The organism is Rhodococcus sp. NPDC006774 (assembly GCF_040636045.1).
Lineage (GTDB): Bacteria > Actinomycetota > Actinomycetes > Mycobacteriales > Mycobacteriaceae > Rhodococcoides.
Genome location: NZ_JBEYIW010000026.1, coordinates 1 through 56315 on the forward strand (window position 1 = coordinate 1; position 56315 = coordinate 56315).

Annotated in this window: 53 protein-coding genes and 1 pseudogene; 21 read left to right on the forward strand and 33 right to left on the reverse strand. The window is 65.1% G+C overall.

Annotated features, from left to right (window positions below; translation table 11 throughout):
• From ABZ677_RS24795 to ABZ677_RS24810, 4 genes are all read right to left on the reverse strand, one after another.
• Positions 1–209 (reverse strand): acyl-ACP desaturase (locus ABZ677_RS24795; protein ID WP_358374254.1); only part of this gene is annotated, 209 nt, incomplete at its 3' end.
• Positions 210–337: 128 nt separating this feature from the next.
• Positions 338–841, reverse strand: coding sequence for a GtrA family protein (locus tag ABZ677_RS24800; RefSeq protein WP_358374257.1), 504 nt, complete (start codon positions 839–841; stop codon positions 338–340).
• A gap of 95 nt (positions 842–936) precedes the next feature.
• The gene (locus tag ABZ677_RS24805) at positions 937–1104 is read right to left on the reverse strand and encodes a hypothetical protein (RefSeq protein ID WP_358374260.1); all 168 of its coding nucleotides are present in this window, start codon (positions 1102–1104) and stop codon (positions 937–939) included.
• A gap of 107 nt (positions 1105–1211) precedes the next feature.
• Positions 1212–2597, reverse strand: coding sequence for a hypothetical protein (locus ABZ677_RS24810; RefSeq protein WP_358374263.1), 1386 nt, complete (start codon positions 2595–2597; stop codon positions 1212–1214).
• A gap of 157 nt (positions 2598–2754) precedes the next feature.
• Here ABZ677_RS24810 and ABZ677_RS24815 point away from each other — a divergent pair, with 157 nt between their 5' ends.
• Together ABZ677_RS24815 and ABZ677_RS24820 are read left to right on the forward strand one after the other, a co-directional pair.
• On the forward strand, positions 2755–3519 hold the full coding sequence (locus ABZ677_RS24815) for a pirin family protein (protein ID WP_358374265.1): 765 nt from the start codon (positions 2755–2757) through the stop codon (positions 3517–3519).
• Between the two features lie 111 nt (positions 3520–3630).
• Entirely contained in the window at positions 3631–4107 is a 477-nt protein-coding gene (locus ABZ677_RS24820) for a DUF4190 domain-containing protein (protein ID WP_230596528.1), read from the forward strand.
• 16 nt (positions 4108–4123) lie between these two features.
• Here ABZ677_RS24820 and ABZ677_RS24825 read toward each other — a convergent pair whose 3' ends face one another.
• From ABZ677_RS24825 to ABZ677_RS24840, 4 genes are all read right to left on the reverse strand, one after another.
• Positions 4124–5242, reverse strand: a complete 1119-nt coding sequence (locus ABZ677_RS24825) for a diguanylate cyclase (protein WP_358374268.1) — start codon at positions 5240–5242, stop codon at positions 4124–4126.
• A gap of 105 nt (positions 5243–5347) precedes the next feature.
• Complete coding sequence (locus ABZ677_RS24830; RefSeq protein ID WP_358374271.1) at positions 5348–6931, reverse strand: ABC transporter permease; 1584 nt, start codon at positions 6929–6931, stop codon at positions 5348–5350.
• Positions 6928–7806 (reverse strand): ABC transporter ATP-binding protein, encoded by an 879-nt coding sequence (locus ABZ677_RS24835; RefSeq protein WP_358374274.1) that lies wholly within the window; start codon positions 7804–7806, stop codon positions 6928–6930. Before ABZ677_RS24835 ends, ABZ677_RS24830 begins: the two co-directional genes overlap by 4 nt.
• Positions 7803–8417, reverse strand: a complete 615-nt coding sequence (locus ABZ677_RS24840) for a TetR family transcriptional regulator (RefSeq protein ID WP_037196273.1) — start codon at positions 8415–8417, stop codon at positions 7803–7805. Before ABZ677_RS24840 ends, ABZ677_RS24835 begins: the two co-directional genes overlap by 4 nt.
• Before the next feature lie 54 nt (positions 8418–8471).
• Between ABZ677_RS24840 and ABZ677_RS24845 the strand changes: the two genes are divergently transcribed.
• Both ABZ677_RS24845 and ABZ677_RS24850 read left to right on the forward strand, forming a co-directional pair.
• Positions 8472–10430, forward strand: coding sequence for a M13 family metallopeptidase (locus ABZ677_RS24845; protein ID WP_358374277.1), 1959 nt, complete (start codon positions 8472–8474; stop codon positions 10428–10430).
• Positions 10431–10463: 33 nt separating this feature from the next.
• Entirely contained in the window at positions 10464–11774 is a 1311-nt protein-coding gene (locus tag ABZ677_RS24850) for a cytochrome P450 (RefSeq protein WP_037196141.1), read from the forward strand.
• On the opposite strand, the gene ugpC is transcribed toward ABZ677_RS24850, so the two are convergent.
• The 5 genes from ugpC to ABZ677_RS24875 all read right to left on the reverse strand — a co-directional run bounded on the left by ugpC (position 11752) and on the right by ABZ677_RS24875 (position 17001).
• Complete coding sequence (ugpC, locus tag ABZ677_RS24855; RefSeq protein WP_358374280.1) at positions 11752–12831, reverse strand: sn-glycerol-3-phosphate ABC transporter ATP-binding protein UgpC; 1080 nt, start codon at positions 12829–12831, stop codon at positions 11752–11754. The two genes, ABZ677_RS24850 and ugpC, sit on opposite strands and share 23 nt — an antisense overlap.
• Entirely contained in the window at positions 12831–14156 is a 1326-nt protein-coding gene (locus ABZ677_RS24860; RefSeq protein ID WP_037196143.1) for an ABC transporter substrate-binding protein, read from the reverse strand. Before ABZ677_RS24860 ends, ugpC begins: the two co-directional genes overlap by 1 nt.
• A gap of 28 nt (positions 14157–14184) precedes the next feature.
• Positions 14185–15075, reverse strand: coding sequence for a carbohydrate ABC transporter permease (locus tag ABZ677_RS24865; protein ID WP_358374283.1), 891 nt, complete (start codon positions 15073–15075; stop codon positions 14185–14187).
• Complete coding sequence (locus tag ABZ677_RS24870; protein ID WP_358374286.1) at positions 15072–16004, reverse strand: sugar ABC transporter permease; 933 nt, start codon at positions 16002–16004, stop codon at positions 15072–15074. Before ABZ677_RS24870 ends, ABZ677_RS24865 begins: the two co-directional genes overlap by 4 nt.
• Before the next feature lie 88 nt (positions 16005–16092).
• The gene (locus ABZ677_RS24875) at positions 16093–17001 is read right to left on the reverse strand and encodes a L,D-transpeptidase (protein WP_037196145.1); all 909 of its coding nucleotides are present in this window, start codon (positions 16999–17001) and stop codon (positions 16093–16095) included.
• A gap of 297 nt (positions 17002–17298) precedes the next feature.
• Between ABZ677_RS24875 and ABZ677_RS24880 the strand changes: the two genes are divergently transcribed.
• The 4 genes from ABZ677_RS24880 to ABZ677_RS24895 are packed head-to-tail and all read left to right on the forward strand — an operon-like array spanning position 17299 to position 20421.
• Positions 17299–18024: a glycosyltransferase gene (locus ABZ677_RS24880; protein ID WP_358374289.1), complete on the forward strand. Its 726-nt coding sequence runs from the start codon at positions 17299–17301 to the stop codon at positions 18022–18024.
• Complete coding sequence (locus tag ABZ677_RS24885; protein WP_358374292.1) at positions 18021–19016, forward strand: acyl-CoA dehydrogenase family protein; 996 nt, start codon at positions 18021–18023, stop codon at positions 19014–19016. Before ABZ677_RS24880 ends, ABZ677_RS24885 begins: the two co-directional genes overlap by 4 nt.
• The gene (locus tag ABZ677_RS24890) at positions 19010–19759 is read left to right on the forward strand and encodes a PIG-L family deacetylase (RefSeq protein ID WP_358374294.1); all 750 of its coding nucleotides are present in this window, start codon (positions 19010–19012) and stop codon (positions 19757–19759) included. Before ABZ677_RS24885 ends, ABZ677_RS24890 begins: the two co-directional genes overlap by 7 nt.
• A gap of 2 nt (positions 19760–19761) precedes the next feature.
• Entirely contained in the window at positions 19762–20421 is a 660-nt protein-coding gene (locus tag ABZ677_RS24895) for an SAM-dependent methyltransferase (RefSeq protein WP_358374356.1), read from the forward strand.
• Positions 20422–20446: 25 nt separating this feature from the next.
• Here the strand turns inward: ABZ677_RS24895 and ABZ677_RS24900 are convergent, their stop codons facing one another.
• Both ABZ677_RS24900 and ABZ677_RS24905 read right to left on the reverse strand, forming a co-directional pair.
• On the reverse strand, positions 20447–21187 hold the full coding sequence (locus ABZ677_RS24900; RefSeq protein ID WP_358374297.1) for a GAF and ANTAR domain-containing protein: 741 nt from the start codon (positions 21185–21187) through the stop codon (positions 20447–20449).
• 116 nt (positions 21188–21303) lie between these two features.
• A complete protein-coding gene (locus ABZ677_RS24905) occupies positions 21304–22329 on the reverse strand; it encodes a putative zinc-binding metallopeptidase (RefSeq protein ID WP_094635138.1) in 1026 nt (341 codons plus the stop codon).
• Between the two features lie 211 nt (positions 22330–22540).
• Here ABZ677_RS24905 and nhaA point away from each other — a divergent pair, with 211 nt between their 5' ends.
• Positions 22541–24397 (forward strand): Na+/H+ antiporter NhaA, encoded by a 1857-nt coding sequence (gene nhaA / locus ABZ677_RS24910; protein ID WP_358374300.1) that lies wholly within the window; start codon positions 22541–22543, stop codon positions 24395–24397.
• 148 nt (positions 24398–24545) lie between these two features.
• Positions 24546–24932, forward strand: coding sequence for an SdpI family protein (locus ABZ677_RS24915; RefSeq protein ID WP_358374303.1), 387 nt, complete (start codon positions 24546–24548; stop codon positions 24930–24932).
• Between the two features lie 45 nt (positions 24933–24977).
• On the opposite strand, the gene ABZ677_RS24920 is transcribed toward ABZ677_RS24915, so the two are convergent.
• Together ABZ677_RS24920 and ABZ677_RS24925 are read right to left on the reverse strand one after the other, a co-directional pair.
• Complete coding sequence (locus tag ABZ677_RS24920) at positions 24978–26063, reverse strand: DNA polymerase domain-containing protein (protein WP_358374306.1); 1086 nt, start codon at positions 26061–26063, stop codon at positions 24978–24980.
• 2 nt (positions 26064–26065) lie between these two features.
• Positions 26066–27115 carry an ATP-dependent DNA ligase gene (locus ABZ677_RS24925; protein WP_094635343.1) on the reverse strand — a complete coding sequence of 350 codons (1050 nt, stop codon included), beginning with the start codon at positions 27113–27115 and terminating at the stop codon, positions 26066–26068.
• Between the two features lie 104 nt (positions 27116–27219).
• On the opposite strand from ABZ677_RS24925, the gene ABZ677_RS24930 reads away from it, so the two are divergent.
• On the forward strand, positions 27220–27819 hold the full coding sequence (locus tag ABZ677_RS24930; RefSeq protein ID WP_358374309.1) for a hypothetical protein: 600 nt from the start codon (positions 27220–27222) through the stop codon (positions 27817–27819).
• The gene (locus tag ABZ677_RS24935) at positions 27816–29252 is read left to right on the forward strand and encodes an MFS transporter (protein WP_358374312.1); all 1437 of its coding nucleotides are present in this window, start codon (positions 27816–27818) and stop codon (positions 29250–29252) included. The genes ABZ677_RS24930 and ABZ677_RS24935 overlap by 4 nt, the downstream gene beginning before the upstream one ends.
• A 1-nt stretch (position 29253) precedes the next feature.
• On the opposite strand, the gene ABZ677_RS24940 is transcribed toward ABZ677_RS24935, so the two are convergent.
• Positions 29254–30132, reverse strand: coding sequence for a universal stress protein (locus ABZ677_RS24940; protein WP_358374315.1), 879 nt, complete (start codon positions 30130–30132; stop codon positions 29254–29256).
• Between the two features lie 115 nt (positions 30133–30247).
• On the reverse strand, positions 30248–30853 hold the full coding sequence (locus tag ABZ677_RS24945; RefSeq protein ID WP_358374318.1) for a hypothetical protein: 606 nt from the start codon (positions 30851–30853) through the stop codon (positions 30248–30250).
• A 286-nt stretch (positions 30854–31139) separates the two neighbouring features.
• Between ABZ677_RS24945 and ABZ677_RS24950 the strand changes: the two genes are divergently transcribed.
• Entirely contained in the window at positions 31140–32666 is a 1527-nt protein-coding gene (locus tag ABZ677_RS24950) for an AAA family ATPase (protein ID WP_358374321.1), read from the forward strand.
• A 15-nt stretch (positions 32667–32681) separates the two neighbouring features.
• Here ABZ677_RS24950 and ABZ677_RS24955 read toward each other — a convergent pair whose 3' ends face one another.
• From ABZ677_RS24955 to ABZ677_RS24965, 3 genes are all read right to left on the reverse strand, one after another.
• Positions 32682–33515: a hypothetical protein gene (locus ABZ677_RS24955; protein ID WP_358374324.1), complete on the reverse strand. Its 834-nt coding sequence runs from the start codon at positions 33513–33515 to the stop codon at positions 32682–32684.
• 11 nt (positions 33516–33526) lie between these two features.
• Positions 33527–34414: a universal stress protein gene (locus ABZ677_RS24960; protein WP_358374327.1), complete on the reverse strand. Its 888-nt coding sequence runs from the start codon at positions 34412–34414 to the stop codon at positions 33527–33529.
• A gap of 142 nt (positions 34415–34556) precedes the next feature.
• Positions 34557–35579 (reverse strand): nitroreductase family protein, encoded by a 1023-nt coding sequence (locus ABZ677_RS24965; RefSeq protein ID WP_353955466.1) that lies wholly within the window; start codon positions 35577–35579, stop codon positions 34557–34559.
• A gap of 257 nt (positions 35580–35836) precedes the next feature.
• Between ABZ677_RS24965 and ilvD the strand changes: the two genes are divergently transcribed.
• Positions 35837–37552: a dihydroxy-acid dehydratase gene (ilvD, locus tag ABZ677_RS24970; RefSeq protein WP_037196185.1), complete on the forward strand. Its 1716-nt coding sequence runs from the start codon at positions 35837–35839 to the stop codon at positions 37550–37552.
• 165 nt (positions 37553–37717) lie between these two features.
• Here the strand turns inward: ilvD and ABZ677_RS24975 are convergent, their stop codons facing one another.
• Complete coding sequence (locus ABZ677_RS24975; RefSeq protein WP_358374331.1) at positions 37718–39826, reverse strand: MFS transporter; 2109 nt, start codon at positions 39824–39826, stop codon at positions 37718–37720.
• A 207-nt stretch (positions 39827–40033) separates the two neighbouring features.
• Between ABZ677_RS24975 and ABZ677_RS24980 the strand changes: the two genes are divergently transcribed.
• Positions 40034–40651, forward strand: coding sequence for a TetR/AcrR family transcriptional regulator (locus tag ABZ677_RS24980; protein WP_358374334.1), 618 nt, complete (start codon positions 40034–40036; stop codon positions 40649–40651).
• 85 nt (positions 40652–40736) lie between these two features.
• Here ABZ677_RS24980 and ABZ677_RS24985 read toward each other — a convergent pair whose 3' ends face one another.
• Complete coding sequence (locus tag ABZ677_RS24985) at positions 40737–41393, reverse strand: hypothetical protein (RefSeq protein ID WP_037194795.1); 657 nt, start codon at positions 41391–41393, stop codon at positions 40737–40739.
• 66 nt (positions 41394–41459) lie between these two features.
• The gene (locus ABZ677_RS24990) at positions 41460–42212 is read right to left on the reverse strand and encodes a DUF6319 family protein (protein WP_358374337.1); all 753 of its coding nucleotides are present in this window, start codon (positions 42210–42212) and stop codon (positions 41460–41462) included.
• A gap of 398 nt (positions 42213–42610) precedes the next feature.
• Here ABZ677_RS24990 and ABZ677_RS24995 point away from each other — a divergent pair, with 398 nt between their 5' ends.
• Genes ABZ677_RS24995 through ABZ677_RS25005 form a run of 3 tightly spaced genes read left to right on the forward strand, consistent with a single transcriptional unit; the run spans position 42611 to position 47356 of the window.
• Positions 42611–44908 (forward strand): glycerol-3-phosphate 1-O-acyltransferase, encoded by a 2298-nt coding sequence (locus tag ABZ677_RS24995; RefSeq protein ID WP_094635075.1) that lies wholly within the window; start codon positions 42611–42613, stop codon positions 44906–44908.
• On the forward strand, positions 44905–46332 hold the full coding sequence (locus ABZ677_RS25000; RefSeq protein ID WP_358374339.1) for an HAD-IB family hydrolase: 1428 nt from the start codon (positions 44905–44907) through the stop codon (positions 46330–46332). Before ABZ677_RS24995 ends, ABZ677_RS25000 begins: the two co-directional genes overlap by 4 nt.
• The gene (locus tag ABZ677_RS25005; RefSeq protein WP_037194805.1) at positions 46325–47356 is read left to right on the forward strand and encodes an adenylate/guanylate cyclase domain-containing protein; all 1032 of its coding nucleotides are present in this window, start codon (positions 46325–46327) and stop codon (positions 47354–47356) included. Before ABZ677_RS25000 ends, ABZ677_RS25005 begins: the two co-directional genes overlap by 8 nt.
• Here the strand turns inward: ABZ677_RS25005 and ABZ677_RS25010 are convergent.
• The 8 genes from ABZ677_RS25010 to ABZ677_RS25045 are packed head-to-tail and all read right to left on the reverse strand — an operon-like array spanning position 47338 to position 54738.
• Positions 47338–48399: an MSMEG_0565 family glycosyltransferase gene (locus tag ABZ677_RS25010; protein WP_358374342.1), complete on the reverse strand. Its 1062-nt coding sequence runs from the start codon at positions 48397–48399 to the stop codon at positions 47338–47340. The genes ABZ677_RS25005 and ABZ677_RS25010 overlap by 19 nt on opposite strands.
• Entirely contained in the window at positions 48396–49247 is an 852-nt protein-coding gene (locus tag ABZ677_RS25015; protein ID WP_037194809.1) for a carbon-nitrogen hydrolase family protein, read from the reverse strand. The genes ABZ677_RS25010 and ABZ677_RS25015 overlap by 4 nt, the downstream gene beginning before the upstream one ends.
• 7 nt (positions 49248–49254) lie before the next feature.
• Positions 49255–50547: an MSMEG_0569 family flavin-dependent oxidoreductase gene (locus ABZ677_RS25020; protein WP_358374359.1), complete on the reverse strand. Its 1293-nt coding sequence runs from the start codon at positions 50545–50547 to the stop codon at positions 49255–49257.
• 11 nt (positions 50548–50558) lie between these two features.
• Positions 50559–50849: an MSMEG_0570 family nitrogen starvation response protein gene (locus tag ABZ677_RS25025; RefSeq protein ID WP_358374345.1), complete on the reverse strand. Its 291-nt coding sequence runs from the start codon at positions 50847–50849 to the stop codon at positions 50559–50561.
• The gene (locus ABZ677_RS25030; protein ID WP_128645387.1) at positions 50842–51735 is read right to left on the reverse strand and encodes a carbon-nitrogen hydrolase family protein; all 894 of its coding nucleotides are present in this window, start codon (positions 51733–51735) and stop codon (positions 50842–50844) included. Before ABZ677_RS25030 ends, ABZ677_RS25025 begins: the two co-directional genes overlap by 8 nt.
• Complete coding sequence (locus ABZ677_RS25035) at positions 51732–53147, reverse strand: MSMEG_0567/sll0787 family protein (protein ID WP_358374348.1); 1416 nt, start codon at positions 53145–53147, stop codon at positions 51732–51734. Before ABZ677_RS25035 ends, ABZ677_RS25030 begins: the two co-directional genes overlap by 4 nt.
• Position 53148: 1 nt before the next feature.
• Positions 53149–54204, reverse strand: a complete 1056-nt coding sequence (locus ABZ677_RS25040) for an MSMEG_0568 family radical SAM protein (protein WP_358374351.1) — start codon at positions 54202–54204, stop codon at positions 53149–53151.
• A gap of 9 nt (positions 54205–54213) precedes the next feature.
• The gene (locus tag ABZ677_RS25045; RefSeq protein ID WP_027495238.1) at positions 54214–54738 is read right to left on the reverse strand and encodes an MSMEG_0572/Sll0783 family nitrogen starvation response protein; all 525 of its coding nucleotides are present in this window, start codon (positions 54736–54738) and stop codon (positions 54214–54216) included.
• Between the two features lie 272 nt (positions 54739–55010).
• On the opposite strand from ABZ677_RS25045, the gene ABZ677_RS25050 reads away from it, so the two are divergent.
• The 3 genes and pseudogenes from ABZ677_RS25050 to ABZ677_RS25060 all read left to right on the forward strand — a co-directional run.
• On the forward strand, positions 55011–55391 hold the full coding sequence (locus ABZ677_RS25050) for a hypothetical protein (protein WP_094635067.1): 381 nt from the start codon (positions 55011–55013) through the stop codon (positions 55389–55391).
• On the forward strand, positions 55384–55788 hold the full coding sequence (locus ABZ677_RS25055) for a hypothetical protein (protein ID WP_037194821.1): 405 nt from the start codon (positions 55384–55386) through the stop codon (positions 55786–55788). Before ABZ677_RS25050 ends, ABZ677_RS25055 begins: the two co-directional genes overlap by 8 nt.
• 288 nt (positions 55789–56076) lie before the next feature.
• A pseudogene (locus ABZ677_RS25060) lies at positions 56077–56315 on the forward strand (HNH endonuclease); the annotation flags it as partial.

A 56315-nucleotide genomic window follows, 5' to 3' on the forward strand; every position in this document is an offset into this window, starting at 1 on the left:
ATCATCGCGGCCTGTGCGACGTCGGAGAGCTTGGACTGCTCCGGGTCGTAGTCCTGGCCGCCGAGTGCGGCGAAGTTGCGACCTTCGTCCCACGGAACGTAGTCGTGAGGGTGCCACTCCCGCGCCATCGAAATGTGACGGTTCACATTGTCCTCGGCAGTGGGCACCAACTCTTGCAGAAGCTCGAGCTGTGTCAGATCCCTGGCCATCGAGATGCCTCCTCGCGTTGACGTCAGCTCGCAAGCCTAGGGCGATACGTGCGTGTCGTGTGGAGCCTTGCCCGGATTCTGTTAGAGGTAGCAATCGACGTCCGCACGGAATGGTGCGACGTCACAGCTCAGCGAGCAGCGAGAGTGGCACCCGAGGACGCGAGCGTCGCCGGACGGAAGACCCAGCCACGGAGAGCGAGGAACCGGGCGGCTCCGAAGATACCGCCCACAGCGATGACGACCAGAACCTGGACGTACGTCGGCGCTGCCGGGAACAGGATGTGCACTGCGGCCAGTGAGGCGGTACTCAGACCAAGCCCGATCAGGGCGAGTCCCCCGGCTTCCCACTGCGTCTGGAACCAGCCCACACGACCGGCCGCATGAAAGGTGTGACGGCGGTGCAGCTCGTTGGCAAGGACGGTACTTGCGGCCACACCTGCAAGGTTTGCAGTGAACGATCCGAGAGAAGCGAGGGCGACGAACAACAGGGCGTACACACCGTTACTCGACACCCCGACGATCACGAAGCGCGTGAACTGAGCGAGCACCGACTCCCCGAGCATCCGCGACCTGATGCGAGGCGCACAGCCCGCCGACCCGGACGAAGCCGGGACTTTCAGGGAAGTGCTCACGAGGACTCCAGTTGTAGAACCGGAAGCGTCGGTCGGCGCTTCGACTCGATACAACTCCGCCCGCGAACGAATCGGTCTCGGACGTGACGGAAGTCTCAGGCCTTGGTGGAACTTTCTTCCCGAGCGCTCTTCTTGCGGTCCAGGTCGATGTTGAGACTGTCGGGCTTGATCGATGCGACGAACAACACCGCGACGAGCACGACCACTACGACGATGGTGATGACGACCACCGCGATGCCGAAAATTGCCAAAATACCGTTCATGTCCTGCCTCCCGTGTCAGGCAATACGGTACTTGTCGTAGACAGGCCCGTCGACCACGACCCCAGGGTCGTTACTGCAGGCTCCACTCCCGCCCCCCAGCTCACCGCTCAGCTCACCAGGCGCGCCACAGCGCGCATCGGCAACGACAGCCAGGTAGGCCTGTTGCGAGCCTCGTACAGAACCTCGTACACGGCCTTGTCCAACTCGTATGCGCGCAACAGGTCGGCCTCCTCGCGGGGATCGTGCCCGGCCACCGAGGCGTATCCGTCGAAGAATGCCGCAATGCTGCGGGCCGCCCACTTCTCGGCCCGCTCTCGCGCCGTCCGGTCCTCGGGCAGATCGACCAGCAGGTGGTTGGCCGCATAGTCGAACGAGCGCAACATTCCGGCCACGTCACGCAGAGCGCTGTCCATCTGCCTGCGCTCGACCAAGGTCTTTGCCGGCTCACCCTCGAAATCGATGAGCAACCACCGTTCCGGAGTGCCCAGCACCTGACCCAGATGCAGGTCACCGTGGATGCGCTGCACCGTGGTGCTGTTCGACGCCTCCGCTCGCGAGATCAGAGCGGTCGCCGCCGGGATGTACTGCGCGATCTCCGGCACCACCCGTGCCACTCCCGAGATGCGGGCAAGGATCTCCTCGACGGCGGTCGATTCCACCGACCGTTCGGCGGTACCCAGCACCGCCGCCAGGTCGTGGTGTACCTGCGCCACGGCCGCTCCGATTCGATGTGCGTCCGGGGCGAAATCGGCGGGCAGGTCTTCGATCGGCGTCTGCGGGGAATCGAACACCTCTTGCACGCTGGCCAGTGCCGCGGTCCAGCCCTCGGCGGAGTTCGCGGCGAAATCCTGAGCCATGCCGAGGGTCGTGGGTTCACCGCCGACTTCGGCTTCGAGCCAGCCACGAAGCGGCGCGACGTTGACGCTCCCCGCCTCCGCCAGCGCGCGATGCAGTTCCACATCGGGGCTGATCCCCGGCGGCACCTGACGAAACAGCTTGAGCAACAGTAGATCACCGAGAATCACCGAGGTGTTGGACTGCTCCGCCCCCAGAACCCGACCGCGTAGACCGCTCGGCACACTCGAACCTTCGACGATCTTGAATTCGATGCTGCCCGTAGCCTTTCCGGTGGCCAGAGCATCTCCGTACAAGCCGATGATCTCGGGGTCGCGCAAACCGTCGAACACGGCCACGTCGCCCGCCACGGGCAGTGCCCACGGCCGGAGGTCGTCGGTCAGTTCGGTCCGGAACCCGAGGGGCACCTGGTAGGTCTGTGTGACGGCCGCGCCGTCCTGCGTCAGCTGCACCTCCACCAGCAGATGCTCGGCCGCGAAATGTGGCTCGTCCCGGAGCACATCGCGCGCGACGATCCGCACCGCACTCACCGTCGAACCCTTTGCGCCGAACCACCGTTGACCTGGCAACCACGCCGCCAGAGCATCCTCGAGCTGGGGTTCGACCGTGCGTGCCACACTCGAGCTGGAACCGACCATGAGAATGTCTCGCCGCCTTCTTCGGAGTTTGCGGAGCTTGTGACCGTACGCAGCGAAACCTACCCACTCCCGGCGACGCCCACACACCGACCGCAAAGACACCCGAACGTTATGCAGGTCGTACGCCGGTGCACAGACATGCTCGTAGAGTGGTCACATGTCCGCTCCACTGACCGCCCACATCGACGTACACCGCGCCGGTGATCGATCGAAAACCCGTGTGTCCTGGCTGGACTCGAAACATTCGTTCTCCTTCGGCCAGCACTACGACCCCGACAACACCCATCACGGACTGTTGCTGGTCAACAACGACGACATCGTCACTGCCGGTCAAGGTTTCGAGACACATCCGCATCGCGACACGGAGATCGTCACCTGGGTGATGCAGGGTTCACTGGTGCATCAGGATTCCATCGGGCACTCCGGAATCATCCATCCCGGCCTCGCGCAACGGATGACAGCGGGCAAGGGCATCCTGCACTCCGAGAAGAACGATTCCTGGAGCATCGACGGCAACAAGCACACCGAGCCCGTTCGCTTCGTGCAGATGTGGGTGCTTCCGGACAGCCCCGGTGCCACTCCCGGATACGAACAGCTCGAGATCGGCGACGAATTGCTGCGTGGAGGGCTGGTCACCGTCGCGTCGGGGATGGACAAGCATCGCGGTCAGGCTGCGATCGGGATTTCCCAGAAGTCGGCTGCGCTGCACGCGGCAAGGTTGTTGCCCGGAACCTCGGTGACGGTGCCCGACGCCCCGTTCGTGCACCTGTTCGTCGCGCGCGGCACCGTCACGCTCGAAGGTGTGGGCGATCTCTGGGAGGGCGACGCAGTCCGCATGAGTTCGACTGGCGGACAACGCATCACCGCTACCGAGCCGGCCGAGGTGCTGATCTGGGAGATGCATTCACGTCTCGGTGGTTGACATAGACGTTCGATGACAAGTTGATCACGGGAGCACGTGGGTCCTGTGCGCACAGGAGACACCCGCATACACTCCCAGCGTTCACGATCGCCGATTTCGGAGGTATTCAACGTGTCGAATCAGAATCCGCCGCCCGGAAACTATCCCCCTCCCGGAAACTATCCTTCACCCGGTGAGTACCCCCAGCAGGGCGGGTATCAACAACAGCCGACAGCGCCGAAGAACACCGTCGGCACGGTGGCTCTGGTCCTGGCGATTCTGGGCGTGTTGTTCTCCTGGACCATCGTCGGCGGAATCCTTCTCGGCCTGATCGCCATCGTTCTCGGCTTCGTCGGACGGTCCAGGTACAAGAAACGCACCGCCACCAACGGCACCGTGTCACTCGTCGCGATCATTCTCGGTTTCGTGGCGGCAGCACTGTCGATCGTTCTCGTCGTCGTCGGCGTCGGCCTGTTCAACGCAGTCGGTGGACAAGACTTCACCGACTGCATCAGCAACGCAGGCAGCGATACTGCAGCGCAACAGCAATGTGCCGACGAGTTCCAGCAGAACGTCGAGAACCAGTACGACGACTCGACACCGAACTGAGTCGCGGCCGAGACACTCACGTCTCGGTGCCTGACGGAGTCCGGTCGCCTCGGGGCGTCGAACCCGCCACGATCACCTGATTGCCACCCTGCTGCTTGGCTTCGTACATCGCCGCGTCGGCTCGTCGCAGCAGCAGCGTGGTGAGTTCGACGATGTCGAATCCGATGTCCTCGGCAATCGGGTACGTGCAATGCGCGACGCCTATGCTCACCGTCAGCGGTGCGGGGTCCTCCGCGGAATGGGCGGCACACCGATACGTCTCGGCCAGTGCGAGGGCCTCGTTCTCGGCCGATTTGGTCACCACTGCGAACTCCTCACCGCCCACCCGCGCGACCAGCACACCGTCCGTCGTCAGCCGACGTGCGATCAGCTGCAGGGCCGCGTCCCCCTGGTGGTGACCGAATCTGTCGTTGATCGACTTGAATCGGTCCACGTCGACGACCATCACCGACACATCGGTCGCACCGAGGAAATACACCGGCAGTGCCTCGTCGAGCCCTCGTCGGTTGCGTACCTGAGTGAGCGGATCGAAGTTGGCCGCCTGCGCTTGGACCTGCAGTTTGAGGAGTAGGTACTGAAAGAACGTCGGGCCCATGAACGTGATGGGCACGAGCACGACGAGTTGGGCGATGGCCAGACCCTGATCGGCGTCGGGCGACGACAGGATCAGCACGAAGAACAGCGTCACGGCCGTTCCGGCCCACAGCAGATGCAGCGCCATGACTTTCGGGCTGTGGAAGAGCTGAACGTAGACGCTGTTGGCTGCGAGCATCGCGAGGGCCAGGAAGACGGTCTGAGGCGATCCGTAGGACAACAGAATCAGCGTTACCCCGATGTCCGAGTACGCGGCGAACAACATGGACACCCGCTTCGACGGCCACGGAGCCTTCAGCCAGGCGACACCGACCAGCAGCGTCGACACGATCGCAACGACGAAGACCGTCCTACCGATCGCAGAGGTCGGCGGGGCATCGGTGAGGAACAGCAACGCGGCTGCGCCGAGTCCGTACAAGAACGTGCTCAGAGAAGCAGCGAGGCGATACGGTGCGAGCGCACCGTGCAGCTCGAGGTAGCTCACCACCGACTCGTAGCTGTGCGGCTGGTTCCACCACGTGCGCAGGAATGTCGATTGCACGTAACCTCCATGCGCGTTCGGCTCAGAGATCACGGAACCGACAGGACGCCACCAAGTCGGACCGGGCCGGACAAATCGGCCACCGCCGATGCTATCCGACCGCCGTCACCCTCGGATGCCTCTTCGTCGGAACGCTGTGAAACCTCCCATACCGACGACGATGGCGACCACGACGAGCCAGCCGATGGGCGCGAGCGCGAATGCTGCTCCCGGCAATCGCGGAACGTGAGTGAAGGGCGAGAGGTCGAGCCACGGCTGCGGCAGGCCCACCACCGACCCGACCTGGCCGAGGGCGACGAAGCCGCCGAGAACGGCCCACAGGACGGTCGCGAATCGAGGGACAGCGCCGAACAGGGCCACGCCGATGGCCGTCACCACCCACACGGCAGGTAACTGACCCAATGCGCCGAGCAGGACCGATGGCAGTTCTCCTGAGATATCGCCGGCGGCCGACCCGTACGTCAGGCCGATGGTGACGCCCACGACCAGAAGCAGCCACGCCGGGCCGAGGACGGCGAACAGTAGATGACCTGCCAGCCACCGCAGGCGCGAGACACCGGTGGCCAGCACGATCTCGGCGAGGCCAGCCTCTTCCTCGCTGTGCAGCCGCAGTAGGGCCGACACCGAGTAGGCCGCAACCACCACACCGACGATGCTCAGTACAGCGGCGATGAACGATTGTTCGATGGTGCTGCCACCGAACTCCTCCAGCGCATCGGTGATGGCGTTGCTGCTGCCGAGTTGCCCACCGATGCCGTGCACAGACGAACCGATGGTGATGCCCAACAAGGCGATGCCGACGGTCCAGCCGAGAGTCGCCCCGCGAGTGAGCCGCCAGGCGAGCGCAACCGGCCCGGCCAGTGACGGTGCGGCCTCGTTGCGGCCGCGGCGTTCGGCCACCAGTCCACCACCGAGATCGCGACGCTCGGCGGCGGCGAACGCGGCGGTGAGGAGCACCCCCGCGGTGGCCAGTGACATCAGCATCGGCCACCACCTCTCCTCGGCGAACGGTCGGACCTGCGCCGACCAACCGATCGGCGAGAACCACGACAGGGTGCCCGAGCCTGCGTCGCCGATCGCCCTCGCGGCGAACGCCACGGCCAGCACACCGAGGGCGTAACCGCGGGCCGCCCGCGCCCCCGACGCCACCTGTGCCGCCACTGCCCCACAGCCGACGAAGACGAGTCCGACCACCGCGACCGACGCCCCGTACGCGAGGCTCCCGGCCACCGGGAGGCCGAACGCCGCCAGCGAGATCACCGACAATGCGCCCGTTCCCGCCACCCCGATGCCCGCCAGCGCGATCGCCGCGGCCAACCCGGCGTAGCGCCCCACCGCCGTCGAGCCGATCAGCTCGGTCCGACCCGCATCCTCCTCACCTCGGGTGTGCCGGACCACGGTGAGGATCGCCGCCAGCGGAACCAGCGCCAGCACCGCACCCGAGCGCCACGACACCAGAGCCCCCAGATCGCTGCCGAAGATGGGGCCGACGAGCGCGGCCTGCGCAGGCGTCGACAGGGTGCCGAGGTAGAAGGCCTGGCGATCCGCCGCCGTCGGATACAGACCCTCGAAGCTGACCGCATACAGCAGCGGCAGCGCCCCGAGCAGAACGATCCACACCGATGCCACCAGACGATCGCGGCGCAGATACAACCGCAGCAACGCGCCCGTCCCGGTCAGGGCATTCATGCGTAGTACCTCAGGAACAGTTCCTCGAGCGTCGGAGCGGAACTGACCAGGCTGCGGACCCCGGCGTCGGCCAGTACGTGCATCGTCGCCGCAAGGGCGTCGTTCTCCACCGTGCAGGTGACGGAGGATCCCGCGACTCGGACTTCGGACACCCCCTCGAGTGCGGCGAGACCGTCGGGCATGCGTTCGAGATCGGCGGTGACCGTCGTGCGAGACAGGTGGCGCATCGAGGCCAGCGTCCCGGTATCGACCGTCCGCCCCTCTCTGACGATGGTCACCGAACTGCACAGCGCATCCACCTCGGACAGGATGTGCGACGACAACAGCACCGTGACTCCGCGTCGGGCAGCATCTTTCACGCAGTCGCCGAAGTGCTGCTCCATCAGCGGATCGAGTCCCGAGGTGGGTTCGTCGAGGATCAGCAACTCGACGTCGGAGGCCAGAGCCGAGATCAGCGCAACCTTCTGCCGATTGCCCTTGGAGTAGGTCCGAGTGCGCTTGCCGGGGTCGAGGGAGAACCGTTCGAGCAATTCGGCGCGGCGGGCGGTGTCGATTCCGCCGCGCATCCGGCCGAGCAGATCGATCACTTCACCGCCGGTCAGCGACGGCCACAGAGTCACGTCACCCGGGACGTAGGCCAGGCGTCGATGCAGCGCCACAGGATCGGCCCACGGGTCGCCGCCGAGCAAGCGCACCTTTCCCGACGTCGCGCGGACGAGACCGAGCAGCACCCGAATCGTCGTGGATTTTCCGGCCCCGTTGGGGCCGAGGAACCCGTGCACCTCACCGGTCGGTACGTGCAGGTCCAGTCCGTCGAGCGCCCGGACCGACCCGAACGTCTTCACCAGCCCGTTCACGGAGATCGCCTCGGTCATGACGTGGCCTCCAGATAGGTGTGCAAAGCCTGCGAGTCGGTGAACAATCCGTCGGTGTAGAGCTCGAGCGCAGGAAGGGTGATCTCGTCACCGAGCGCGCTCAGGGCCTCGCGGAAATCGACGTCGGGGCCGGCCATCTGCACGTACAACAGCAGTCCGCCGACGTTCTGTCGCGTCAGGAACCGGGCCCGGGCCGCGGGGTCGCGACTGGGGGTGAAACGGCCGTCGCGGACACCGTCCTCGATGTAGCGGACGGCGTCGTCGACCATGTGCTCGAACAACTCTCGCGCCAACGTTCCGCCTGCGGCGAAGCTCCGCACGATGTAGGCGACGAGCGGCGCATACTCGTCGATCCGGGCGAGCTGTTCCATCATTCCGGCGGGGGCGGACGATGCTGCCTTCGACTCGCGGATCACCCGCAGGACGTGCTCGTCGCACGCCGTGCGCAGGCCGTCCTTGGACCCGAAGTGGTGATTGAGCAGACCAGGCGAGACACCTGCCGCCGTGGCGATGGACCGCACGCCTGCGGTGAAACCCTGGGAGCCGAAAACGCCGATCGCGGTGTCACGGATTCGAGCCCTGGTCGTGAGATCCTCCGATGCTGTACGCATGTACAGCACATTAAACACCCGTTCAATCAAGCGCAAGAGTGTAAAGATGGACGGATGACTTCAGTAGTGAACTCGGGCATCGATCTCAGCTACCAGGACGAGAACACACGCGCGCAGGACGACCTGTTCGTGCACGTCAACGGCAAATGGCTCGAGGAGTACGCCATCCCGGCCGACCGCGCCGTCGACGGCGCATTCCGCACCTTGTACGACCGCGCCGAGGTCGACGTCCAGACCATCATCGAAGAGTCGGCCGACGCGAACCCGCCTGCGGGCAGTGACGCACAGAAGATCGGCGACCTGTTCTCGAGCTTCATGGATGCCGATCGCGCGGAGCAACTCGGCGTCACCCCGATCGCCGACGAGCTCACCGCCATCTCCGACGCAACCGACCTCGTCACCCTCGCAGGCGTTCTCGGCTCCCTGCAACGCACCGGCGTCGGCGGTGCCATCGGCCACTACGTCGACACCGACGCCAAGCAGTCCGATCGCTACCTCGTGCACTTCAGCCAGTCCGGTATCGGTCTGCCCGACGAGTCGTACTACCGCCAGGACGAGTACGCCGAGATCCGCGCGAGCTACCTCGAGCACATCTCGAAGATGTTCGCGCTCAGCGGCATCGAGTACGACGCACAGACGGTGTTCGACCTCGAGCAGAAGATCGCCGCAGGCCACTGGGACGTCGTCGCCAGGCGTGACGCCGAGAAGAGCTACAACCTCGTCGACTACGACACGTTGGTCAAGAACGGTGCCGGATTCAACTGGGCTGCATGGATTTCCGGGCTCGGCGCAACCACCGAGCAGTTCGCCGAGATCGTGGTTCGGCAGCCTCCGTTCCTGAGCACGTTCGTCTCGCTGTGGACTTCCGAGGACATCGAAGCGTGGAAGGCGTGGCTGGCCTGGCGCGTCGTGCATTCACGAGCACCGTTTCTGACGGGCGCGATCGTCGACGAGAACTTCGCGTTCTACGGAACGACGCTGACCGGCACCGAAGAGAACCGCGAGCGCTGGAAGCGTGGCGTCTCCCTGGTGCAGGACGTGCTCGGCGAGGCCGTAGGCAAGCTCTACGTCGAACGCCACTTCCCGGCCGACTCCAAGGCGCGGATGCAGGTGCTGGTCGACAATCTCACCGAGGCCTACCGCCGTAACATCTCCGAGCTCGAATGGATGAGCCCGGAGACTCGGCAGAAGGCGTTGGACAAGCTGGGCAAGTTCACCCCCAAGATCGGCTACCCCGACCGGTGGCGCGACTACTCGGGTGTCGAGATCGTCGCCGACGACCTGCTCGGCAACTACCGCCGCGGCTACACCGCGGACTACCAGCGCGACCTCGACAAGCTCGGCGGCCCGGTAGACCGTGACGAGTGGTTCATGACGCCGCAGACCGTCAACGCCTACTACAACCCCGGCATGAACGAGATCGTCTTTCCCGCAGCCATTCTGCAGCCACCGTTCTTCGACCCCGAGGCCGACGACGCGGCCAACTACGGCGGTATCGGAGCCGTCATCGGCCACGAGATCGGTCACGGATTCGACGACCAGGGTGCCAAGTACGACGGTGACGGCAACATGGTCGACTGGTGGACCGACAGCGACCGCACCGAATTCGGCAAGCGCACCACGGCACTGATCGAGCAGTACAACGAGTTCGAGCCCAAGGCACTGCCCGGCCACAAGGTCAACGGCGAGTTCACCATCGGCGAGAACATCGGTGACCTCGGTGGACTCTCGATCGCGGTCGCCGCCTACGAGATCTCGCTCGAAGGCAAGGACGCCCCGGTGCTCGACGGCCTGAGCGGGCTGCAGCGCGTGTTCTTCGGGTGGTCACAGGTGTGGCGTACCAAGGCGCGCGATGCCGAGGCGATCCGTCGACTCGCCGTCGATCCGCACTCGCCGCCGGAGTTCCGCTGCAACGGCGTCGTACGAAATCTCGACAGTTTTCACGAAGCCTTCGACGTACAGCCCGGAGATGCGCTGTACTTGGACCCGGGGAAGCGCGTCAGGATCTGGTAGTTCCGCGTAGGGCAATGGGGAGGGAATTCAAGGATGAGGGAATACGTACGCTGGCTTGCTGCTCACGGGGTGATTCGGTTCGCGGCCAAACGAGCAGCGGCCGCGGGCGATCCGCAGGCGATGCTGGTGGCCGATCCGGCGACGCGGGCCAATCCGACGCCGGTCTACGAGAAGCTGCGCGCCACCGCACCGCTGGTGAAGACTCGGATCTCGAACATCACCGTGCATCACCGGGTGGCGTTCGACCTGCTGCGCTCGGACGACTTCCGCGTCACTCAGCTCGGTGCGACCCTTCCCGGTCCGATGCGGTGGGTCGAGGAGCACACCAGATCCGGCGCACTGCACCCGATCCTGCCGCCCTCACTGCTCTCGGTCGAACCGCCTGACCACACCAGGTATCGCAAGCTGGTGTCCTCGGTCTTCACTGCCCGCGCGGTGAAGAAGATGCGCGATCAGGTGCAGGAAACGGCGGATGCTCTGCTCGACGAGCTGTCCGACGGCTCTCCGGTCGTCGACATCGTCGATCGCTATTGCGCGCGCCTGCCGGTCGCGGTCATCGGGCGCATCCTCGGCGTTCCCGAGGAGGAGAATCAACGAGTCCTCGAGTTCGGCGAGATGGCCGCACCCAGCCTCGACATCGGATTGTCGTGGTCTCAGTTCAAGCAGGTCGAGCGTGGGCTGATCGGGTTCGACGCCTGGCTCTCGGAGCACATCGCGGAGCTGCGCCGCAATCCCGGTGACGATCTGATGAGCCAGCTGATCGCCGCGAAGGACGAGGGCATCGGCCTCAACGACGAGGAGCTCAGGGCCACCGCAGGTTTGGTGTTGGCCGCAGGGTTCGAGACGACGGTCAATCTGCTCGGCAGCGGCATCCGACTGTTGCTCGACCATCCCGACCAACTGGCTGTGCTGCAACAGGATCCGTCGCACTGGCCCACCGCAGTCGACGAGATGCTGCGGATGGAGTCTCCCGTGCAGCTCACGGCCCGCATGGCCAAGCACGACGTGGAGGTCGAGGGGGTGACGGTGCACGAGGGCAAGCTCGTCGTGCTGGTGCTGGCAGGCGCCAATCGGGATCCGCTGGTGTTCGAGGACCCCAATCGCTTCGACGTGACCCGCGCCAATGCCGGTAAGCACCTGTCGTTCTCGGGAGGGCGTCACTACTGCCTCGGTGCTGCACTCGCCAAGGCCGAATCGGAAGTGGGCCTCAAGACCTTGTTCGATCGGTTCCCTCACCTGCGGACGGCAGGCGAGGGAACCCGTCGCAACACCCGAGTCCTACACGGGTGGGCCACTCTCCCGGTGGATCTCGGCGAGCCGGCTACGACAACCGCAGGCCGGTAACGGAGTCGAAGAAGAACAGCTCGTCGAGCCGGGGCACCAGTCGAATCGTTTCGGCCAGTGCGATCGACAGCTTGCGATCGACTCGGACCGAGATTCGTCCGGATGTGGTGGTCCACCCGCCGGTCGTACTGGGTGCGGAAGCGTAGACGAACGATTCCGCGCCCAGTTCCTCGATCAGCTCGACGGTCAGTTGCTGGCCACTGCCGTCGCCCACCAGGTCCCACGATTCCGGTCGCACGCCGACAACGACGCGCTCGCCCGCCGCGGACGGGACGGGAATGCGCAACTCGCCGAGTACGGCCGCACCGTCCCGCACGGGGGCGTCGACGAGGTTCATGCCGGGTGATCCGATGAATCCCGCGACGAACGTGTTGACGGGATTGTCGTACAACTCCCGCGGAGCGGCGATCTGCTGCAATTTGCCGTCGAGCAGTACCGCGACCCGGTCACCCATGGTCATGGCCTCGACCTGATCGTGGGTGACGTACACCGTGGTGGTGCCCAATCGTCGCTGCAGACCGGCGATCTGGGCTCTGGTCGACACCCGCAACTTGGCGTCGAGGTTGGACAGCGGTTCGTCCATGCAGAACACCTTGGGCTGACGCACGATGGCGCGCCCCATGGCCACTCGCTGGCGCTGGCCGCCGGAGAGCTTGCCGGGTTTACGACCGAGCAGCGGCTCGAGCTCGAGCATCTTCGCCGCGTCGAGTACTCGTGCTGCGGTGTCGGACTTGCTCATTCCGGCATTGCGCAGCGCGAAGCCCATGTTGTCGCCGACGGTCATGTTGGGGTACAGCGCGTAGTTCTGAAACACCATCGCGACGTCCCTGGCCCGCGGTGCCAGCGAGGTGACGTCCACTCCGCCGATGTCGATGTGACCGCTTTCGACGGACTCGAGACCGGCGAGCATCCGCAGACTCGTCGACTTCCCGCAGCCCGAAGGTCCGACGAGAACGATGAATTCACCGTCCGCGATGTCGAGTTCGAGGGTGTCGACAGCGAGCGAATCGGCACCCGGGTACCGGTGCGAGACACCGGCGTAGTGAACGGCGGCCATTACTTCGGCAGCTTCGGGGTGATCTGGCGGTCGATGATCTGCTGCAGTTGATCCGAAATGGACGCGAATGTCGTTGCGACATCGGCATTCTGCAGCGCGATCTGCTCGAGTCCACTACCGATGATCTTGTCCCCGCCGGGAACGAACACGCGGGCGTAATCCTGCGAGCGAGTCAGCGCCAGTTGGTCGACGGCCGTCTTCGCGTTGGGGTTCGCCTCGAGGAATGCAATCTCCGACGGGTCCTGCTGCGCGGACTTGCGGACCGGCATGTAGCCGGTGTTCTGGGAGAAGTAGGCGGTGTTGGCACCGTTGGTGACGAAGTCGATGAACTTGAGTGCGTTCACCTTTCGCTCGTCCGAGATCTTCGCCGGGATGGCGAGGCCGGCACCACCGGTGGGGCAGCCGGGGGTGCCGTCGGTAGCCGGCAGGAAGGCAGTACCGAACTCGAACGCGGCTCCGGCCTTGATGGTGGACAGGTCGCCGGTGGAGGCGATGGTGGACGCGAGGATGCCAGCGGCGAAGTCGTTGGCGATGTCGTTGGACACCGCTGCGTACTTCTTCGTGTGAATCATGTCCTGCAGGAACTTGCCTGCCGCAATGGTATTGGGGTCGTCGAACTTCAGCTCGAACTGGTCGGAGTACGACCCGCCGAACGTCCAGATCGGTCCCTCGAACGTCCATCCGAGGTAGTCGACGGCATTACCCCAGCCGTGGGCGAGCTTGCCGTCTCCGACGACGGCCTGGATGCGCGGGCCCCATTCGTCGAATTCCTGCCAGGTGGCCGGTCCGCGATCGGGCAGTCCGGCCTGCTGCCAGACGGCCTTGTTGTAGTAGAACAGCGGCGTCGAGCGCGCGTACGGCAATGCCCAGTGGCTGCCGTTCCAGTTGTAGTCGGCCAGCAGCGAATCCACGTAATCGGACTGGTCGACGCCTGCTGCGGAGAAGTGCTTGTCCAGTGGCTCGATCGCCCCGGTGAGCGCGTAGTTGAACCACCAGACGTCCGAGAGCACGACCACGTCGGGCACGTCGTTGCCGGAGAGCGCCGCGTTGAACTTCTGCGACACCTCCTCGTAGTTCTTGCCGCCGTCGATGAGATTGACCGTCAGGCCGGGGTTCTCGGCCTGGAAGCGCGAGATCAGTTCCTTCTCGAATTCCTGGGACTTGCCCGGGTGGTTCGACCAGAAGTTGATGGTGTTCGCATCGCCTTCGACAGCCTCGCCGCCCGACCCGCCCGATCCGGGGCCGCTGCACGCCGCGAGGGCTGCGGCGGCCGCAGCTGCGCCGGTGAGCGTGAGGAAGCCACGCCGATTGATGATGTGTGCCATGGTGTTCGACTCCTGATAGTGAGGTGAATCAGCCCTTGACCGCACCGGAGGTGAGGCCCTTGATCATGTGGCGTTGCAGGACGAGAAAGACGAGAAGGATCGGCAGAATGGTCAGCACCGTCGCGGCCATCACCGCGCCCCAGTTGGTGTAGCCCTCGCTGTTCTGGAGCAGCGTCAATCCGACCGGAAGCGGTGCGACCGACGAGTCGTCGGACATCAGGAACGGCCAGAGGTATTCGTTCCATTCGGTGACGATCGTGATGATGGCGAAGGCCACCATGGTCGGGCCCGACAGCGGCAGGATCACCCGGAACATCAGCCGTACCGGTCCGGCACCGTCCATACGCGCGGCTTCGATGATCTCCGGCGGCAGCGACAGGAAGTGGTTGCGCATCAGGAAGGTACCGAAGGCGACGCCTGCCAGCGGAATGATGATGCCCTGGAACGAATTCCGCCAGCCCAACTCGGAGATGAGCGAGTAGTTGGAGATGACGGTGATCTGGTTGGGCACCATCAGCGCGGCGATGATGACGAGAAAGACGATGTTCTTGCCAGGGAAGCGCAGGAACACCAGACCGTAGGCGCTGAGGACCCCGAGAACGAACTTGATGGACGACACGGCCGTGGTGATGATGATGGAGTTGCGCAGATAGGTGAAGAACGGCACCTCCGTCGTCGCCTCGTCGTAGTTCTGCGGATGAAACACGCTGGGCCACCACGTGACCGGCTGCACGTAGATGTCCGGTCGATCCTTGAACGAGGTGATCAGGATCCAGAACAGTGGCAGCCCGATCATCAGCAGGACGGCGACCATGGCTGCGTAGCCGAGGATGTTCGCGCTTCGGCGCGTGCGCTGCGGGTCGCGACCATGCGAAACCTTCTCCGGCACTGCTGCATCGGGCTTGCTCACCAAGGTCATCGCTGATCGTCCCGATCCATGATTCGTACCTGCACGAGAGTGACGATCAACAGCACGAGGAACAGGATCGTCGCGACGGTGGCACCGTAGCCGGCCCGGAAGTTGCGGAACGTCTCCTCGTAGACCTGGTAGACCATCGTTGTGGTGCCGGTGCCCAGCGGGCCGCCGCGCGTCATGACGTTGATGATGTCGAAGACCTGGAGCGAATTGAGCAGCACCGTGATCGACAGGAAGAACGTCGTCGGACGTAGTTGCGGCAGAAGCACTTTGCGGAAGGTGGTCCAGCGACTCGCCTGATCGATTTCGGCCGCCTCCATCAGCTCCTTACGCACGCCCTGCAGGGCGGCGAGGTAGATGACGAAGGTGTAGCCCAGGTTCTTCCACAGGTACGTCACGGTGATCATGACCATCGCCCACGTGGGGTCCTGATAGAAATCAGGAACCGTGCCGAGACCGAAGCGTCGCATCAGGTCCTGGACCAGCCCGAAGTTGGGGTCGAAGACGAACTGGAACGCGATGCCGATCGCCGCGCCGGAGATGACGTACGGGGCGAAGACGGCGGAGCGAACGAAGTTGCGGCCCCTGAGCTTTCGATCGAGCAGCAGCGCGAGCACCAGGCCGAGAACCAGTGAGCCCACCACTGCGGCGACCGTGAACACGACGGTGTTGCCGACGATCTGCCAGGTGTCCTCGCGGGAGGCCCACTCGCGGTAGTTGTCGAGGCCGACAAACGTGGAGGTGGGCGAGGACAGGTTCCAGTCGAAGAACGAGAACTGGAAGTTCTCGACCAGCGGCCGATAGGTGAACACGCCCAGCAGAACCAGGTTGGGGCCCACCAGAATCAGGAAGAGCGCGTAATCGGTCCACGGCCGCGAGAAGAAACGCTTCTCGCGTGCCCTGGGCAGCACTCGTTCGGTTGTTGCACTCACCGCGAGGACTGTGCTCAGCCTCGGCTAACGAACGGTGAACTGAGCGTCAACGTCTCCCGTCGCGCAAACCAACCTATGTGAAGCGGCTCTAGCGGTTCCAGTCTCCGAGTCCGTCGGATCCGCTGAGGGTGCCGCCGTCGGTGTTCACGACGATGACGGGGTCGCCCTTCTGGGCGTTCTCGAAGAACCACTTGCCGTCTTCGGTGCTGACGTTGAGGCAGCCGTGCGAGGCGTTGGAGTAGCCCTGCTGTGCTTCCGACCACGGAGCCGCGTGCACGAAGATGCCGCTGTAGGAGATGCGCGTCGCGTACTCGACGTACGTGCGGTAGCCCTCCTCGGAGTCCACGGGGACGCCGTAGGTGGACGAGTCCATGTACATGTCGCGGAACCGCTCCCCGACGATGTAGGTGCCGTTGGGGGTTTCGTGTCCGACCTTGCCCATCGAGGTGGGCATGGTCCTGACGACCTCACCGTTGCGGGTGACGGTGATCTGCTTGGTGTTGTCGTCGGCCGTGGTGATGATCGAGTCGCCGGTGGAGAATTCGGCTTTCGCTCCGCCCGCCTCGACGGTCACCTGGGTGTGCGCCGGGTAGAACTCGTTCGGCAGCCACCGCACCTGGGTGTCGTTGATCCAGTAGAAGTGGCCGTCGACGGACGGGTTCGTGGTGACACGGATGGCCCGCAGTGCGGCATCACGATCGCCGATCGCCTCGTCGAAGCGGATGGCGATGGGCTGCGCAACTCCGACGACCTCGCCGCCGGACGGGCTGATGCTGGGATCGGCGAAGTTCGCCGGTGCGAGCTGCGGAACGAGCTGTTGCGGAGCGGGTGCAGCCGGATCCGAGGACCCCGGCAGGCCGGGAATGGAGATGTCGGGCCCGCCCGGCCACAGCGGAGCGGCCTGCGCCGAACCGAATGCGGCGGATGCAGCAAGGGCTGTACCTGCAAGGATCGCGCCGATACGGGCGAATCTGCGTGTGCGAACCGGTGATGCCATGTAATCCGACCATCCTTCGTGCTGCGTCGCGATGCCCACCGACAGAGCTGTGCGTGAGCAAAGCCCATTAACACATACCGCCCCGACATTTGCTAATCGGATATTTCCGAAACGGACGAAAGAAACCGCGAGTACGAGTATCTTCCCGCAACCGGTCCCGAGCGCTGTCACTGCAGGTCGGTCCACATGTGTCGGCTGCCGGGGAATGGGTATGTGCGACGGGAGCACATCCCGTCCAGACACCGGCGGTATCCGAAACGGACTCTTCCGACGTCCGGTGTCCGAAAAGGGTGGACCGTGATCTCCGATGCTTTCCCCCGTACCCCAGTCAGCCACATCGTCGTCGTCGTACCGGCGCACAACGAGCAGGATCTGCTCGACGCCTGCCTGACCGCCCTGGCGCGAGCGCAGCGCAGCGTCATGGACGCGGCCTCGGTGTCCGTCTCGACGATCGTCGTGCTCGATGCGTGCACCGACGACTCCGCGCGCATCGCGGCACGTCACCCGTCCGTGTCGGCGATCGAGGTGATGCATCGCAACGTCGGAGCGGCCAGAGCCGCCGGATTCTCGAGCGGCTCCCGAGACGGCGGCCGACCCGACGCCACCTGGTTCGCCACCACCGATGCCGACACCCGGGTGGGTGAGGACTGGCTGCTCGGCCATCTACGGCATGCCGCCGAGGGCGCTCGAGCAGTGGCAGGAACGGTGGCAGTCGATTTCGAGGGCCACGTCGAGGACAACCTCGGGTTGCGAACCTCGTACGACGCGCACTACCGACACGAGTTCGGCCATCCCCACGTGCACGGTGCCAACCTCGGTGTCCGAGCGGCGGAGTACCTCGCCGTCGGCGGGTTCGCACCACTGGCCACCGGCGAGGACCACGATCTGGTCCGACGACTCGAGCTCGGCGGCATCGAGTGCCGTCGGGTGTGCGACATTCCGGTCACGACATCGGGTCGACTGCGCGGTAGAGCGCCCGACGGCATGGCCGGATTCCTACGTGCTCTGGAGGCCACCGCATGAGCGAGACCGATTACCTCGAGTCCACCGGCCGCGCAGACATCGACACCGGGCTGCGCAACGCGTTCTTGGCCTTCGAGGCGGACGGTCGTCTCGACCTGGCGCTGCCCGGCTCGGGATACACCGATCTGCGCTGGCAGTCGCTCGCCGCCCTGAGCCGACACAACACGGTGCTGGGCCGGTGGTCCGAAGCGCATACCGACGCGATCGCGATCCTGCACGAACTCGACGGTCCGACGCCGCAGCGCGGGCAGATCTGGGGAGTGTGGGCTGCGGAACCGCCCGCGCCGATTCTCGAAGCAGTGCTGGAGGACTCGGGCTGGGTTCTCACCGGAACGAAGCCGTGGTGCTCGGGTGCGTCACTGTGCACCCATGCTCTCGTCACCGCGCGCGTGGAGGGCGGTCCGCGGCTGTTCGCCGTCGATCTGACGCATCCGGGCGCAACTCCGGTACCGAACACGTGGCATGCGGTGGGGATGAGCGAGAGCGATTCCGGCTCGGTTGCATTCGACAGCGTCCCGGCCGTTGCGGTCGGTGGACCGACCGACTACCTGACTCGGCCGGGCTTCTGGCACGGGGCCATCGGAGTGTCTGCAGCCTGGTTCGGGAGCGCGTGCGCGGTGGCGGACACGCTTCATGCCGCCGTCCGCGACAGGCCGGACCCGCACCGCGCCGCGCATCTCGGTGCCATCGCAGCGGCACTCGGTGCGGCCTCGAGCGCGCTGACCACCGCTGCCGCCGAGGTGGACGCGGATCCGTTCGACCGCTCCGGTCGAGCCCGAACCCGAGCCCGCATCGTGCGGGCAGTGGTCGAGGACGCGGCGACTCAGTGCATCGACCGCGTCGGTCGCGCTCTCGGTGCCGGCCCGCTGTGCAGCGATGCCGAGCATGCGCGGCGCGTCGCAGATCTCACGGTCTATCTGAGGCAGAGCCACGCCGAACGCGATCTCGAAGCGCTCGGGCACGACATCGCCGAGGAAGACAACCCATGGTAGAGAACGCATTCGACGCCGAAGTCGATGTCGGCACCGCCGAATCGGACTGGATGTCGGCCGACTGGTCAATCCCCGGTCTGCAGTGGAAGGACGTCGTCACCATGGTCGTCGTCGCTCCGCACCCGGACGACGAGGTACTCGGCGTCGGTGGCCTGCTGTCGTTGGCGGCCGCGGCAGGTGTCGACGTGAGGGTGGTCGCGGTGACCGACGGCGACGGCTCCCATCCCGGTTCCCCCACCGTCACGGCGGAAGATCTGCGTGCGCGTCGCCCCGTCGAATCCGAGCGTGCCTTGGCCGAGTTGGGTATCGACCACTCTCCGACGCGGCTGCAGATCGCCGACGGGGCCGTCGAGAATCACGAGGGCGCGGTGGCCGATGCACTGATACCGCTGCTCGACGCCGCTCCGGGCACCTGGTGCCTGGCTCCGTGGCGCGGAGACGGACATCCCGACCACGAAGCCACTGCGCGTGCCTGTCTCACCGCGGCGAACGCCGTCGGGATCCCCGTGGTGGAGTACCCGATCTGGATGTGGCACTGGGCAACTCCGAATCATCCTGCTGTGCCGTGGACGCGTGGACGCCGTATCGACCTTCCCGAGCACACCCTCGCCGCCAAGCGAGCGTCGATCGAGCAGTTCGATTCCCAGATCCATCCACTGTCCGATCACCCTGCGGACCGAGCGGTGTTGCCGCCCCACATCTTGGCCCGCTATCGGCGACCGTTCGAAGTGGTGTTCGCGTGAGCATGGATTCTCGGACGAGCCACGGTTCTCCAACCAGCCTTGGTGCCGACTACTTCCGCAATGTCTATGCGGCCGAGGACGATCCGTTCATGCTCGACAGCAAGTGGTACGAGCGGCGTAAATATGCTCTGACCCTGGCGTCGCTACCGAAGCCGCATTATCGGCGCGCGCTCGAACCCGGCTGCTCCATCGGGGTGCTCACCGAACAATTGGCGACCCGGTGCGATCACGTGGTGTCCACCGATGTGGTGGACAGCGCCCTCGATTCCGCACGCAGGCGCGTCGGTGATACTGCTGCAGTCGAATTCGCGCTGTGGTCACTGTCCGACGACTGGTCGACCCTGCCCACACCCGAGGCGATGTTCGATCTCATCGTCATCAGCGAAGTCGGGTACTACCTCGACGCCGACGACCTGACGTCGGCGGCCACCCGCGTCGTCGAGCACTTGGAGGCCGGCGGCACCCTGGTGGCGGCGCACTGGCGTCACGACGTGGACGACTACCCGATCTCGGGTGACCGCGTACACGAGATCATCGCCGCCACACCAGGATTGGCGCTACTCAGTCGCTACCTGGACGAGGACGTCAGGATCGAGGTCTTCGTCGCGTCGGACGGCCCGGCCGTGTCGGTAGCGAGTACCGACGGCCTCGATGTGCGCTGACTGCGCCCGACCGTTGGGACGGGGCTCAGTCGGTCGATTTCGCGGCGTCGATGACCAGCTGTTCGGCGAGATCGGCGAGTTTGACGTTGGTGTCCTGAGACAGCTTGGCCAGCAATGCGAATGCCGCTTGCGAATTCAGGTTGTAGCGCTCCATCAACATGCCCTTGGCCTGACCGATCAGATCTCGGCTCGTCAATGCGGCTCGGATCTGCTGTTCCTCCCGTGCGGTGGAGAACGCGATGGCCGCGTGCGCAGCGAACAGTGAGCCGATCGACTCGGCCTCGGCACTGAACGCGTCGGTACGGGTGGAGTGCAGGTTCAGTGCGCCGAAGTTGACTCCCTCGACGTAGAGCTGGAAGCAGATCATGCTCTTGACTCCGAGCGCGGACGCCGCGTCGGCGAACAGTGGCCAGCGGGTGTCGCTGTCCATGTCGTCGATCCTGATGGTCGTCTGTTCGATCGCCGATTCGAGGCACGGTCCCTCGCCCAGCTGTTCCTGGATCTTGTCGCAGTGGCCTGCGGGCTCTCCCGACAGCGCCGCGCTGTGTACGAACTTGCCCTGCAGCACGGTGGTGATGGACGCGAACTCTGCAGACGGCACATTGGCCACCGCCGACTCGGTGATGACGGCCAGCACACGCTCGGGATCGGAATGCTGACGCCGCAGCTTCTCCGCGACCTCGGCCAACCGTCGGCTCAGCTCGTAATCGGTGACCGGCGGGCGAGTGCCCGTCGAATCCACTGTCTGTTCGCCGATGGTCGCCACCTCGTCCTGCTACTGCACTGGTCCCGCTACTGCACAGGGCGTACCCCGCATCGGCGGCATGCCGACAACACAGGATACGCCCCGGGCCACGAAGCTCAAGAACAGTTAGCGGAGCATCAGAGTGTGCTGGGTGCGATCAGCGAGTGCACGTACCCGATTTTCTTCACGACGGTCGGCGGCAGCACGAACGGGTAGAGATCCTGGTGGCCCATCGATCGGTTGATCTGGTTCAGCGCCCACGACAACGGCAGCCACCACTCGATGATCTGATCGAAGCCGACGTCACCCGGCAGCGGGCTCTCCAGCGTGGAACCGGCCGGTGCCATGCCGAACGCAGCGGCCGTGTCGAGGGTGTCGCGAATGTGGAGGTAGTGCGCGAACGTCTCGGCCCAGTCCTCGGCGGGGTGCATGGTGGCGTAGGACGAGACGTAGTCGTCCTCCCAGTTGGCCGGTGCACCCTCGCTGTAGTGGCGATCGAGCGCGGCCTGGTAATCGGAATCCGGGTCTCCGAAGAGCTCCTCGAACGCCGCGCGATGCTCGCCGTTTCCAACCAGCACCATCTGGTAGTAGTGGCCGATCTCGTGCCGGAAGTGTCCGACGAGTGTGCGGTACGGCTCGGACATCGCCACGCGCAACTGCTCGCGGTGCACGTCGTCGCCCTCGGCGAGGTCGAGAGTGATCAGGCCGTTGTCGTGGCCGGTCATCACCTGCTGGTCGGCACTCGAGAGCAGATCGAAGACCAGGCCCGTGGCGTTGTCCTCGTCGCGACCCACGATCGGCAGGCCGAGTTCGGTGAGTTCGAGGACGACGCGACGCTTGTTGGTCTCCGCGTCCGCGTACGCGGCCATCGCGTCGACGTCGTCGTCGGCGGGGCGAGTGCGGGTGAGCCGGCAGGACACGCAGAGTTCGTCGGCGTCTGCGGTGTCGACGAGCCAGTTGCAGCGGGCAGTGTTGAGGTTGGCGCACATCTTCCACGTGGCACCGTCCACCTCTGCCTCGGCAACACCGTCGTCGGCCTTGTCGGGGAGCACCAGCAGGGCTCTGCTCGGCAGATGGAAGCCGAGTGCGCTCGAGCAGCTCAGACACAGTGAGTTCTCGAACGACAGCTTCTGTCCGCATTTGCGGCAGATGAAATCACGCATGGATGTTCCTTCGTGGCAGGGGTGAGTCGGACTTGTATTCCCGATTCTCGACGGACTAATGCCGATTACCGAATATGTCGTGCACATCTCTCCCATCACAACACCGGGCAGCTGGCCCGACAACCACACTCACCTGCGTGGAAGCAAAGCGCCGACCGTCGCGTTGGTACAGACTGCTTCACAACACTCTCGGAAGGACACAGGCCGAACGATGGCAGATCAGATCACGCCGACGAGTCGGCCCATGGCACGGTTCGTCGAACGGATCTCCCGGGCTCGCGGGGAGAAGAACAGCGAGACCCTGGCGGCGGGCTTTCTGCTCGCGGCGACGCTGATCGCCCTGATCTGGGCCAACTCACCCTTCGGCGAGACCTATCAGTCGTTCTGGCACACAGAGCTGTCGATCACCGTCGGCCGGCACGGCATCTCCCTCGACCTCGCCCACTGGGTCAACGACGGGCTCATGGCACTGTTCTTCTTCGTCGTCGGCCTCGAGGTCAAGCGCGAGTTCGCGATGGGCGAGCTCACCGACCGGTCACGTGCCGCGATACCTATCGTCGCTGCCGTTGCCGGCCTGGCCGCGCCTGCGTTGCTGTTCCTCGCCTTCAATCCGTCCGGGCCCGCGGCTCAGGCGTGGGGCGTCGTCATCTCCACCGACACCGCATTCCTGCTCGGGGCGCTCGCCGTCCTCGGGCCGAAGAAGGCCGCGCGGCTCCGCATCTTCCTGCTCACCCTCGCTGTTGCGGACGACGTGGGCGCACTGGCGATCATCGCGTTCTTCTACACCGACGACCTCGATGTGGTGCCACTGATTCTGGCGTTCGTCGGGCTCGGATTGATCTTCCTGCTGCGCCGGCTCGAGGTGTGGCGCGGCGTGGGGTACTTCGTCGTCGCACTGTTCACCTGGACCGCTATGTACGAGTCCGGAGTCCACCCCACTCTTGCGGGAGTGATGATCGCGCTGATCCTTCCGGTCTACCCGCCGCGACGCACCGAGGTGGAACGTGCGTCGGACCTGACGCGCGCGTTCCGGCAATCGCCCAATCCCGAATACGCCCGGGCGGCTCGCCTCGGACTCGATCGAGCAGTCTCGGTCAACGAACGTCTCATGCGGCTCTATCAGCCGTACACGGCGTTCATCATCGTGCCGATCTTCGCGCTCGCCAACGCCGGCGTGGTGCTGAGCTCGGAGACACTGAAAGCTGCATCGACCTCGACGCTCACCTGGGGCATCATCGCCGGTCTCGCCCTCGGTAAGCTCGTCGGAATCACCGCTGCCTCCGCCGTTTTCGCAAAACTGCGACCGTCGTCCCTGGCTCCGGGACTGACACTGTCGCACATCGCCGGTGGTGCGGCCATGTCCGGAATCGGGTTCACGATCTCGCTGTTCATCATCGACCTCGCACTGGACGACGAACTGCTGGCCGACGAGGCACGCGTCGGCGTGTTGGCGGCCTCGGTCATCGCGGCGGCGCTGGGCTGGATCCTGTTCCGCATCGACGCGAAGATCCACCCGCCGAAAGCCGAAGCGTCGCTCCGCATCCTGCGTCCGGTCAGCGCCAAACGCGATCACATCCGCGGTCCGGTCGACGCACCACTGACCATCGTGGAGTACGCCGACTTCGAGTGCCCGTTCTGCAGCAAGGCAACCGGCAGCGTCGCCGAGGTACGCAAGCATTTCGGCGACGACCTGCGCTACGTCTACCGACACCTACCGCTCGACGACTATCACCCGCACGCCCGCTACGCCGCATACGCCAGCGAGGCCGCCGCAGCGCAGGGCAAGTTCTGGGAGATGGCCGACATGTTGTTCCGCAACAGTGATGCTCTCGAACCCGACGACATCGACGGCTACGCACGCGAACTCGGCCTCGACATGGACCAGTTCGAGGACGACATCCGCACCGGCGATCACGTCGTTCGCGTCGAGGACGACGAACTCGACGCCTCGTCCTCGGACGTGGACGGCACCCCGACGTTCTACCTGGGACGCGGCGACAAGAACCTGACCCGCCACATCGGACCGTACGATGCGGCGACGTTGATCCGGGAACTCGAATCCATGTGAGGGTGGGCCGGGTTGCACAGAACACGGCCGAATCGACCGGATCCCGTCGATACGGCTCCGTAGTGTGCACCCTTGCCCGGCGACTCGAAGTAGACCGGCCGGTATGCTGCGGTGAGGCGTATGGCAACCGAGGCGGAAGGGATCGACCGTGGACGCAGAATCCGCGCGCGCGGTAACGGGAGCGATCGCGCTGACACTGTTCGTGTTGTCGCTGACGGCATACGTGACCGCACTGGTGACCAAAGACCCGGACCAAGAACCCAATTCGCTGATCGGCATCAAAACGCGGGCAACCAAGTCCAGCAAAGAAGCCTGGGTCGCCGGCCATAGAGCCGCATATCCCTACATGATGGCGGGCGCCACCTATTGCCTCGCATCAGCGGTGTCGATCGCGGGGCTACTGGTCCTGGGCTTCGTCCCCGCCACGGCCATGCTGACGCTCTCGGTGGCCTTGGCACTCGGCGGAGCCGTCATCCTGACCATGAGTGGAATAAAGGCCGATCGCGAAGCGAAAAGACATGCGCACGTGGGGTGATGGATATTCCGTGCAGGCAGTCGTGAAAGAGAGATCGTAGCTCCGTCAGCTGTCCGTGCGATTACCCTCTGCATCCCAGTGCTCGGCAACCTTTTTCGACGGCTGCACGCGCGGCGGTTCGCCGGGCATCTTGGGGTAATCCGGCGGAAAGTTCAGCTCCCCTCCTGGCAGTGTTTCCCACAGGTGCAGAAGGGGTTCGAGGGAGTAGGCCTGCTCGTCCATATCGGCCCACGGGTCTCCGTCCGACACGTAGTCCGGCACCGTGACGAGGTTGTAGTCACGTGGATCGGTGACCTCGGACAACTGCGACCATGTCATCGGGGTGCTCACCGTCGCGCCCGGTCGAGCGCGCAGACTCCAGGCGCTGGCGATGGTTCGGTCTCGGTTGTTCTGGTTGTAGTCGATGAAGATGCGTTCTCCGCGTTCCTCTTTCCACCAGTTGGTGGTCACCCCGTCGTCGCGCCGTTCGAGTTCTCGGCCCAGACCGATGGCCGCGTGGCGCACCTGCTCGAAGGTGTACTGCGGCTCGATGCGGACGTAGATGTGGATACCCCGATTGCCGCTGGTCTTCGGGTAGCCGCGTAAGCCCAACTCCTCCAACAGCTCTCGGGTCACGTCGGCGACGCGCAGGGCGTCGGCGAACGTGGTCCCGGGCTGCGGATCGAGGTCGAGCCGCAGCTCGTCGGGATGGTCGACGTCCGGTCGACGCACCGGCCACGGATGAAACGTCAGCGTACCCATCTGCGCCGCCCACACCAGCGACGCAGATTCGGACGGGCACAGTTCTTCGGCGGTGCGCTTGCTCGGGAACGCAATCTTCACCGTCTCGATCCACTCGGGCGCACCCTTGGGCAACCGCTTCTGGTAGAAGCCGTCGCCCTCCTTGTCCTGGGGGCCGAGTGCCAGTCTCATGCCCTCGCGATAGCCGTCGGGCCAACGCTCCATCGCGGTGGGGCGGTCACCGATGGCCCGCATCAGCGGCTCACCGACGGCCGCGAAGTACTCGCACACCTGCAGCTTGGTGATCTCCGGAGTGCGTTCGGTGGCCTGAAAGATCACGCGATCGGGGCTCGACACTCGGACTTCGCGTTCGCCGGCCTGCACGAACGCCGGTGGTGTTTTCGCGGCCATGGCTATCGTCCCCCGGCAATGACGTCGGCGACGTCGTAGCGCACCGGAACCTCGAGCTGGTCGTAGGCACACGAGCGTGGATCGCGATCGGGTCGCCACCGCAGGAAGCGCGCCACGTGCCGCAGCCGAGCCCCTTCCATCTGGTCGTAGGCCACCTCGATGACCCGCTCGATACGCACCGGGATCCAGTTGCGGTCGTTCGACGAATTCCAGCGGGTGGCTTCACCGTCGTACGTGACGTCGTCGCCGAGTCGCAGCGGTTCGAGCTCTTCGAGCAATTCCAACCGGCGTTTGTCGGTGAACGCCGACGCACCGCCGATCATCCGCAGGTCGTCACCGTCGTACAGACCGAGCAGCAAAGAACCGATACCGTTGCCGGACTTGTGGATTCGATAGCCGATCAACACGCAGTCGGCAGTGCGCGCATGCTTGATCTTGATCATCTCGCGCTTGTTGGGCAGATAGAGCCCGTCGAGCTTCTTGGCCACCACACCGTCCAGCCCGGCACCCTCGAACCGCTCGAACCAGTCCTCGGCCACCGCCGCATCCTCGGTCGCCGAGGTGACGAAGCAACTCTTCGGGTGCGGGCCGACCACGTCGAGCAGTCTCGCTCGCCGCGTCGAGAACGGCTCACTCGTCAGGTCCTCGTCGCCGACGGCCAACAGGTCGAAACCGATGAACTGCGCCGGAGTCTTCTCCGCGAGCATCGTCACCCGACTCGCCGCAGGATGAATTCGTTCGGACAGCGACTCCCAGTCGAGGCGAGTGGAACCGTCCTTCTCGCGGGGTACGACGATCTCACCGTCGACGACGATCTTCTCGGGCAGCTCGGCCTTGATCGCCTCCACCAACTCCGGGAAGTACCGGGCCAGGTCCTTGCCGCCGCGTGACCCCAGCACCACCTCGTCTCCGTCGCGGAAGACGATGGCGCGAAACCCGTCCCATTTCGGCTCGTACGACCACACGGCCGGCCCGTCCTCGGGCTGCGCGGGCACCACTTTCGCGGCTTTGGCGAGCATCGGTGCGACCGGCACGGCAAGAGGAAGATCCACGCAGTTCATCCTGCCTCATGCAGCCGACGAGCGAGTCCGATATTTTCTACACGAGCACGGTCGATGAACACGGCACGCTCGAACCTACGAGGGCAGGACTCACCATGGCGTCATCCAACCGTTCGGTCCGCGCTCTCGTTCTCGCGCTGTCGTCGTGCGCGGCCCTGATACTCGGCGGGTGCGCGTCGGAGGTGTCCGGTACCGCCGTCGCCATCTCCGGTGCCACCATCGCGCCCACCACGACCACCAACCCTCCCACCACCACTCCGACCCCCGAGATCGACGACGGCGGCAGCGTCGACATCGACGTGCAGATCGGCGAGTGCGTCAATCTGGGCGGCACCGTCGACGAGGCGGCCATCGCCAACGCGACCTGCGGATCCCCGCAATCCAACTACGTCGTCTTCGCCAAGACACCGACATCGGCCGAGTGCCCCGAGGACGCCGATCAGTACTACTACGAGACCTATTTCGACATCGAACAGGGAGCCCTGTGCCTCGACATCGACTGGCAGGTCGGCGGATGCATGGACCTGGTCGGTGAATTCGCCCAGCGGATCGACTGCGCCACCCCCGGTGCCGACACCCGCCGCGTCGTGACCATCCTGCAGGGCACCTCGTCCGTCGACGACTGCCCCGACCCGGCGCTGTACGGATTCGAGAAGGACTCACGCAACTTCGTCGTCTGCGTCGAACGGTTGTGACCGCCGCCGACATCTCGGTCTCGAGCGCTCGGGGGCGGTGGATCGTCGCATCCACGGTCCTCGGTTCGGCTCTGGCGATGCTCGACGCCACCGTGGTCAACATCGCGTTACCTGCGATCGGTCGCGATCTCGGTGCGGGCGTCACCGGTCTGCAGTGGACGCTCAGCGGTTACACCCTGACGTTGGCGTCGCTGATTCTGCTGGGCGGGTCCCTCGGTGACCGGCTGGGGCGCAGGCGGGTGTTCGTCTGGGGCACCGTCTGGTTCGCGGCCGCGTCGGTGCTGTGCGGGCTCGCCCCCAGTATCGGGGTGCTGATCGCGGCGCGACTACTTCAGGGGGTCGGCGCAGCCCTGCTGACGCCGGGTTCTCTCGCGCTGATATCGGCCTCCATCAAGGCCGAGGATCGAGGAGCTGCAATCGGCCTGTGGTCGGGACTGGGCGGCGTGGCGTCGGCGATCGGCCCGCTGCTCGGGGGCTGGTTGGTCGACGCCGTCGGCTGGCGTTCGGTGTTCCTGATCAACATCCCGCTCGCCGTCGTCGTGATCTGGGTGACCGCGAAACACGTTCCGGAGAGCCGAGATCCGCACGCATCCGGCCGACTGGACGTGCCGGGCGCGGTCACCGTCGCGGCGGCGCTGGGTCTGCTCACGTACGGTCTGATCGAGTCACACACCCTGGCCCTCGCTCTGGGTGTCGTCGCGGCCGGGGTGTTCGTGGTGATCGAGCGTCGCTCGCGCGATCCACTGGTACCGCCGTCGCTGTTCGCCTCACGCGTGTTCCTGGCGGCCAACCTCGTCACCTTCGCCGTGTACGCGGCGCTGGGCGGAGTGTTCTTTCTTCTGGTGTTGCAGTTGCAGTTCGCCGTGGGCTACTCACCGATCGCGGCCGGGGTCGCCACGCTGCCGATCACCGCTCTCATGCTCGTCCTGTCCGCCCGCGCGGGGAGAATCGCCGGACGCATCGGACCTCGTGTTCCGATGACCGTCGGGCCTTTGCTCTCGGCGCTGGGACTGTTGCTGATGTTGCGCATCGGACCCGGATCCACCTATGCCACAGACGTTCTGCCCGCGGTTGTCGTCTTCGGGCTCGGACTGTCCGCTCTGGTGGCCCCGCTGACCGGAGCGGTTCTGGGTGCGGTGTCCACCGATCGCGCCGGAATCGCGTCGGGCGTCAACAATGCCGTGGCCCGCACCAGTCAATTGCTCGCCGTGGCGGCATTGCCTGCGCTGGCCGGTATCGCAGGCTCCGATTACGCTGCACCGGAAGTGTTCTCGGACGGCTTTCACACCGCGATGCTGATGTGTGCCGGACTGCTGGTGATCGGTGCCGGCATTGCTGCGGCTCTGATCCGCGGTACCGGCGAGGACGCGTCGAACTGCCCGCCACACTGCGACATCGGCTCACCACCACCTGCCTCGCGTCGGAGCGCGTGACTCACCGCACGATCAGCACCGAGCAGTCGGCGTGGTGGACGAGGTTCTGACTGACCGATCCCAGAATCGTTCCGAGGAAGGCACCCCGGCCTCGGCACCCGACCACGAGCATCGACGCCGACGCGGACATCGCACGCAGGCCTCGCGTCGGGCTCGACTGCGCGCTCACAGTGCTCAACGCAACATCCGGGTACTTCTCGCGCATGGTCTCCACATGCGTTTCGAGCCAATGCTTTTCGTGTTCGCGAATGCTCACCCAATCGACGTTCTCGAATCCTGTTCCCAGACCTGCCTGAACGGCGAATCCCCAGTAGTTCACCGCGACCACCGGCGTTCCGAGGGTGTGGGCGATCTCGAGAGCAGCACCGAGTGCCCGATCCGACTGCTCACTTCCGTCGACCCCGACCACGATCGGACGCCCGACGTCGGCGCTGTCGCCTGCGTCGCGCATGAGCAGCACCGGGCACGGTGCATGCGTCACGACTCGGAGAGTGTTGCTGCCGAGAGTCAGGTCTCGCAGCGCGCTCGACTTCCTCGATCCAAGCACCACCAGCTCCGCGTCGGCCTTCGACACGTACGAGGCGATGGTTCCATCGGCGGTGAACGTCTCGACGGACACCGACGGTGCTACGTCGTGAATCGCTGCCTCGGCGCGGGCGAGATGCTTGCGCCCGATCGCACGCAGGTCCCTTTCCAGCGCACCGCCGTCGACGAACGCCGCCGATCCGTACCAATCCCCCTCGGGGACTGCATGAATCAAGCGCACGGGTGCGCGCACCTTCGCCGCATAGGCGGCCGCCCACCGCGCTGCGGCGTCGGCCTCGCTCGAGCCGTCGATACCTACCAGGATGGGACGCACGCGGTCGGTGGAATTACTCATGATTCTTCCTCGTCTCGTGGTCGACCGTCGATGCAGTCGAATAGAATCGAACGTAGATCTGCAGCCGCCCCCACATTCAGAGCACTTGGTCCATCATCGAGGTGGCCGAGGTCCCTCATGCCGAATCTCCCCTCGTCCGACCACGTTCGGTCTCGAACTTCAGCCAGTCGCGGTCCCACTGGCGCATCCGCGCTCGCCGGTCGAAGTACCGCGTCGCCTCGAGAGAGGTGGCGACGGCGACCGTGCCCACCACCCAGAAGCCGACGGCTGCAGCGATTCCCAACAGCACGTTCGACGTCGCGGACGACGGTTCCGCAACTCGCCTGCCCTCGGCATCGACTCTCGTCGGAACGGTGCCGCCCCGTTCGGTGCCGTCCGGTACGCGAATTTCGTCACTGTGTAGCTGACCCGGCGGCCATTCCCAAGCGACAGTCGCGTAGTGATCGATGACGTCGACGGTGCCACTCGGTTGCGACCGCAGCGTGGGCTCAGTCGTCACCACGGCATCGATCTGTTGAGTGGTAGCGCTCGTTCGGACCGACTCGGCATCGAGATCGGCGTAGGTGAGCGATCCGACCAGCGCGGCGAAGGGAACGAGTCCCAGAATCGCCGCCATCGCGCAGGCGAAGGCGAGAGCCGCGGTTCGATCACGGCCCCGCATCAGGGGATTGGTACTCCACGGTGCCAGGCGCCACCAGCGAGCGAAGTCGTATCCGAACACCGCAACCGCCCACTCTCCCTGATCGTGTGTCTGCCCAAATTTTCCGCCGCACACGGGCCCTGCACCAGGGCACAATGTCACGATCACAGCAGGTCACGATCCACACCCGAGGTCCGCTGGGCGACATCGTCGACATACGTCCTCGAACCCGGTGACCTAGGTCCGGTGTGGGTGGGCAGCGGTTCTCGTAACGTGTGCCGACGACGGATCCCATCCGACTCGACGACAGCATCGGCGATGCACCACATCGACGTTCGTCGGACCACTCTTCGCCCGGAGGACACCGATGGCCGATCTCGATCAGCGAACACACCCCACAACGACTACCGGCCCCGATCACAGCTCCGGATGCGTGACCGTCCACGAAACCCACTCCGCCTACGTGATGCTGCTCGGGTCCGTCGCGTACAAGATGAAGAAGGCAGTGCAGAACGACTTCCTGGACTTCTCCACTGTCGACTCACGTTGGCGCGCACTCGATCGCGAATACACGCTCAATGCCCGGTTCGCGCCGGATGTGTATCTGGGTATCGCCGAACTGACCGACCCCGAGGGCGCGCCGCCGGAGCCGTTGTTGAAGATGCGCAGGCTCCCCGAGTCACGAAAGCTGTCCGCGCTGGCACGAAGTGGGGCCGATGTCACCGAGGAACTGGTCGCGATCGCGCGGATCGTGGCCCGAGTGCACAAATTCAGCGCACACGAAAACAGGATCGATCGTGCAGGAACCCGTGAGGCTCTCCGTGGGCGATGGGCCGCGAACATCCGCGAACTGCGTGCGCTCCCGCGCCCCATAATCGACCCCGCGGTGATCGACGAGATCGACGAGCGATCGGCCCGCTACCTTGCAGGCAGAGGCTCCCTGTTCGACCTCCGAGTGGCGCAGGAACGCACGGTCGACGGCCACGGCGATCTGCTCGCCGACGACATCTTCTGTATGCCCGACGGACCGCGCATCCTGGATTGCCTCGATTTCGCCGACGACCTTCGATACCTGGACGGTCTCGACGACATATGTTGCTTGGCAATGGATCTCGAGTTTCTCGGCAGACTCGACGCAGCGCGGTTCGTCGTCGACACCTACCTCGAGGCTGCCTGCGACGCACCACCCAGGTCGCTGGTGGACCACTACATCGCCTACCGAGCCACGGTTCGCGCCAAGGTCGCATGCATTCGCGCTCTCCAGGGCTGCGCGACGTCGACTGCAGATGCCGTCGCGCATGCCCGACTGGCACTGATGCACCTCGAAGCGGCGACGGTGACGACGACTCTTGTCGGAGGGCTTCCCGGAACCGGAAAGTCCACGGTGGCAGCCGAGTACGCTGCTCGAACAGGGGCCGTGGTTCTGTCCAGCGATGTGGTGCGCAAGGAGCTGGCCGGTCTCGATCCGTCCGAGCCACGGCATTCGAAGGTGGGCGAAGGGCTGTACAGCGCGAGCGTCACCGACCATACCTACGCGGAATTGCTCCGTCGCGCACGGGGACTCGTGGCAGCGGGCCGTTCGGTCGTCATCGACGCGACGTGGACCGACCCCAGTATGCGAGAGCGCGCACGCTTGCTGTCCACCCTCGCGCATTCGATCTCGATCGAGATCGAATGCGTCGTGCCGGCCTCGACGTCGTTGCAGCGCATCGCCACTCGCCGATCGTCGGCGTCCGACGCCACCAGGCAGGTCTACGAGGCGATGACGCGCAGCCGGGCCCCGTGGCCGACGGCACAGAAGGTGTCGTGCGCGGGGACCGTGTCGGAATCGGTGGAGGCTGCACTGGCCGTTCGCTCCGCGGCAGTGCGGCGTTCGGGTGACAGTCGCCGGTGACGAGGCCGGGAGCGGTCAGCGGAACAGGGCAGACACCGCTTCGAGATCGGCGTCGGATCGGTGACCGCTCGAGTCCAGTTCGACGTAGAAGCTCTCGTAGCCACGCGGGTCGGCACCGCGGTCACCGGTACTGCGACGCTCGAACACTCGTGCATTCGGCCACAGGTCCGACACGGCCGTTGCGAGAACATGCCCGTCCGGAGAGACTCCACCGATCGGTCCGTACTCCGCGATCATCACCGCATGGACCACGCCCCCGATCGCGGCTGTGGTCACCGGGAAGACTCTCGGTCCCGTGGCCGTCGGGATGTCGACAGTGATGGACTCGGACCCCAGCACCACAGCCCCCGGCGCCTCTGCTGTGTCGTCGTCGGTCATCGTCGTGGTCCTCCGCGGTACGTCGTTCGATTTCGGATGGCTACTGCGGTCGGGGCATGTCAGTTCGACGCCCGAGACCGACGTCGGAGCCACTTCGACCAGCCGGTGCATCGGCGGTTCCTCCGAATGCGGCCGCGGCAGAGCCTGTTCGAGGACATCTCGTCGCACGTCCAGGACGGGACGCGCGATACCGTGGACGACAACGGTGGACACTGTTGCGCGAGAGGGATTCTCGTCGTCGAATTCCAGCACGACCGACGAGTCGAGGATGCTACGCCCCAACTGCGACCGCCCCTCGGCGTAGAAGTACACCCGACTCCCGATCCAGATGCAGGGCACGACGTCGACGGTGGGGCCGAAGTGATCGTGGCCGATCAACCGAGCCCGTGTCGCGCTGTGTGCGAGCCGGTTCGCGGTGCTCGCGTCGAGTATGCGACGGCGTTCCTCGTGGTGGCGGGAACGATTCGGCACCGTCCGGTTGGTCATCGGTCCCTGCAGATCATCACCGGGCAGTGCGCATGCCGGGTGAGGTTGTTGCTGGTCGATCCGAACAGGGCACTGGCGACGATTCCTCGCCCGTGACTGCCGACCACCACGATGCCTGCCCGTTTGGACTGCTCTATCAGCAGGTGAGCCGGGTTGCCCTGCTGTACGACATGTTCCACGGTGACGTCCGGATATTTCTCGCTCCACCCGGCAAGGCACTCGGACAGCAACAGCTGCTGTTCACGCTCGATCTCGCTGCCGTCGGGTGATCCGGGGAGGGACAGAGCAGCACCCTGGGACAACGAGCTCCAGGCATGTGCGGCGATCATCGGCACGTCGAACCTCGAGGCCAGATCGAAGGCCTGCTCGACCGCCGCTTCACTCGTCGCGCTGCCGTCGATACCGACGAGGATCGGCGCGTCGGCGGCGTCGATTCCCTCGCGCCACACGATCACCGGGCACCACGCCGTCGTCGATGTCCTCTGTGCTGTGCTCCCGAACAACGCCGACACGATCGGCCCCGAACCGGGGTTGCCGACGACGAGCATGCGCGCGGTGCGCGAGAGTTCGACCATCATGGAGCACGCAGGCATCTCCTCCACGGACGTGGTCACGGCGCTGTGCGGATGCCGGGCCAGCACAGAGGTGGCAACGTCGGAGACGATGCGTTCTGCGGCGCGGCGCTGCTCGTCCCAGATGTCGAGGGGAACGACCGATGCGGACTCGCCGAGGTAGAACGCGGGATGCTGCACCGCCCCGGCGATGTGCAGCGGGGCCTTCAGTCGCTCGGCCAGGGTTGCCGCCCAGAGTGCAGCGGAGATGCTGGTCGGCGAACCATCGACGCCCACAACGATTTTCTGATGATGTGCCAGAACCATGGCCATCTCCTGTCCTCGGTCTGGGCGGACCACACGGCCGGGCCCGTCGACGGTCATCCGTTCTCGGATACTCGGGTCCCATTGGACAGCTCGAGAGCGAGCGCACCACAGAGCATTTGGTCCCCAGTTTCCGGTCCGTGATACCCGGTCACAGCGGCGTGGTTCTGCGCGAACCCCGTGCCGCACTGCGGGCGGCCACCGACAGCACCGACGACACCGTTCGCCGCGGGGTCGGAGCAAGAGGCGAGCCGATCATGGGCGCACCGATCCGAACGAGCACCTGCGGCACACCCCGGCCGGGGGCCAAGGACTCGACCAGGCGGCGACTGCCCGACTGCTCGGTCATATGTGTGAGAGGGCAGGTAGCGAGCCCATCGGCGGTTGCGGCCAGCAGGAAGGCGGACATGGCCCGCCCGCACTGCAACCAGTCCAGGCGTTCATCGGACGCGGTACCGAGAAGCACCACGGTGGACTCGTCGGTCACCGGCTCTCGTGTTTCCGTTCCACCGACTCGGTGCGGCTCGGGAAAGTCACGGCCCACCTGCACCCTCGATGCCTCTGCGCGATCGGTGAGGGCCTCGGGCGGAATTCCTCCCGATCGGAACGAGTGTCCGGCCCACCACCTGATCTCGGCCTGATACGACGCGTCGTACTTTCGAATGCTTGCGCTCAGCCGCGATGCCGTGGCCAGCGTTTCCTTGGATTCGGCCGACAGGAACGTCGTCCGGATGTCGTCGGCTCCGTCGACCCGCCCGAAGTAGCGTGTCGGAATGCGGTTGTCCGGCACCGGACCGAACGCCCGACGATCCGAATGGCGTCGATTGATGGCCGCCAACAGGTCGAACTCGTGCGATCGAGGGTGCGCGTCGTGGGTCAATCGAATACGTGCGAGATGGTCCGGCGCATCGGCCGTCGGCATCGTCTCGACGTCGGCCGTCCACCGAAAAGCCGCGGCTGCGGTACACAGATGGTCCAGCGCTGCCCCACAGCTGAGCACCATCTGCCGCTCGGTCGGGTCAATCGCCCCGAGCAGTCGCGTCCGATCGGTGAACAGATCGAGTCCGTGTTCGGAGAGGACCCACCTCCACGGCTGACTGTTGTGCACCGACGGAGCGCGACACGCGAGCTCCACCAACATCTCCACCACGGCAGAATCCGGCTGATCGTTCATCGTCTCTCCTCGACCTTCCACCGCGAGGCGATGGCTGCCCACCACTGTCGACCCACGCGGGCAGTGCACGACAGGGCCATTGGTCACTGCGGGAGGGGAACTTGCGGTGAAGAAATCCGACCGAGGACTCACCTCGACCACCACTCCTCGTGATGCGCCGAACCCACGGGTTTAGGGTTGACAGTGAATGCGACCTCAGGAGCGGAACCTCCAGGACGCGACCGAGGATCCATATTCGCCGACCGCTCAGGAGTGTCATGACGACCCCGCAGAATCCCCAAGAAGGCATCGACGTCAAGCCGCGCAGTCGCGACGTCACCGACGGACTGGAGAAGACCGCTGCCCGCGGCATGCTCCGCGCCGTCGGAATGGGCGACGAAGACTGGGGCAAATCCCAGATCGGTGTCGCGTCCTCGTGGAACGAGATCACCCCGTGCAACCTCTCGCTCGAACGTCTGGCGAAGGCCGTCAAGAAGGGCGTCCACGCCGCCGGCGGCTACCCGCTGGAATTCGGCACCATTTCGGTATCCGACGGTATCTCGATGGGTCACGAGGGCATGCACTTCTCGTTGGTCTCACGTGAGGTGATCGCGGACAGCGTCGAAACCGTCATCAGCGCGGAACGCCTCGACGGTTCCGTCCTGCTCGCCGGTTGCGACAAGTCGCTGCCCGGAATGCTCATGGCCGCAGCACGTCTGGACCTGGCGAGCGTCTTCCTCTACGCCGGCTCCACCTTGCCCGGGTTCGCGACCCTGTCCGACGGCAGCGAGCACCAGGTGACGATCATCGACGCCTTCGAGGCCGTCGGTGCCTGTTCGCGCGGATTGATGTCACGCGCCGACGTCGACACCATCGAACGCGCCATCTGCCCCGGCGAAGGTGCCTGCGGCGGAATGTACACCGCGAACACGATGGCCAGCGCAGCCGAGGCGATGGGAATGTCGCTGCCCGGCAGCGCATCTCCCCCCGCTCCCGATCGCCGACGCGACGGATTCGCACATGCCAGCGGCGAGGCCGTCGTCGACCTCTTGCGACGCGGCATCCGCACCAGCGACATCCTCACCAAGGAAGCATTCGAGAACGCCATCGCCGTCGTCATGGCCTTCGGCGGCTCGACCAACGCGGTGCTGCACCTGCTCGCCATCGCACACGAGGCGCAGGTGGATCTGACCCTCGCCGACTTCACCCGCGTCGGCGCGAAGGTTCCGCACCTGGCCGATGTCAAGCCCTTCGGCAAGCACGTCATGACCGACGTCGACGCGATCGGCGGAGTTCCGGTGGTCATGAAGGCTCTGCTCGACGCCGGCCTGATGCACGGCGACTGCATGACGGTCACCGGAAAGACCGTGGCGGAGAACCTCGCTCACATCGCACCCCCGGACCCCGACGGCAAGGTGCTGCGCGCACTCGACAAGCCCATTCACCCGACGGGCGGCATCACCATCCTCGAAGGCTCACTCGCCCCCGGCGGGGCCGTGGTCAAGTCCGCGGGCTTCGACTCCGACGTCTTCGTCGGCACCGCACGCGTTTTCGAGCGTGAACGCGCGGCCATGGACGCCCTCGAAGACGGCACCATCGCAGCGGGCGACGTCGTTGTCATCCGCTACGAGGGACCCAAGGGCGGACCGGGAATGCGCGAGATGCTCGCGATCACCGGAGCCATCAAGGGTGCGGGACTCGGCAAGGACGTCCTGCTGCTCACCGACGGCCGATTCTCCGGCGGCACCACCGGCCTCTGCGTCGGACACGTGGCACCAGAGGCAGTCGACGGCGGCCCCATCGCCTTCGTCCGCGACGGTGACCAGATCCGACTCGACGTCGGCAAGGGCACCCTCGACCTACTCGTCGACGCAGCCGAACTGGACTCCCGGGCACAGGGCTGGGCACCACTGCCGCCGCGCTACACCCGAGGAGTGCTGGCCAAATACTCCAAGCTGGTCGGATCGGCGTCGAACGGTGCGGTACTGATCTAGCCGACCCCTCCCCGCCCGCCCCCCTGCCGCGTCAATGGACCACTGCATACGTCTCGGCGCTGCAATGGTCCATTCACGCAAGGACACCGTGCGCGTCGATGGCACTTTGCATACGTCTCGGCGGTGCAATGGTCCATTGACGCGGGCGGGCGGGGCAGGGCCGAACTACAGCGGCATTGCCCACATGGAACTCGAGCGCTCCTTGAATGCCGTGCAGTTCGCGTGTTGCTTGCTGGCCCGCTGGTAGAAGGTCTGCAACGGCGCAGTGGGTTCGGCAGGCTCCGGTGCGGGCGCAACCGGAAGATCGCTCAGTTCGAGCGCAGCGTCGAGAGCTTCCTCGGCCTCGATGCGTCGGGTGCGCGCCAGGTTGGACAGGGCGAGCTGGTGGATCGTCACGCGGTCGCCGGACTTGCTGTCCACCGTGGCCTGTCGGGCGACGGAGGCGTCGAGCTCGTACACCTTCGAGGCGAGTTGATAGATGCTGGGACGCTCGAGCTCGGCGTCCACCAGAGCAGGCTCGGCCAAGTGCGTAGATGCCTGTACGGTTCGCAATGCGTGCCGTGAGCCGGATTCCTGGGGCTTCGCCGACGGCCGCTCCAGTAGTTGCTCGAGCTCGGCGACCTCCCGATCTGCTGCCGCGTCCTTGGCTGGCGGTGCGACGAAGGGCACGATCGGCTCGAACGCGATCTTCTCCGACGTTGTCACCAGCGCCGCGTTCTTCGACGGTATGAGCAGCGCGACGATCACGGTGCCGACGCCGAACACCACGGCGGCAACAACACTCGTGTGCACCACGGCGTCACCGAACGCCGCGACGGCATTGGCTTCGAGATTGTCGGCGAACCCACTGAGGAATGCGTTCTGGTCGCGGATGACGTCGGAGACGATCACCGCACCTGCCAGCGAATCCTGTGATGCAGCAAGCCCTTCCGCAGCCTGACCGGTGTACTGGCCGTTCGGTTGCTTTCCGGGGAACGTCTGCAGAAATCCTTCGATTCCCTGACGGTAGGACGCGGCGAGCACCGATCCGAGCACCGCGATGCCGAGCGATCCGCCGAGTTCGAGGGCGGTGTCGTTGAGGCCGCCGCCCACCCCGAGCTTGCTGTCGGGGAACTCACCCATGATGGAGTCGGTGCAGGGCGAGACGGACAGGCCGATTGCCAGACCCAGCAGCGTCAGCACGGGAAGAAAGTCGGAGTACGTTGCCGTCGAATCGATTCCGATGAGCGAGACCACCGACAGCGTTCCGACGATCATGCCTGCGGTGACGGTGATGCGCGGTCCCAGTTTCGGCGTGAGCCACATCGTGATTCCGGATCCGACGAAGACTGCACCGGCCAACGGCAGGAGGTGAACGCCGGTGGACACCGGGCCGTAGCCGAGAGCGAACTGGAGGTATTGGGCAACGAAGTAGATCGCACCGAAGGTGACGAGGAAAAAGATCAGCACCGCGAGGGTGGCACCGCTGAGGATGCGGGAAGAGAACATCCGGACGTCGAGCAGCGGATTGGGATGGCGCAGTTCCCATCCCACGAAGCCGAGGACGGACAGCAGTCCGACGAGCGCGAAGTACAACGGCCCGACCGTCCAGCCGAAGTGCATCCCCTCGATGATGGCGTAGACGATGGTCGACACGGCCAGCACCGACAGCAGTCCACCGATCCAGTCGATCGCACCCGGGTCGACGGCCCGTGACGGCGGGACCAGCACGACGGCTCCGACGATGGCGGCCAACGCAATCGGAACATTGATCAGGAACGTCGAGTGCCAGGTGAAGCTCTCGAGGAGCCAGCCCGCCAACAGCGGCCCGGCCGCGATCGCCAGTCCCGAGGTGGCCGCCCATACGGTCACAGCGGTGGCGCGCTCCCGTTTGGGGAAGGTTGCCACCAACAGCGACAGTGTGGCGGGCATGACGATGGCAGCGGCAACACCCATGACGATGCGGGCCAGGATCACCCCGAGGGTGGCGTCGGTGAGTGCCCCGGCCACAGAACCGGCGACGAAGATGATCAGGCCGAGAATCAGTGCGCCGCGGCGGCTGTAGCGATCTCCGATCACACCGCACAGCAACATCAACGACGCGTAGGGGACGGTGTAGCCGTCGATCACCCACTGCAGGTCGCTGCTCGTCAGGCTCAGGTCGAGTGTCATCGACGGTGCGGCGACCAACAGGGACGTGTTGGCCATGACCACGATCAGCAGGCTCAGGCACAACACCACCAGCGCCGACCAGCGTCGTGGGTACGGTTTGTGCATATCTTGGACAGGCGTCATCGCAAGCAGTGTCATCGTGTGTTCCCCCCCGTTGGCAAGGTGCGAGACACACCTTGCACAGTGCTGTGCAGCTTACGAAGCGTCGGCTAGGATCGGCAATCTTTTGTGGCGGCAACCACACTCCCCGCCCGAGATCGTGCTAGATGTTGTCCTGTGCGTAAGACGACGGAGTCGAGTTCGAATGCACGGGACGCAGCAGCGCCGCCCGTGCAACGACGTGACGCCCGGTCCAACCGAGCGCGAATTCTGCATGTCGCACAAGGGGTCCTGGCGGACAATCCTGATGCAACCATCAACGACGTCGCAGCCGCTGCGGGAGTTGTCCGGCGAACCGTTTACGCCCACTTCGCCTCTCGCGAAGCCCTGATCGACGGTATCGCCCTCGAAGCAGCGGAACGAATATCGGCTGCACTCACCCGAGTTCCAGCCGCGGACGAATCGGCGGTGACGGTGTTCGTTCGGCAGACGCTGGCCCTGGCGCGCGTCGGAGATCAGTACCGGCTACTGCTCGCGGTCGCACGATCCGATCTGGGACACAACAGCATTCACGATCTACTGACTCCGATGCGCGAGTCGGCCGCCGCAGTCATCCGGCGAGGACAGCGCGAGGGCATGTTCTCCTCGTACCTCGCGGCAGAAGTACTGATCCTCAACATCGAGGCCATTGCGCTGTCGATTCTCGACGCCACCAACGCCGGACTGATCGGCGACCCGGCGGGAGCGGCGACGACGTCGAGCCTGGTGCTGCTGGGAATCGCGCCGGAAGACGCGGAACGCATCGTCGCCGACGTTCGGTCGTCCGACTCGTCCGCTCGCGCTCGCTGAGAGCAGCGCGGACCGCGCAAACGACGAAGGCCCCGTTCGCGCGGTGTGGTGCGCGAGCGGGGCCTTCGGCCGAAGCGGGGTGGATCTAGGGAGCCGGGACGAATCCGGCGCCGAGTCCGTTGCCCTGATCGACGTTGCGAAGGATCGCGTCGAAGTTGGTGCCGACCTCGGGTCCGAAGCACGCCACGCCGAGGTAGGCGTTGACCATGCCGACGAGGGTGTTGCCGACGACGACCGGGCTGCCCGAGTCACCTTCGACGACACACAGCTGCGCCCAGGTCTCCTGCGACTGCAGGACGTCGCCGTACGCGAGTCCGCAGGTGTTGCCGGTGGTACGGCCTTCCTTGCAGACGATGTTCGGGAACGCCGTCGGCGGACCGACCTGCGAGATGGTCACGTTGCCGACGCGGTTGATCGGTGCGACCTTGTCACGCTGGAATTCGATGAGGGCGTAGTCGTATTCCGGGTTGGAGAACGCGATACGGCCGACCTCACCGAGGGAGGTGTCGTACTCGGGGACGATGGATGCGCCCGCTTGGCCACAGTGACCGGCGGTGAAGCCGACCAGGTTTCCGTTGCGGTCGTTACCGATCGTCGTCAGCGTGCACTCGGCCGCGCCTCCAACGATGATTCCCGAGCCGCCGCCGAGAGCAGCTGGAGTGGCCGCGGATGCGGACCCCACGCCGACGCTGGCTACGATTGCAGCCGCCCCCACGACGACGAGCATGAATTTCTTGAACATGTACTCCCTCTCAGCGGTGTCGGCAGAACCCTAGCAACAACAGGTGTATGAACACGAGCGAGTCGTTCATACGTCCTGCTCGAGGGCGGCAAGCGTCGTGCGCGCCTCCTCGAGTTGACGGCTCAGTTCTGCAACGCGTCGGGCGGCTTCCTCGCGCGCGTGGGAGATGACTGCCTCGACTGCGTCGCGTGCAGTGGGGTCGCCCAACTCTCGAACAGCGCGGCTCACCGACTCGGGGCTCACCGGTTGCGCTTTGGTGGGCCGCTTCGCGCCCTGGGTGACCGTGACCGACCAATCGTTGTCGGCCCCAGCATGGATGGTGACACTGATTCCCCCTGGAGCCTTCTTCGGTCGACGCGACGCCTGGCTCGGCGCGGGCACCGTCGAAGCAGCAGGAGTGGAAGGAGTGGACGCAGTCGGCGTTGCGGGCGCCTTCGGTGCAACGGCTGCGGCCGGTCGCTTCGGGGTCGGGGTCGGGGTCGGGGTCGGGGCGGACGCCTGCGGCTGTGCCGGCGCGGACGGCGGGATTCGCTTGGCCGCCACTCGTTTCGCCGGCGCGGGCGGTGTGGCGGTATTGCGGGTGATGCGCAGTTCCTCGGCCTCGTAGGGCAATTCGTCGTTGACGCCCTTCGGGCTGATCGTGACCGTGTTGCCGTCGATCGACACGACCTTCGCCGAGGTGCCGTCGGGCAGGCCGAGGCTCGGGTTCGGTTCGCGGAGATAGACGGTGGCCCGACGTCCCTCGGCGAGCGCCGCGGCCAGTGTCGCCAGATTCTCGGGAGTCAACGAATCGTTCACAGCGCGCCCACGGGGTGGCATCGACTACCGGCCTTTCTCGAAAGTGTTTGCGAATACTGTCGCACAGATGCTGGTGAGATGTGGCCGGGGCAGCGCAGGGCGCGTCGGATCGCCGCATCGAGAGGAGGTTATCTGTTAATCCAAGTAACTGTAACCGCAAGTAACTGTTACTTGGATTAACACTTAGATTCGGTTGGCCGAGAAGGCCGATGTCTCCGACTCTATACGACAGCCCTCCCGCGCGCCGCTCGAGTCCACCCGAACTGCCGTCGACCCGTGCCGAGTACCGGTCGGTAGCTGCGCGCCTCTCGGTGAGATCGACGTCCGGGAACCGCCCTCGCCGAACCGCCCTCGCGCGCGGTTTCTGCCGCGTAGCCTGGCGGCGTGCCTTCTTGCGACGGTACGGAACAGGAGTCTCGATGTACCACCTCGACGCGGACGAGCAGTCGCTCAGCGACGGTCCGCACGTGTATTTGCTCGATGCCAAATCCACCCTCGAGGTTCAGGCTCTGAATCAGTGGATCGACGCCACCACGCCGGACGGGGAACCCCGACCGCCCTCGGTTGTGCTCTCCGGTGAGGCGAAAACGTCACTGTCGGACAGTGTTCGCGGATACGCCGACGATCCGCTGCTGATCCCACTGCGGGTGACGCTCTCCGATCGCAAGAACGGAATTCTGCACCGAATCTTCGCGCCCCGTGGTCGGTCCAAGCCCACGCAGGTGTGGCAGCGATGGGTGGCAGGCGACGACCCCGACCACTCCGCAGTTCTCGTCGGCGAGCCCGCGACGCTCAGTGATCTGCAGGACCGGTTCGAGCGCGGCGGCGGCACGTCCCTGTCGTCGTTCATTCTTCGTCAGGCCAGTCTGGCTCTGGACAAGGCCGAGCGCGGCGTCATCGGCTCCGAGTACAAGATCCCGCGCTTCGTCGTCGAGGACATGACGGAGCAGAAGAAGTTCCGGGACGGAATCACCGAACTCGCGGAGGAGGTCGGCCAGGATCGCGAGGCCGTCGACAAGCGCGTCCAGGACATCCTCGGCGAGATGGTCGCCACCGAGACCCGCCGCGCAGTCGAGATGTGGGGAACCCTCGGGGCCTACTTCTCGCGGGCGTACAAGGTGGACGTGGACCGCGATCAGCTGCAGAAGGTGCGCGAACTCAACAAGAACTATCCGTTGGTGTTCCTACCCAATCACCGTTCCTATCTCGACCCGCTCGTGCTGCGTCCGGCACTGTTGGCCGAAGGTCTGCCGCTCAACCACGTCATGGGCGGCATCAACGTCGGCTTCTGGCCGCTGGGCCCGATCGCCAAACGCAGTGGCGTCGTACTCATCCAGCGCAAGTTCTCCGACGCGATCTACAAGTGGACGCTGCGTCAGTACATGAGCTTCCTGCTGAGCAAGCGGTTCAACCTCGAGTGGTACATCGAGGGCGGCCGAAGCCGAACCGGAAAGCTTCGCCCACCGCGGTTCGGTTTGTTGACCTATCTGGTCGACGCACTCGAGACCAGCGATGCAGAGGACGTCTATCTGGTTCCGACGTCCATCACCTACGACCGTCTGCACGAGGTCGGCGCGATGGCCGAGGAATCGCACGGCGCGAAGAAGCAGGCCGAGGGCATTCGGATGGCCATCGGCTACATCCGCGCGCAGGGCACGTTGCGCGGCAACGTGTATCTCAACTTCGGAGAGCCGATGTCGGTGGCGTCGATCGTCGCCGAGAACACCGACAAGCGAGTGGCGGTGCAGAAGATCGCGCTCGGTGTCTCCCACGCGATCAACGACGCGACTCCGGTGACGCCGGCGGCGCTGGTGACCATGGCCCTGCTCGGCATCGAGGATCGCGCCCTCAACGTCAACGAGATGTGGGCCATCATCGCCCCGCTCGCGCGGTACATCAAACGCCGCAACCTGCCCACCGCGGGAGGCGTGGACATCGCCGACGTCGACGTCGTGCGCTCGGCCGTCATCGCACAGGTCAACGCCAACGTCGTCAAGCGTTTCGACGACGGCCCCGAGCCCCTGTTCTATCTGGCTCAGGACAAGCATCTGGTGGCTGCGTTCTTCCGCAACAACGCAATCCACTTCTTCGTCATGCGCGCCATCGGCGAGTTGGTCGTTCTACCGACCAGCGGCGATTCGGCACCACTGACTCAGGAATCGCTGTGGCAGTCGGCACTGCAGTTGCGCGATCTGCTCAAGTTCGAGTTCTTCTTCGGCGACAAGAAGGACTTCGGCGAACGGCTCGAATCCGAGGTCGATCTCATCGATCCGGACTGGCGCACCCACATCAGCGACCCCGATTACGCTGCGCGACAACTTCAGTCACAGGATCTGCATCTGGCCCACCGCGTTCTGCAGCCGATCTTCGAGGCGTATCAGGTGGTTGCCGATCAGCTGATGTTGCTGCCCCAGAGCGGTGAGTTCGACAAGGCGAAGTTCATCTCGGAGTGCCTCGGTGCTGCTCAGGCCAGACGGCTTCGTCAGCAGCTCGATCACAGCGAGTCGATCTCCGGCGAATTGTTCGATACTGCACTGCAATTGGCGGAGAATCGCGATCTCGTCGATTCAAGTTCCGACGGTGTCGCACGCCGACGTCGAGACTTTGCACTCGAGATCGACGAGTGGGCACGCAAGGTGCGTACGATCCGCGACATGGCCCACCGCATGCTGCGCGAGGTGGAACCGATCTCGGCCCCCGAGGAGAACAATTCATGACCGAGTTCGACGATCGACTGATCGCGATCGCCGCCGCTCCACCCGGCCGAGACACCGTTGCGTTCTTCGATCTCGACGGCACCCTGATCAACGGATTCTCGGCCCGTGCAGTGTTTCTCGAACGGCTCAAGACCCTCGACGTGACGGTCAAGGAACTGTGGGAGATATCGAGCGCCGTCGTCGAGATGCGGATGCGCAACTCCCCGGTCGACAACCTGATGGGCAAGGCCGTCCGCGGTCTGGAGGGCCGTCGGGAAGAGGATCTGATGGAACAGGCAGACACGCTGTTCCGCAACGAGATCGCGCCGATGATCTACCCGCAGGCCCGCATCCTCGTCGAGGCCCACCGCCACGCCGGGCATCGACTGGTGATGGCCACCTCGGCCACGCCGTACCAGGCGCTGCCGGTCCAGCAGGACATGATGTTCGAGACACTGTTGTGCACCACCCCCGTGGTCACCGACGGAATACTGACCGGCGAGCTGGTCGGCGATTCGCTGTGGGGACCACGCAAGGCACAGGCCGCGATCGACTACGCCGAACGTGAGGGAATCGCTCTCGCCGGCTGCTTCGCATACTCCAACGGCGGAGAAGATGTGCCGCTGCTCGAGGCCGTCGGCCGCCCCGTCGCCCTGAACCCAGATCCCGAACTGCAGCGGTACGCAGCGAAGAAGCAGTGGCCGTCGCTGACGTTGGACAGTCCCAAGCGCGGCACCGATCTGACCTCCGCCGTGCGCAGCACCGCCGCACTGGGGTCGGTGCTGGCCAGTGCATCGATCGGACTGGGGCTGGGACTGCTCACGCGCAGCCGCCGCAACGGAGCGAACATCACGAGCACCATTGCGCCGGACATCGCGCTGACCATCGCCGGCGTCAAGCTCGACGTGACCGGGACCGAGAACGCGTGGTCGGCTCGGCCTGCTGTATTCATGTTCAACCATCAGAGCACCGCCGACTCGATCATCGTCACCTCCATTCTCCGACGGGACATCACCGCGGTCGCCAAGCGAGAACTCGAACGCGACCCACGATTCGCACTGCTGGGGAGGATCTTCGACGTCGCCTACGTCGACCGTGGCGATCCCGCTCAGGCGCGGGAGGCGATGCGTCCGGCCATCGAGAAGTTGCACAGTGGCATTTCGGTCGCCATCGCGCCCGAAGGCACGCGGATGCCGACGTCGCGTCTCGGACGGTTCAAGAAAGGCGGCTTCCACCTGGCGATGCAGGCCGGAGTGCCCATCGTTCCGATCGTCATCCACAATGCAGGCGACGTGATGTGGAAAAAGGATTTCACCGTCCATTCCGGTACCGTCAAGGTCACCATCGGCGAGCCCATTCCCACCACGGACTGGGAGCCCGACAAGATCGACGCCTACGTGGACGATGTCCGTTCCTATTTCGACAGAACGTTGGGATATGCCTGAGAACCAGATCAACTCGGTGGTGCAAGCGGAGATCGAACGCAATCTCCTGGGGGGCACCCCCAAGTACACCCGGTCCGACATCGTCGCCAAGTCGGGGCTGCCGCTCGAACGGGTCATCGCGCTGTGGATCGGCATGGGCTTTCCCATTCACACCGACACCGAGGCGGTCGTCTACACCGATGCGGACCTCGAGGCACTGAAGCTGATCACCGGACTCACCGAGCAGAAGGTCATCAAGCCCGAGATGGAGGTCGCCATCGCGCGCACCCTGGGTCAGTCGATGTCGAGGCTCGCGGAATGGCAAGTGGGCGTTGTGAACTCTCACATCCTCGAGCGCATCACCAACAGCGACGAGGACAAGAACGACATCGTCGCCATCCGGCGCAACGCCAGGGATATCGCAGCCGAGACGGTCCCCACCCTCGAGGCGCTCCAGGCGTACACCTGGCGACGACACTTGGCCGCGGCGGCAGGACGGTCCATCGCCGCTCCCGACGACGTCACCGACAGCCCCGTCATGGCCGTCGGCTTCGCCGACATGGTGGGCTACACCAGCCTGACGCGTCGACTCGATATCGGCGAACTCACGACTCTCCTCGAGGAGTTCGAGTCTCTGGCCACCAATATCATTGCCCGCGGCCGCGGTTCGGTGATCAAGAACGTCGGCGACGAGGTGATGTTCAGCGCGCAGACCCCCGAGGACGCTGCTCACATCGCGCTCGATCTGCAGGACGCCTTCGCCGAGCAGGAAGACATGCCGGACCTGCGGGTCGGGCTGGCCTGGGGCCCGGTTCTCGCCCGTTACGGCGACCTGTACGGGTCGGTGGTCAACATCGCTGCGCGACTTACCAGTTCGGCCAATCCCGGAACCACTCTCGTTGATACCGTGATGACCGAGGAACTGCGACACGACTCGGAGTTCTACCTCAAATCGATTCGCTCACTACGAGTCAAGGGTTTCCACAAGCTCAAGCCCCATCGACTCAAGCGCAACAAACGAGGCGGTCACCGGAGCGAGGAGTAGAACTCCAGGTGTCGACGGGCGGCCTCGTCCCACGTGAGGCTGTGTGCGAGCGTCAGGCCCGGTTGCGGATTCCGCGGTTCCCGCACGGCACGTTCGAGCTCGGCTGCCATGGTCGCCGCCGTGGACGCGTAGGTGACGCTGTCTCCGAACACTTCCCGCAGTACCGGTAGATCGCGCGCGACGACGGGAGTCGATGCGGCGAGAGCCTCCATGGCGGCCAGTCCGAAGCCCTCCTTGGTGGAGAAGAACGGCAGCACGGCGGCCTGCGCCACGAGGTGCGGCAACTCGTCGTCGTCGACGGTTCCGAGTATCACCGGCTCGATACCGAGTTCGGCTGCGCGGCGGTCGAACTCCGACCGATAGTCTCGATAGTCGAACAGCGTCTCGCCGCCGGCGAAGACCAGTCGTAGATCGTGCGCCCGCAGCCGGGCGAAGGCGTCGAGCAGATCGAGACTGCCTTTGCGTGGTTCGATACCTCCCACTGCGAGCACGTATCGGCCGAGCTTCTCGCGCCAGTGCGAACGGCCCGATTGCTCGGCTGCGGTGAATCTCTCGGCGTCGACGCCGTTGGGGATGACCGTGGGCTCGAATCCCCACCCACGGTGAACGTCGCTCGCCACCGCTGCCGACACACAGATGCGCGCATACGGGGCCGTGATCGCACGCTCGTGGCACGCGGCCAGCTCGGGCGTGGTGAACTCGTCCAGGTGATGGATGGTCCTGATGCAGCGGCCGACGGCATTGGCCGAGATGCAGTCCTGCGCATGGACGATGTCGTACTCGTCCGGCGTGAAGGCCTGCCGCAGAACATCGATGGACCGCAGTATCCGTTCTCCGACGCTCTCGTTCTCGCGCTGCTCGAACGGCACCATTCGCACGGTCACCGCTGGGTCGACGTCACGAAAGAATGCGCTGTCGCCACCGCGGCCGAGAGACCACACCGACACGTCCTGTCCAGCGCGCGCGAGCGCCTCGGCCAGCGCCAGCGTGTGCACCACTCCACCGCGCGGCTTGGACGAGTAGGTCGACAGACTGATCTTCACTGACCCGGCTTCTCCTGCAACAGATTCGGATACGCATCCACCCGACGCTCCGCCAGGTGATGCAGCCCCCGGCGGGCTCGGTCGACCTCTGCGTCTACATCGATCTCGTGCACCGCAAGACCACCTTTGGACCAGGTCCGCGCCAGGACGTCGCCACCGGGCCCGACGATCTTCGCCTGCCCGAGGAAGCGCAGGGAACCCATCACTCCGGTTTGATTGGACGAGACCAGTACCACCTGGTTCTCGGCGGCCCGGGCTGCGTCGTACAGATCGAACAGACGGGACTGCCGATCGTTCGGCAACGACGATGCCCGATCTGTCACGCTTGCGGGCCACGCAGACAGCGCCGCAATGATTCTCGCGCCGTCCAGTGCCAACGTCCGCGCCGACTCCGGGAATGTCTTGTCGTAGTCGATCAGCATCCCCATCCGCCCCACCGGGGTATCGAACGCCTCGAAGTGGTCACCGGCCGCGTAGGCGAGCGACTCCCCGAGCGGCTGGTGCACCTTGCGGTGACTACCCAGAATGCCGTCTCCCGTCAGACAGGCGGCAGCGTTGTACCGCAACCCTTTCGACAGCTCGGTGTACCCGATGCAGATCGTCATGTTCCCGGCCGCGGCGATGATCGCCGCCAGCTCCGGGCCGTCGGGATCGAGGGTGGGCGGGAGTTCCGCGGGATCCGGATTGCTCAGGCTGTTGATGTAGCCCCCGAGGGACGCGTCGGGCAGCACCAGGAGATCGATGCCTTCTCGCGCCGCACTGGAGATGATCGTGGTGATCTTCAGTACGGCCCGATCGACATCTCTGCCGAAATGCGCTGCCAGCGCGCCGATCTTGATGGGAGCCACGGAACTCTCAGACCATCTGACTCTGCGGCTGCGCCGAGCCCTGAGACTGCTCGGTGTTTTGCGACTGCACGGCACTGATCTCGAGGCCGATCTGATCGGCGAGGAACTGCGCATCCCGGGCCACCGAGGCGAAGCGTCCCGAACCCCAGGTGTGCTGCCACGGCAGGCCCAGGAAGTACAGGCCCGGCACCGAGGTGACGCCGCGGTTGTGCGTCGGGTGACCCTCACCGTCGAAGGCACCGACCTTCAGCCATCGGTAGTCGGTGCGAAAGCCGACCGACCAGACGACGGCCTTGATGTCCGCGGTAGCGAGATCGAGTTCGGTGGTCTCGATCTCAGGACGCCACACCGGCACGTAGCGATCCTCGGTGGGAGCGCTGATTCCCTCGCGCTCGATGTAGGCGTCGATGTTGTCCTTGATGCTTTCGGCCACCCGATCCGCTGCATCGAGAGATGCCCCGAGAGTGGGTGCGAACTGCAGAACGCCGTCCTCGACCCCGAGCAGTCGGCCGTAGAGTTGCATCCCCTCGGTGGCGAATGCGCGCAGGTCGATGTCTCGACCACCGTCACGTCCGGTGACGTAGTGGTTCGTGTTCTCGCGTTTGCCGACGCCGCCGGGTTGATCTTCGATGGAGACATCGTAAACCCCCATGTCGTGCAACCAGGCGACACAGTCGCGCCCACGATAGAAGCGTGCGACGCGCGGAGCGGTGCCGGCCACCAGGTGGACGCGTCGGCCGTCGAGGTGCAGGTCCTCGGCGATCTGGGCTCCGGACTGTCCGGTGCCGACCACAAGCACGTCTCCGTCCGGGAACTGGTGTGACCCGCGGTATTCGGAGGAGTGGATCTGGACGATGTCACGGGGAAGCTTCTCGGCGAACCTCGGGATGGTGGGGATGTGGTACCCACCGACGGCGACGACGATCTGATCGGCATGCATGGGGCCGGCGGAGGTCTGCAGATCGAAGCCACCTGCTGCAGACTGGAGGGCCTGATCCACCGAAACATGCTCTCGTACCGGCGCAGCGAAGCTTTCGGCGTAGCGGCGTACGAAGGCATGGACCTCGTCGCGCTGCATGAACCCGTCGGGAGCGTCACCGTCGTAGGAGTATCCGGGAAGTGCGCACTGCCAGTTGGGCGTGACGAGTGTGAAGTTGTCCCAGCGGGAGTCCTTCCACTCGTGCGCGATCGTGTCGCGCTCCAGCACAACATGTTCGATGCCACGCTGAGTCAGATGCCAGCTGATGGACAGGCCCGCCTGGCCGCCGCCGATGACGATCACGGAGTGGTTCTCTGTCACACTGTTCGGATTCATAGCAATTCAGCTCCCGACATGCTCAGTACGCGAACGGCACCGACCTCGTACGAGGTACTGACACCGTGAATCTCCTCCATCTGCTGCGCGGCAGAGGTGCACCGCATGCCGAACTTGGCGAGCACTCGATCGCTGGCGATCGTCAACGCCTCCGACGTCCGTTGCACGAACTCCGCCACCGGGTACTCCTCGCCGGGCGTCAGGTAGTCGTGCATCACCAGAGACGGTGAATAGCAGGACTGTTCGCGTCCGTCGGGCCATCGAACGAGGAACGACATCTCAGGCATGGATCGGCTCCTTGGTGATGGTCCGGTATACGGACGGACGACGATCGCGAAGGTTGTACATGCCACCGCCACGTGCTGCGCCGATGAGGGCAGCGACGTCGACGGTGGCCGTCGCCAGACCCGGTTCGACGCCCGTACCTGCGAGGATCTCGCCTCCCGGCCCGACGATCTTTGCGCTGCAGACGAATCGAAGAGATCCGAAGGTTCCGGCCTGATTGGCTGCTACCCAGATGATCTGGTTCTCGAGAGCGCGGGCTCGGTCGTAGATGTCGAACCGCTGCTTCCACCGGTCCTCTTCCATGTTCTCGACAGTCGCGGTGCGTGCCGTCGGCCAAGCGGAGATGGACGCGACGATCTCGGCACCGTCGAGCGCCAGTTCCCGTGCTGCCTCGGGGAATCCCTTGTCGTAACAGATCTGCATGCCCATGCGGCCGATCGGAGTGTCGAAGGCGGAGTAGCTGTCTCCCGCGTCGTAGCAGAGATTTTCACCCAGCGGCTGGTGCACCTTGCGATACGAGCCGAGGATGCCGCTGCCGTCGACCGTCACAGCGGCGTTGTAGCGGGTGTCGCCGTCCTTCTCGCAGAAGCCGAAGGTGATGACGGTGTCGCCCGCCATGTCGATGACGCGCCTGATCTCCGGCCCGTCGAGTTCGAGAGCGGGAGGCAGTGCCTTCAGCCGCCGCTGTCGCGATTCCTCGGTCTCGTCGCCGCCGCCGAGGCTCGGCAGGTAGCCGCCGAGGCAGGCCTCGGGCAGGACGAGCAGTTGGCTGCCGCGATTGCGTGATTCCTCGAGCAACGCGGCGATGGTGGCGTAACCCTGTTCCATGTCGCGACCGAATTCGGCTGCGGCGACAGAAATGGTCACGGGCTTCGGGTGGGTGGTCATGCTTCTCCCAATCCGGTCACGATGGACGTGACCGCGCGAGTGGTGATTCCATCGGGCCATCGCAGCGCGACGCCCGGAATGTCGGTGAGCTCTCCGCAGACTGCGGACAGTGCAGGTCCGGACGGCGCAGTGGGTGCACCGGGACGGTCCGCGGTGATCATCGCGAACCCTGGAAAACACGTGATCCATTCACCCATCGACGCTGCGTCGGGCTTCGGTATCGAGGCGATGTCGAGTACGGCACCCGTTCCGCTCGCCTCGGCGAGCATTCCGGTGGTGCCGGCCAAGCCTGCCATCGAGACGTCCTTGGCGGCCTTGGGTGCGGTGCGGGCGACGAACGACGCCATTGCCGTCAGTTCGTCGGAGTTCCGGCGGGAGGACGAATCCCATTGCTGGCCATGGTATCCGCGTCGCCACTCCCCTTCGATGTCTGCAGTCAGCCTCAACCGATCGCCGACGCTTCCGCCGCCCGCCCGTACCGGTTGCGAGGTCCGGCCGAGCGCGGTGACCGACAACGACGACGGCACCCCGGCCTGGGTGTGGCCACCGAGCACCGGAACCTGCCACGCTGCAGAGGCATTGGCGAGACCGCGAATGATGCGAGTCAGTCGGGACTGTGTGGGCGCTCCGACGGAATCGAGCATGCCGACGGCTCCTGCCCCCATCGCCGAGAGGTCGTTCAGATTGACCAGCGCGGCACACCAGCCTGCCCACTCCGGGTCGCGATCGACCATGGACGGGATGATGGCATCGCACGCTGCGATCATGTCGCTGCCCGGTACCGGAACGCCGTCGTCGCCGCGAAAGCCTTTGGCACCGAGGCCGAGCGGCTGTGCACGAAGGGGTGCGAGTACCCCGGCGAGCATCGCCTTGGTCGAGGAGACGAGCCGTTCGATGCGGTCGATCGGCCAATACATCGCCACGTGCGGCGTGTTGGCCACCACGACGTCGCCGCGGCGAATCCACCCGAGGCGGGTGAACAAGTGCTCGTTGCTCTTCTGCACCGTCGCGTCGAAGCGAAGCACGCCTCGACTCTCGGCATGGGCGCAGGCTGCCCGAACAAGGGCAGGCCCGACACCGGCAGTGCGCGCCGCGGCAGAGACCACGAGACGGCTTCCGGCCCACCACCCCAGATCCGTTGCCGTGCAGGGTGCCAGCCGCACTCCGCCGAGCACAGTGCCGTCCCGGTCGGTGGCGACCAGAACGACTGCTCGCGGATCGTCGTCCACGTCGTCGTGATCGGTGCCGGCGAACAAGCCCTGTTCGGCAACGAAGGTCGCTCTCCGGAGCGCACGATAGGCGTCCAGCTGCGCTGCGCTTCCGCACGGTTGGACGATGAAACCGGGCTCGACGACAGTGGTTGCGATACCCGACAATCCGGCAAGGTCGCCCGGTTCTACGACACCGAACATGTCAGCCTCCCGCGTTCTGCAGAACGCTGCACGCACCGCACGCCGCGCAGCCTGCCTTCTGTTCGGATCCGAGCATCGCCGCGGCCTGAAGCTCCTTGGCGACGCGTCGGGTGACGTTTTCGAGAACGTCCCGGCCGGGGGCCGTCGCGCGGTCGACGTCCACCGCCAACGTTCCAGCGAGCGGACGGAACGGAACGACGAAGGGGTAGACACCCATCTCGATGAGTTCCGCTGCCCCGGCTACCAATTCGTCCGGATCCTCGCCGAGGCCGACCAGAATGTAGGTCGAGACCTGGTTGCGCCCGAATATCCGGACTGCCTCTGTCCAGGCCGCACGGTACTCGTCCATCGAGACCGAGGCCTTGCCCGGCATCCACCGGCGTCGAACGTCGTCGTCGAGAGATTCGACGTGGATACCGATGGATTCGGCTCCGGCGTCGTACAGATCCTGAATGGTCTGCAGGTCGCCGGGAGGTTCGCACTGCACCTGAATCGGCAACTGCGGAACCACCGCCTTGATGGCGCGCACACAACGGGCCAGATGACGGGCACCGCGATCCTTCGCGGCCGAAGTGCCTGTCGTCATGACCATTTGGGTGACGCCGTCGAGCCGCACCGCAGCCTCGGCTACCTCGGCGAGTTGCGCCGGGGTCTTGACGGCGATGGTGTCGCCGGCGTCGAGCGAGGCCTCGATGGAGCAGAAGCGGCAGCGTTGATCGGCGTCGTAACGGATGCACGTCTGCACCACGGTCGTAGCGAGAACACTGGACCCGTGGAGCTTGGCGATCTTCTCGTAGGCGATCCCGTCAGCGGTGGTGAGGTCGTAGAACTTCGGCCGGTCGACGGCCTCGACATCGAGACCGATGTCGTTGCCGTCGAACAACACTCGACCCTCTTCGAGTACGTACGGGCTGAGCGGATTGCGCGGGATGGCTGCGCCGAGGCCATCGATGCGGACATGTCCATCGTCACTCGGGCCGGCACCGGCAGTTCTGGACACCGGCGTTGCTCCTCGAATTCCGAGCAACGCCAGATCCACACGCGTAGAGATGGACATCGGGATCCCCTAGACCATGTAGGTCGAATTGATGATGGCACCCTTGCGCGCGTAATGGATCAGCGCGTCCTGCACGTCGAGGGGGTGGGCCGGGATGACACCCTCGATGAGGTCCTCTTCGCGGCCACCGTGCAGCGCGAGCCCGAAGCGGCAGCAGAACACGGTGCCACCTTCGGCGATGAACGTCGCGAGCGAATCGTTGATGTTCTGCTCGCCCGGGAAGCCGGAGTCACCGGTCGTCGGAAAGCCGCGAGTGGCAAGGCAATTGATAGCGCCCGGGCCGTAGAAGTACATGGCCGACTCGAAGCCCTTACGCAGGGCGCGCGTTGCCTGGAGCACAGCGACGAAGGAGACAGACGACTCGTGCGCGATGCCGTGCACCAGCGTGAAGTAGCTCTCGCCGTTCTCGGCCTTGTAGTCGGGGAAGATCTTGGTGGAACCGTAGATGTTGCTGCCCTTGGGGAGTGAAGGGTGCGGGATCTCTTCGAGGGACTTCTTGATGTTCTCGGCGATGGACTGGTCGAGGTCTGACACGGGTGTCTCCTGAGGTTCGCAGAACTGGCTGAATGCAGTGGGCAACTACTCGAGATGCGGTGGACACCGATGGCCACCTGAGGAAGAGAGGTCATGTCCGGCGAAAGAGCAGATCCTCTTCGGCCATGGAACAAGTACAAGCCCCATCCATTTCCGATTGGTCACGCTCGGAACAACTCCGTGTTGCCAGGGCCTCACAGTGTTGACGTGGTGTTACGCGACTACTGTGAAGGCTGGTCCACCTATCCACTGCGAGCAGGACGAGGAACTCGATGATCGGCGCCGTCACCGGCTTGTTGTATGCGTTGTCGCTGGTAGTGGGCATCTGGGTGCTCGCGAAGCTCGCCATGAACCGACCGGTCCTGTTGAAGAACAAGTCCGATCGAGCGTTGTTCTGGACCATCGCCGCCACCGAGGCCGTCGTCGCGCTGCAGGCCGTCATCGGGTTCGTCATGATGTTCACCTCGGACCGCGAGATACACCGGCTGACGTTCGGGTCCTACCTCGTCGGGCTGCTGTTCCTGCTCCCCCTGGGCACGTGGTGGTCCCTGGGCGACCGCTCCCGCGGCGGCACAGCGGTTCTCCTCGTTGCCGTCCTCACCCTCGCGGCCATGGTGCTGCGCCTGAGCCAGATTTGGGCCGGATATGCCTGACAACCTCCAGCAAGCCACGCGCACCGGATTCGGGCGCTTCCTCATCGCCGTCTACGCCGTGTTCGCCGTCGCCGCGACAGCGCGCTCGATCGTGCAGCTCACCACACGATTCGACGACGCACCGGTGGCGTATCTGCTGTCGGCTTTCGCGGCAGTCGTCTACATCGTCGCCACGGTAGGACTGGCCCGAGCAACAGAAGCATCCCGACGCGTGGTGACGGTCTCCTGCATCATCGAACTCGTCGGAGTCATCGGCATCGGCACCCTCAGCTACATCCAGCCCCAGGACTTCCCGGAGCCGACGGTGTGGTCGCACTTCGGATCCGGATACGTCTTCATCCCGGTCATCCTCCCCATCGCGGGACTGTGGTGGTTGCGAAAGACTCGACAGCAGTAGGGGTCCGACTGCGTCGGAAAAGGGTGGGCGGACCGACACGCATCCGTCCTTCATATCCGTTCTGGGAGATGGGACCGACGCGACCGAGGACTACCTGTTCCAAATCCGGCCGGAGAGGGAGCGAAGCAACCTCAGTTCACCGAAGTCGTCCGACCGCGCGTGGATCATCCAGCTGCGTCCCTACCACGGGGTACCGACAGACTTTGAGTTCCCAATAGTTCTGCAGGGCAATAGTTTTCGATTGCACTATGGTTGTCAGCCGAATGTTTGTTCGATACACCTGCTCGCATGACCCCGGAGATCTGGCAACTGAGCGAGAGCGAACTCCTCGCCGACGCCGCTGCGGTCTCCCACCAAATTCAGCTGCTCGAAGCCCGACGGATCGCTCTCGTCGCCGAGATCGACACCCGCGTCTCGCGGGAGAAGCTCGGCTTCCCAGGGCCCGCCGGCTGGCTGACCTCCACAACCCTGCTCTCACCGTCCAAGGCCACCAAGATCGTCGCCCTCGCCCGCGGCATGGCTGCGTT

Coding starts and splice junctions, on each gene's coding strand:
- ABZ677_RS24805 (WP_358374260.1), bottom strand. CDS start 1,104: ATGAACGGTATTTTGGCAATTTTCGGCATCGCGGTGGTCGTCATCACC.
- ABZ677_RS24810 (WP_358374263.1), bottom strand. CDS start 2,597: ATGGTCGGTTCCAGCTCGAGTGTGGCACGCACGGTCGAACCCCAGCTC.
- ABZ677_RS24815 (WP_358374265.1), top strand. CDS start 2,755: ATGTCCGCTCCACTGACCGCCCACATCGACGTACACCGCGCCGGTGAT.
- ABZ677_RS24830 (WP_358374271.1), bottom strand. CDS start 6,931: ATGAATGCCCTGACCGGGACGGGCGCGTTGCTGCGGTTGTATCTGCGC.
- ABZ677_RS24835 (WP_358374274.1), bottom strand. CDS start 7,806: ATGACCGAGGCGATCTCCGTGAACGGGCTGGTGAAGACGTTCGGGTCG.
- ABZ677_RS24840 (WP_037196273.1), bottom strand. CDS start 8,417: ATGCGTACAGCATCGGAGGATCTCACGACCAGGGCTCGAATCCGTGAC.
- ABZ677_RS24845 (WP_358374277.1), top strand. CDS start 8,472: ATGACTTCAGTAGTGAACTCGGGCATCGATCTCAGCTACCAGGACGAG.
- ABZ677_RS24850 (WP_037196141.1), top strand. CDS start 10,464: ATGAGGGAATACGTACGCTGGCTTGCTGCTCACGGGGTGATTCGGTTC.
- ugpC (WP_358374280.1), bottom strand. CDS start 12,831: ATGGCCGCCGTTCACTACGCCGGTGTCTCGCACCGGTACCCGGGTGCC.
- ABZ677_RS24860 (WP_037196143.1), bottom strand. CDS start 14,156: ATGGCACACATCATCAATCGGCGTGGCTTCCTCACGCTCACCGGCGCA.
- ABZ677_RS24865 (WP_358374283.1), bottom strand. CDS start 15,075: ATGACCTTGGTGAGCAAGCCCGATGCAGCAGTGCCGGAGAAGGTTTCG.
- ABZ677_RS24875 (WP_037196145.1), bottom strand. CDS start 17,001: ATGGCATCACCGGTTCGCACACGCAGATTCGCCCGTATCGGCGCGATC.
- ABZ677_RS24885 (WP_358374292.1), top strand. CDS start 18,021: ATGAGCGAGACCGATTACCTCGAGTCCACCGGCCGCGCAGACATCGAC.
- ABZ677_RS24890 (WP_358374294.1), top strand. CDS start 19,010: ATGGTAGAGAACGCATTCGACGCCGAAGTCGATGTCGGCACCGCCGAA.
- ABZ677_RS24895 (WP_358374356.1), top strand. CDS start 19,762: ATGGATTCTCGGACGAGCCACGGTTCTCCAACCAGCCTTGGTGCCGAC.
- ABZ677_RS24905 (WP_094635138.1), bottom strand. CDS start 22,329: ATGCGTGATTTCATCTGCCGCAAATGCGGACAGAAGCTGTCGTTCGAG.
- nhaA (WP_358374300.1), top strand. CDS start 22,541: ATGGCAGATCAGATCACGCCGACGAGTCGGCCCATGGCACGGTTCGTC.
- ABZ677_RS24920 (WP_358374306.1), bottom strand. CDS start 26,063: ATGGCCGCGAAAACACCACCGGCGTTCGTGCAGGCCGGCGAACGCGAA.
- ABZ677_RS24930 (WP_358374309.1), top strand. CDS start 27,220: ATGGCGTCATCCAACCGTTCGGTCCGCGCTCTCGTTCTCGCGCTGTCG.
- ABZ677_RS24940 (WP_358374315.1), bottom strand. CDS start 30,132: ATGAGTAATTCCACCGACCGCGTGCGTCCCATCCTGGTAGGTATCGAC.
- ABZ677_RS24950 (WP_358374321.1), top strand. CDS start 31,140: ATGGCCGATCTCGATCAGCGAACACACCCCACAACGACTACCGGCCCC.
- ABZ677_RS24960 (WP_358374327.1), bottom strand. CDS start 34,414: ATGGCCATGGTTCTGGCACATCATCAGAAAATCGTTGTGGGCGTCGAT.
- ABZ677_RS24965 (WP_353955466.1), bottom strand. CDS start 35,579: ATGAACGATCAGCCGGATTCTGCCGTGGTGGAGATGTTGGTGGAGCTC.
- ilvD (WP_037196185.1), top strand. CDS start 35,837: ATGACGACCCCGCAGAATCCCCAAGAAGGCATCGACGTCAAGCCGCGC.
- ABZ677_RS24975 (WP_358374331.1), bottom strand. CDS start 39,826: ATGACGCCTGTCCAAGATATGCACAAACCGTACCCACGACGCTGGTCG.
- ABZ677_RS24985 (WP_037194795.1), bottom strand. CDS start 41,393: ATGTTCAAGAAATTCATGCTCGTCGTCGTGGGGGCGGCTGCAATCGTA.
- ABZ677_RS24990 (WP_358374337.1), bottom strand. CDS start 42,212: ATGCCACCCCGTGGGCGCGCTGTGAACGATTCGTTGACTCCCGAGAAT.
- ABZ677_RS24995 (WP_094635075.1), top strand. CDS start 42,611: ATGTACCACCTCGACGCGGACGAGCAGTCGCTCAGCGACGGTCCGCAC.
- ABZ677_RS25000 (WP_358374339.1), top strand. CDS start 44,905: ATGACCGAGTTCGACGATCGACTGATCGCGATCGCCGCCGCTCCACCC.
- ABZ677_RS25005 (WP_037194805.1), top strand. CDS start 46,325: ATGCCTGAGAACCAGATCAACTCGGTGGTGCAAGCGGAGATCGAACGC.
- ABZ677_RS25025 (WP_358374345.1), bottom strand. CDS start 50,849: ATGCCTGAGATGTCGTTCCTCGTTCGATGGCCCGACGGACGCGAACAG.
- ABZ677_RS25030 (WP_128645387.1), bottom strand. CDS start 51,735: ATGACCACCCACCCGAAGCCCGTGACCATTTCTGTCGCCGCAGCCGAA.
- ABZ677_RS25035 (WP_358374348.1), bottom strand. CDS start 53,147: ATGTTCGGTGTCGTAGAACCGGGCGACCTTGCCGGATTGTCGGGTATC.
- ABZ677_RS25040 (WP_358374351.1), bottom strand. CDS start 54,204: ATGTCCATCTCTACGCGTGTGGATCTGGCGTTGCTCGGAATTCGAGGA.
- ABZ677_RS25050 (WP_094635067.1), top strand. CDS start 55,011: ATGATCGGCGCCGTCACCGGCTTGTTGTATGCGTTGTCGCTGGTAGTG.
- ABZ677_RS25055 (WP_037194821.1), top strand. CDS start 55,384: ATGCCTGACAACCTCCAGCAAGCCACGCGCACCGGATTCGGGCGCTTC.